Below are 57,671 nucleotides of genomic sequence, written 5' to 3' on the forward strand. Positions count from 1 at the left end.
CACCAGCGCCCCGTCCTTCTCCGGCGCGAAAACCGGAATGTTCAGCACCCCGCGCACCAGCAGCATCACCACCACGGCGGCCAGCGCGGCCACCACGGCGACGATGACCCCACCCGCCCAGAGCCGGCCCGCCGAGAACCGGGGTCCGGGGGAGCGGTGCCGTGGCCCGGGCCCCCGCTCGTCGTCGCGCCACGGTTCGCCGTATCCGTCGTACGGACGCGCCTGCGGATCGTAAGGAGGCTGCTGCGGATCGTAGGCGCGTCCCTGTGGGTCGTACGCGCGCCCTTGCGGGTCGTACGGGCGTCCCTGCTGGTCGTAGGGGCCTTGCGGGTCGTACGGGCCTTGCGGGTCGTACGGGTTCCTGTGCATGGCGACCTCCTGCCGTGGCGCGGAATCCCAGGCTCAGCGGGTACCCCGCACCCCGCATCCGCACAGCACGTCCGCCCAGCCAATGGCGCCGCGCGCTCACCCCATCGAGGGAAAGCGCAATCGAGGGAAAGCGCAGGCAACGCACGGTAGATGAGGGAATGCGTGGAGTTATGCAGACAAGAGTAACCCGCATCACGCGCACCCGGTCGGCCGTTTCCCTACTGCTCCTCACCTCGGCCGCGGCAGCCGGATCCCTCACCCAGGCAGCACAGGCGACGGAGGTGCGGGCGCACCCGCCGGGGGAGACGAGGGCGGAGCAGCCGGGACCGCAGTCGCAGCCGCAGTCACAGCCGGGGCCGCAGTCACAGCCCCAGCCGGAGCCGCAGCCGACGGTGGCGCAGGCAGAGGACCAGGACACCCGCCCCGTCGGCACCTTCCGCATCACGCTGCACGACGGCGCCCGCACCTCGGACCCCGTACTCGCGCGGGCCACGCTCAACTGCTTCCCCTCGGCCCGCAGCACCCACCCCCGCGCCCGGCGTGCCTGCGCCACCCTCGCCAGGGTCCAGGGCGACTTCGCCGCGCTGCCGAAGCACAACCGCCCCTGCACCATGGCCTACAAGCCGGTCACGGTGGTGGCCGAGGGCACCTGGAACGGCCGCGCGAGCGGCTACGCGCACACCTACCCGAACCGCTGCGTAGCCCACGCCCACAGCGCGGGCGTCTTCGATCTCGGCCCGCGCTGACCCCCAACCCCGGTACGCCTGCGCCCCGTTCAACGTCGGCCCGTTCAGCGTCGGCCCGGTACCGGTGGCACGCGCGCGCCCGCTCCTCCGGCACACTCTCCCGTTGCGCGCTCGCTGGTCGGAGTGCTGTCGGGCGGCGTGGAGATGAGCCCACGTGATGCCAGGGCACACCAGGAACTGACAAGGCGGCATCAAGCACCGGTGCCCTACCGCACACGCCACTGAGCTGCAACGCGAGCACGCAGAGGGAGACCTGACATGGCCGAAACGACGGAACTGACGCAGCTGGACACGCTGATCAGGGACCTCGACTCCGTCACCTCGGAAAGCGACCTGGCCGGCTACTGCCCCGATTCCGGAGGGGTGCTGAGCACCATCTGCCTCCTCTCGACGCTCTGCGACGAGTGATCACTTAGGAGGGGAGCACGGTCCCGGCCCGGGCTCGCCCCGTACGGGTGACATCCGGGGTATCCGGGGTCCGGGCCGGGCAGCTACGGAGCGGGCCCGGCAGCGCCTGCCGAGCTCCCCACCGCGGCCCGCCACACCGCCCCATGAGCTTGACCCTCGCTGGCCCCGCGGAACCGCCGCCGTACTGGGACGAGCGGCGCCGGTTCCGCGAACGAGAAGGCCCCCGGCCCCCGGGAAACCCGGGGCCGGGGGCCTTCTCTTGAAGCCGCTCAGTGCCGGCAGCGGCGGGGGCTCGGGCGTTGCCGCCGCTGTCGGGCTGGGGGGGGGGAATGCCGGTGCGGGCACCGCGAATACGGGTTCTTGTACGTCAAGGAACCCCCGACGGTGTGGCCACCTCAACCCCGGGCGGTGTCGGTGAAGTTGCCGCCCCCGGTCGCCAGTGGGGTGCGGGGAGGTGCGCGGGCGTGTGTGGTTGTTCCGGCCTGTTCGGGCTTTTGCTTCATAAGGACCAGTACAGGTGGTTTGCAAATAAAGAGGGTTTCTTGGCCTTTCTTTCGCACGTCCGGTGGGCAGGTTTCAGGCGCTGACGATGCGGAGTGGCCGCACTGCGAAGAAGGGAGAAGCTCATGGAACAGCAGAAATCCGAGGTGTACGAGCCGCCGGCGATGGTGGAGGTGGGAGAGTTCTCCGAGGTCACCCTCGGCCCCCCTTGGGGTTATCGGCGCGACTGGCACGGGCACTCGCGTCACTTCCACTAGTCGCTGAGCGGGGAGAGCTGCCGGTCTCGCAGGGTGATCTCGCGCACTGGCGGAGACAAGTGCTCCCCGCCCGCACCGGGTTCGTGCACAGCGCAGAGCCCCCGCCGTCCCCACTTCGGGACGGCGGGGGCTCTGCGCTGTGCGATCTGCCGGTACAGGGCCGCGCTCGCCCCGGCCCCGCTCTCGCTGCTGCCGCACGGCAGCAGCCGCCGGCAGGTCCGGAGTCGTCAGCGTCGGCTCTGGCGAGGGTCGGACGGCAGCGGAGCCGGCCGTCGCAGTCGAGCTGGGGCGGCTGCGCCTGGACCCACGGGAGGGCGCAGCGGTTCGACCGGACCGAGCAGTGAGGACCGAGACCCCCGCTGTTCCCGTGGTGTTCCCGGCCGGGGAACGAGAAAGCCCCCGACCCGGGTTTCCCCGGGTCGGGGGCTTTCTCTTGAAGGGTGATCGACGGGACTTGAACCCGCGACTTCCTGGACCACAACCAGGTGCTCTACCAACTGAGCTACGACCACCATGACCAGTGCTGACGAGGTTTTCTCCCCGCACCGGCCGTTACGAGTGTACAGGGTTCGCCGGGGTGCTCGCGCACACGTTTACGGGTGCTCCGCCGGCGGCAGCACGTGCTTGGTGGCGATCTTCCTGGCGGTGTCCGAATCGGGTCCTGGCTGCGGGACGAAGACCGCCTCGCGGTAGTAGCGCAGCTCCGCGATGGACTCGCGGATGTCGGCCAGCGCGCGGTGATTGCCGCTCTTCTCCGGGCTGTTGTAGTAGGCACGCGGGTACCAGCGCCGTGCCAGCTCCTTGACCGAGGAGACATCCACGATGCGGTAGTGCAGGTGCCCCTCCAGCGCCGACATGTCCCGGGCCAGGAAGCCGCGGTCGGTCCCCACGGAGTTGCCGCACAGGGGAGCCCTGCCCGGCTCGGGCGCGTGGGCACGTACGTACTCCAGGACCCGGGCCTCGGCGTCGGCCAGCGTCGTGCCGTCGTCCAGTTCGTCCAGCAGGCCGGAGGTGGTGTGCATCTCGCGCACCACCTCCGGCATCGCGGCCAGAGCGGGGGCCGGAGGGCGGATCACGATGTCCACGCCGTCCCCGAGTACGTTCAGCTCCGAGTCCGTGACCAGGGCGGCCACCTCGATGAGCGCGTCGTCGGCCAACGAGAGCCCGGTCATCTCGCAGTCGATCCACACCATGCGATCGTTCATGCGGTTCACACTACGTGACCCAGTGCCTTCACCCTGGACCGCGGCCCCGCTGCCCCGGGAGCCTGGGGGCGTAGACATCCGATTCCGGCTTACCCGGATCCGGCCGGTGCTCCCGCTGTTCCCTGGGATCCCGGTGCTCCCTGTGCCCCGGTACCGGACGCTGGTCGCGTGGCTCGCGGCCCGGGTCCGGTCTGGAGCCTCCCGCCGCACCAGGGCCGCCCGCCGTGCCCGGCTCCGTGCCGGGGTGGCCGACGTGCATCTGGGACAGCCGGAGCGCGCCCTCGGCGCCGTCCGCACCCTCGCTGCCGTCCGGCCGACGTGCCCTGTAAGCGGCACGGTAGGCGGCCGGTGAGGCGCCGAGCTGGCGGCGGAAGTGCCCGCGCAGCGCGACGGGGGAGCGGAAGCCGCAGCGGCCGGCGACCTCGTCGACGGAGTAGTCCGACGTCTCCAGCAGCCGCTGCGCCTGGAGCACGCGCTGGGTGATCAACCACTGGAGTGGAGCGCTCCCAGTAAGAGACCTGAAGCGCCTGTCGAAGGTGCGGCGGCTCATGTAAGCGCGCGCGGCGAGCGTCTCCACGTCGAACTGCTCGTGGAGATGTTCCAGCGCCCATGCGACGACCTCGGCCAGCGGGTCGGCGCCGATTTCCTCCGGTAAGGAGCGGTCCAGATGGCGCGGATGGCCACCGGTCTCCTGGCCGTTGCCCCTGCGGGGCGGTACGACGAGGCGCCGGGCGAGGGCTCCCGCCGCCTCGGCGCCGTGGTCCGTGCGGACGACATGCAGGCATAGGTCTATGCCGGCTGCCGTTCCTGCCGAGGTGAGGATGTCGCCGTCGTCCACAAACAGTTCACGCGGGTCGACGTGGACGGCGGGGTAGCGCTTGGCGAGCGTCGGCGCGTACATCCAATGTGTGGTCGCGGGACGCCCGTCGAGTAGTCCGGCCGCAGCGAGTACGAAGGCGCCGGTGCACAGCCCGATGACTCGGGCCCCCTCCTCGTGCGCGCGGCGCAGCGCGTCCAGTGCGGCGGTCGGTGGTGGCTGGGTGATGGAGCGCCAGGCGGGGACGACGACCGTGCCCGCACGGGAGATCGCCTCCAGCCCGAACGGCGCGCTCAGTTGGAGCCCGCCTGTGGTGCGCAGCGGTCCGTCCTCGCCCGCGCAGACCAGAAGCCTGTAGCGCGGAACTCCTGCGTCCTGGCGGTCGATTCCGAAGACGGAGAGCGGGATGGAACTCTCGAAGATGGGACCACCGCTGAAGAGCAACACCGCCACGATCTCGCGCCGGCGGCGCGCGGCCAGCTTGCGGGTCTCAACTGGGCCGTTCGTGGAGTCCTGGCTCATTGGAACTAAGCCCCCCTCAATCGTTGTGTTCCTCTCGGTCCATGCACATCTCCCCCGCTCTTCCCCCGCAGCGAAAGCCAAGATCGAATCTACTGCGTCGGATGAGGTTGGCGGTGCAAGTTCGGCATCCGACGTTATGTCGACAAGGCAACTTGGCGTGAAGCATTCGATCACGAAGCGTTTCACTCAACGGCTCTGCTGGGAAGTGCGCATGCCGTCTCTGCCCCGTCACCGTAGGGTGCACACCCGCGCCGCGCTCCTTTCGTCGCTGGTGGCAGGGGGGTTGGGGCGGGGTCAGGACAAGGGCTGGGAGTCGGCCGTAAGTTGGCCGAAAAAAGTGGGGGATCAGATGTGCGATCCGGTCACTCACGGGGCGCACGCCGGTGATCCCAGGTGCCCGAGGGGCGCATGCTGCGAAGAGTCGGCCGAGATCGCCCCTACCGCGGCGCCACGCATGACCGTGTGTGTTTGCGCTTCCGTTTTCCTCTGGCCGTGATGTGCTCCCGCACGCAGCTTCGCGCCGTCCCCTACAACTGGCTCGTGCGCCGTCCCCCTCTGTGCGCACCCGAACCCGTGCGGCTGTGCCGCCCCCTGTGCGGCCCCACCCGCCTGGCTCCCGGGGGCCGGCCTCCCCGTGCCGCACGCCGCAGCAGTGCCCGGCACGCGGCCGTGACGGCGGCGAGCCCTGCCGCGGTCCCGAGCGCGCCCTCCGGCGAGGAGCCGCATGCGAGCAGTACCACGGGAACGAGCGCGCTGCTGAACGCTCCCCAGCGCACGACGTCGCTCGCGGGGTCGGCAGCCCGGGGCGCGGTCCTGGAAGGGATCCGGGGAGTGGCCGCGGGGGTACGCCGCGTGAGGGGTGCGCCGCGAGTGACGCGTGGGGGGCCGGGCACGTGGTGTTCAACGCGCCCCGGAGGCGCCGGTCACTGCGCGCCGTGTCAAGGCCGCGCGTAAGGGGCGTAACGCGGCATTGCGCTGGGGCGCGCGCTCAGGCATGCTCCGGGGTCAACGCGCGACCGGTGACCACCTCGCCTGCACTGGGCAAGGGGGGAGTGCCGCCGTACCCTTGGGGTAGGGGAATTGGGAAGTCGATTCCCGGTCGTCATTCGTGCAGGCATCGAGCAACCTGAGAGAGCGCAAGCCGTCCGTCGTCCCTCTGCACAGAGGACTCCTTCGCCGAGACAACTCATGGCTGGACACGAGATCCCTGACCCAGCAGACCGCAGGCAGATCGCCGATCCGACAGCGACTCCCGAAGCGGCGGACCAAGCACGCCACTCCTGCGACCCGGCCTTCCAGCATGGCGTCGTGGTGGGCTTCGACGGCTCCATGTCGAGCGAGCGAGCGCTGGCCTATGCCATCGGCATGGCCTACCGCTCCGGCTCCGGACTCATCATCGTCCATGTGGCCAACAGACTGCCCACGACCGTGTGGGCGGGCTGCGAGCCACCCGTCTTCGTCGACGTTCCGGACCACCGCACCGAGGTCCTGGGGCTGGAACTCGCCTGCGCCGAGCACCTTTCCGACGTCCCCTGGATCCTTGTCGAGCGCGGCGGCGACATCTGCCACGAGCTGGAAGAGGTCGGCAAGGAGTACGCGGCCGACGCCATCGTGGTCGGTTCCACGCACGGCCTCGTCGGGCGCCTCTTCGGCTCCGTCGCGGGACGTCTCGCGCGCCGGGCCCAGCGACCCGTCGTCGTGGTGCCATGACGCGTCTCCGCGGTGCTCAGGAGTGCGGGGTCCCAACTCCGTGACGTGTACGGGTTCTTCAGTAGCGGACGGTCGATAAATCTACCCAGCCGTAGGGGTGGATTGTGCGCTTGTGAGGGGCATACAGAGGGCACACGGACGAACGTGACCCCAGGACGTGCTGCCGGGCGGGAGGTGACGGTCCCGAACGGCGGCCCACCCGCCGGCGTAATGGGCGACGCCGGCACAGGGGAGGCGGAATCCCGCGCGGTTGGTGGCCCGCGCGGGGTTCCGCCCATTTCTGTGGTCCTGCCGCGTCAGCTCTGCTGCCCTGCCGCGTCAGCAGGGGGCGTGGGCGTACGCCCCCTGGGCTGACGCATCCGGGGTACCCGCTGTGTCTCCCGTATCACTCCACCGTGACGGACTTGGCGAGGTTGCGGGGCTTGTCGATGTCGCGGCCCAGTGCCAGCGCCGTGTGGTAGGCGAGGAGTTGGAGCGGGATGCCCATCAGGATCGGGTCCAGCTCGTCCTCGTTCTTGGGGACGATGATGGTGCGGTCGGCCTTCTCCTGCTCCTGGTGCGCGACGGCCAGGATCCTGCCGCTGCGTGCCTTGATCTCCTCCAGCGCCGCGCGGTTCTTCTCCAGCAGGTCGTCGTCCGGGACGATCGCGACCGTCGGCATCGCGGGCTCGATGAGCGCGAGCGGGCCGTGCTTCAGCTCGGAAGCCGGGTATGCCTCGGCGTGGATGTAGGAGACCTCCTTGAGTTTCAAGGACGCCTCCAGCGCGACCGGGTAGCCGCGCACGCGGCCGATGAAGAGCATCGACTGCGCGTCCGCGTACTCCTGGGCCAGCTTCTTGATCTCCGGCTCCGACTCCATGATCTCGGCGATCTGGCCCGGGAGTTTGCGCAGCCCCTCGATGATGCGCTTGCCGTCCTTGACCGACAGGTCGCGGATGCGGCCCAGGTGGAGCGCGAGCAGGCCGAAGGCGACGACGGTGTTGGTGAAGCACTTCGTGGACACGACGCAGACCTCGGGGCCCGCGTGTACGTACACGCCGCCGTCGGCCTCGCGGGCGATGGCCGAGCCGACGACGTTGATGACGCCGAGGACGCGGGCGCCCTTGCGCTTCAGCTCCTGCACGGCGGCGAGCGCGTCGTAGGTCTCGCCCGACTGTGAGACGGCGATGTAGAGGGTGTCGGGGTCGACCACGGGGTTGCGGTAGCGGAACTCGCTCGCGGGCTCGGCGTCGGCGGGGATGCGGGCCAGCTCCTCGATCATCTGCGCGCCGATGAGGCCCGCGTGGTACGAGGTGCCGCAGCCGAGGATCTTCACCCGGCGCACGGCGCGTGCCTCGCGCGGGTCGAGGTTGAGGCCGCCGAGGTGCACGGTCGCGAAGCGGTCGTCGATACGGCCGGCGAGCACGCGGTCCACGGCGTCGGCCTGCTCGCCGATCTCCTTGTGCATGTAGGTGTCGTGGTCACCCAGCTCGTACGACTCGGCCGCGTACTCCACCGTCTCGGGGGACGAGGAGGTGCGGGAGCCCTCGGTGGTGTAGGTGCGGTAGTCGCCGGCCTTGATCGTGGCCATCTCGCCGTCGTCCAGGGTGACCACCTGGCGGGTGTGCGAGACGAGCGCGGCGACGTCGGAGGCGACGAACATCTCGTGCTCGCCGATGCCGAGGACGACGGGGGAGCCGTTGCGCGCGACGACGATGCGCTCGGGGAAGTCGGCGTGCAGCACGGCGATGCCGTAGGTGCCCTCGATGTGCCGCAGCGCCTCCTGGACGCGGGTTTCCAGGGAATCGGCCACGGAGCGCGCGATGAGGTGGGCGAGCACCTCGGTGTCGGTGTCGGAGACCAGGGTCACACCCTCGGCGCTGAGCTTGGCGCGCAGTTCGGAGGCGTTGTCGATGATGCCGTTGTGGACGACCGCGACCTTCTCCAGCGGGTCGAGGTGCGGGTGCGCGTTCACGTCGTTGGGCACGCCGTGGGTGGCCCAGCGGGTGTGCGCGATGCCGGCCGTGCCGGTGAACCGCTTGGGGATACGGTCCTCCAGGTCGCGGACCCTGCCTTTGGTCTTGGCCGTTTTCAGGCCCCCGGCGCCCTTGCCCGTGCCCCCGGACTGGATGGCGATCCCGGCCGAGTCGTAGCCGCGGTACTCCAGGCGCTGGAGGCCCTCCAGCAGCAGCGGGGCGGTGTCACGCTTGCCGATATATCCCACGATTCCGCACATGCTGTGGGTGCCTGCCTCTCCGTCGTGCCGTTTTGTGTCGTTCTTTGGTGCTCTGTGCCCGTGAGGGTGGGCTCGACCGGGGGTCTCAGCCGTAGACGATGCGGCGCAGCTGTCTGAGGGACAGCTCGGGCGGTGCCACGGCGCGATGCGGGAGTTCGGCCTCGATCACGTCGAAGATCTCCGCGTTGTTCAGCCCCCTGGACCGCAGTTCGCGGTGACGGCGGCGGACGAATTCCGTGGCCGTCTCGTCGAAGTACGCCAGAACGTCCAGGACGACCCGGGCCGCCTCGCCGCGCTGGAGCGATGTCGTACGGACCAGATGGTCGATGAGGTCGTCGTGGACCGCGGTTCGGGCTTCGAGCACGCGTCGATACTGCGGGGTCTCCGGGCCAATGGCAAGAAATCTGCCCGATTCCGGGCAGGGCGGCGGGGTGGATGGGTGAGACCGGCCGCCCGAGGGGCGAATACCGGCCTGGTACGGACCAGTTCTGGACGGGCGTGTGCCGAAGGTTCTCCGGCAGGTCTAGACCCATCAGGATGTGAGGCCGTCAGCCCACGCACGTGCCTTTCCGTCCCACTGGAGCCCATTGGAGGCCAGGTGTTCCGGCACAGACGTTCCTCGCCCTCTTCTCCCTCCTTACAGACCAAGGGCCCAAGGGCCGCCGCGGCATGGGCCGCGGCGGCCCTCGTCGTCTCACTGACCGTTCCGCAGGCGCTGGCCGGACCCCTGGGGTCCGGTTCGACCGCCGCCGAGCCCGACCCCCTGCCCGGCAAGATCGCGGGCCAGGGCACGGCCGCGCCCCGCATGGTGACGGGCCTCGACGACGCGGCGCCCGGCGCCACGGCCACCGAGGCCGCGCGGACGTACCTCGACGAGAACCGTGACCGCTACCACGTCGCGGCAGACGACGGGGCGCTGCTGACCCTTGGTACCGAGGGTTCGACGGTCCGCTTCCAGCAGCTCCACCACGGCGTGCCCGTCCTGGGCGCGCACTACCTCGTCCACCTGTCGGGCAAGGGCGCGGCGCGCGAGGTCACCGGTGTGGGCGGTGCCTACTACACGGAGCTGGCAGCGCCGACCCGGGCGACCGTCGCGGCGAAGCGCAGTGCCGCGATCGCGCGGACGACGCTGAAGGACCCCCGGCAGCGTGCCGCCGCCACGGTGCGGGACAGGGGACTCGTTGTGCTGCCGGACGGAGCGTTGTCCCAGGCGGCTTCCCCGGATGGAGCGGCGTCAGCCGACGAGGGCAGGCTCGCGCGGCACCACACCGTGCGGGTGCTCTCGGGCGGGGAGCCCGTGGTGCGTGAGGTCTATGTGGACGCGCGTAAGGGCGCCGTCGTCCTCTCGTACGACACGGTGCGGCCCGCCGAGACGCCGGCGAAGGCGACGGGCAAGGACGTACGGGGCGAGGCGGTCACCTTTGACGCGGCGCGGCAGGACGACGGCACGTACCGCATGTCCGACCTCACACGCGGCTCCCGTATCGACACCTACGACGCCGGGGGCAGGAACTACACCGACTTCCTCGGGAAGATGCCCGCCGGCATGGCGCCCGTGAGCAGCCCCACCGCCGCCTACCCGGAGTCGGCGGGGCAGTCGGGCGCCGTCAACGCGCATCTCAACTCGGCCCGTGTGTACGACTTCTACAAGTCCGAGCTGGGGCGTGACGGTATCGACGGCAAGGGTGGAACGATCACTTCCGTCGTCAATGTGTCGGCCGGAGGCGGCCCGTACGCGAATGCCTTCTGGGACGGCCAGAAGATGGTCTACGGCGGCGGAGGGGACTACCACTCCTTCGCAGCGGCGCTCGATGTCGCGGGCCACGAGATGACCCACGGTGTGATCGAACGCAGCGCCGACCTGCTCTACATGAACCAGTCCGGCGCCATGAACGAGGCGATAGCCGACTACTTCGGCAACGCCATCGAGGTCGAGGCCAAGGGCACCCCGATGTCGGACCCGGCCGCAGGGCTGGTCGGCGAGGACCTGTGCAAGACAGGAACGCCGGCTGAGTGCAGCATTCGCGACATGAACGACGGGCGCAACGCGATGGACGACTACATAGGCGTCACCGTCGGCCAGGACAGCGGGGGAGTGCACCTCAACTCCACGATCTTCTCCGGAGCCCTGTGGGACATGCGCGAGCAGCTCGACCCCAGGACGCTCGACAAGGTGGTCTACAAGGCGCTCACCGAGTACATGACGCCGCTCGACACGTTCATGGACGGGCGCAACGCCGTCGTCGCCGCCGCCATCGCGATGGACCTGGGCCTGGCCGACGTACAGAAGATCACCGCGGCGTTCGACGGGCACATGATCCACAAGGACTGGGAGCACCACCTCGGCATCGACTCGCGCAGCGTGCTGCCGAACGTCACCTCCAGCTTCGCGGCCCCCTCGGCACGCGAAGGCCGCTGGGTGCTCTCCAACTCCGACGCGACCGGCGCCCAACTGCCGTCCGTCTACACCGGCCGCACCGACGGCAAGGGCACGCCACGGCGGTTGAGCCCGGACGACGGGCGCTGGCACGAGTTCCCCGCGACGGACGGAACGTACGGGGCGTGGATGGCCATCGGTGAGGACGGCGGCGCGCAGTCCTACGACGTTCTCACGCGGCGCCTGGACAGCGGCAAGCCCAGGAGCGTCTTCGCCTCGGCCTCCGTCCAGCCGGAGGACATCGTCGTCGACGGCTACGACGTCGCCTTCACCGGCTGGGACTTCACCACCGGCGAATCGGCAGTCCACCTCGCGCGCGGCGGCAAGACCGCCAAGAAGATCGCGCTGCCCAAGGGGCACCAGGCGTGGGGCGTCGACATGCGCGAGGGCACGCTCGTGTGGACCGAGTACTGGCAGGGCGACAAGGGCCTCGTGTTCGCGCCCACCGTCTACGACATCAAGCGCGGCAAGGTCATCGCGCAGTACCCGCCGCAGGACCCCAGTGGCGAGAAGGCATCGCTCATCGGCGCCACCCGGACCGTGGGTGACCGCGTCCTGTGGACCGAGCGGGCACAGGGCGCCGGTACGAAGACCGCGATACGTTCCGGGGCGCTCGACGGCTCCGGCATCGTCGATGTCGTACCCGCCGACGCTCCCTACGCACCCGTCTCGACCGCCTTCACCGCCTCCGACGAGGCCGTGACCTACGTCAACGCCAAGGGCGGCCAGGAGTGGACGAACGAGAACCTGGCCAAGCTGCACCAGGTGCCGCTGGGCGGCGGGGCAGAGCCCGTACGGGTCTCCTGCAACCGCGGTACCCAGGTCGCTCCCGCGGCCGACTCCGGAACGGAGGTCCTGTGGATCGACGGAACGGGCGGCCAGACCGACCTGGTCACCCGCCCCGCGCCCGCCGGGACATGCTGAGGCCGGGTGCCGGGTGCCGGGTGCCGGGTGCCGGGTGCCGGGTGCCGGGTGCCGGGTGCGTGGCCGCGTGGCAGCAGGGGCGCAGGGGCGCGTGGCTGTGTGGCCAGTACCGGTTGCACGCTGCACGACCCCGTACGGGCCTTACGGCCGCACGATCCGAGTACGGGCCGTACGGCCGCACGATCCGAGTACGGGCCGTACGGCTGCACGATCCGTACGGCCGCACGCAGCACCGGCTGCACGCTCCCGTACGGCCGCGCGTGAAGCCCTCGTGAGGGGCTGAGGTGTAGCTGCCTGCCGGGGACCCGCCGCATCGCCCCCTTTCGGCGCGCGGGCCCCGGCAGGCACTATGCGAAATGCCCTGCCCATGGCATCCGTTGAGAGTGCGCGACCGCCGTAAGGAAAGACCCGGACCACCACTGGGACTCCGAAGGGACCGTTGCATGAGACGACGACTCAGACCGCTCCTGCTGATCTGCGCCTCGCTCCTCGCCGTCACCTCGCTCCCCGCCGTCCAGGCGGGCGCGGCGGCGGGACCCGACGCCGGCCGGGACTCCGGCCGGAACGCCACCGGGCCCAGGCCCCTGGACCAGGTGATTCCGGCCCCCGCCTCCGTGCGCGCCAAGGGCAAACCGTTCACCCTCACATCCAAGACCGCGATACGGGTCTCGGGCGGCCCGCACGGCAAGGTCAGGGAAGCGCGCAGGACGGCCGAACAGCTCGCCGAACTGCTGCGCCCCTCCACCGGGTACAAGCTGCCGGTCACCACCCGCCCCGGCAGGGACGGCATCCAGCTGCGGCTGGGCGGGGACCACAAGCTCGGCGAGGAGGGGTACCGCCTCGATGTGAGCGAGCGCGCCGCCGTGATCAGCGCGCGCGGCGGCGCCGGGCTCTTCTACGGCGTACAGACCCTGCGCCAGCTGCTGCCGGCCCGGATCGAGGCGCGTGAGCGGCAGCAGGGGCCCTGGCAGATCGCCGGCGGCACCATCAAGGACAAGCCGCGCTACGAGTACCGGAGCGGGATGCTTGACGTCTCACGGCACTTCTTCTCCGTGGACAAGGTCAAGCGCTATATCGACCAACTCGCCCTCTACAAGATCAACAAGCTGCATCTGCACCTCTCCGACGACCAGGGCTGGCGCATCGCCATCGACTCCTGGCCCCGGCTCGCGGAGTACGGCGGCAGCACCCAGGTCGGTGGCGGCCCCGGTGGTTACTACACCAAGGCCGACTACCGGGAGATCATCCGCTATGCCTCGGACCGCCGGCTGACGGTGATCCCCGAGATCGACATGCCGGGCCACACCAACGCGGCCCAGGCTTCCTACGCCGAACTGAACTGCGACGGCGTCGCCCCTCCCCTGTACACCGGTACCGAGGTCGGCTTCAGCTCGCTGTGCGTACCGCTGGAGCGTACGTACGACTTCGTGGACGACGTGATCAGGGAACTGGCGGCCATGACGCCCGGCCCCTACATCCATATCGGCGGTGACGAGGCGCACTCCACCAGCCATGAGGACTACGTGACGTTCATGGACAGGGTGCAGCCCGTCGTCGCGAAGTACGGCAAGACCGCGATCGGCTGGCACCAGATCGCCGCCTCGCCTGCCAAGGGCACCGTCGCGCAGTACTGGGGCTACGACCAGACCGGCGCGGAGGAGCGCAAGCAGGTGGTGGACGCGGCGAAGAAGGGCACCAAGCTCGTCATCTCGCCGGCGGACCGCTCGTACCTCGACATGAAGTACGACAAGAACACGCCGCTCGGCCTGTCCTGGGCCGGTTTCGTAGAGGTCCAGCGCTCCTACGACTGGGACCCGGGAACGTATCTGGAGGGCGTGCCCGAGGGCTCCGTACTCGGCGTGGAGGCGCCACTGTGGTCCGAGACGCTCTCGACCAGCGACCAGGTCGAGTTCATGGCCTTCCCCCGCCTCCCCGGCATCGCCGAACTGGGCTGGTCCCCCGCCTCGACCCACGACTGGGGCCGTTACAAGGAGCGGGTTGCCCAGCAGGCGCCCCGCTGGGACCAGTTGGGGATCGACTACTACAAGTCGCCGCAGGTGCCGTGGCCGGGGAAGTGAGCCGGCAGGGTTGTTCTGGAGGCGCAGCGCCCGTTCTGCGCCGTGAGGTGCACGGGGCGGTAGCGAGCTGAGCGAGCCGGGAGCGAGCCGAGTGAGCTGAGTGTGAAGCGAGCCTGGGGCGCCCGCACGATGCGGGCGCCTCTTGGCGTTGTCGGTCGGGTGGAGGGACTTGGACCGGGGGCGGGGCATCGGCCTAGGCATCAGGCGCGGTGCCGCCTTCGTGCGGTCAGAACTGGTCAAGGACCGCCTTCTTGGCGAACCGGAACTCTTCGTCGGTGAGCACGCCGCTCATATGCAGCTCGCCCAGCTCCCGTAGTCGCCGCAGCAGTTGGTCGTGGTCGGCCTCTTCGGGGGCGGAAGGGAGCGCGGAACCCGGCGCCGCGTCCTGTGGGCCCACGGGACCCGACGACGATGCCGATGCCGAGTCCGGGGCGAGGGGATGCGGGAGGCGGGCCACGATCGCGGCGGCCAGCAGCACCGAGCCACCCGTCTCGCGCGCCTGGCGTACGCCCCACAGGCTCAGGCAGTTGGGGTCGTGCTGCGGCTTGAGCGTCGGATGGGTGCCCTTGGGCCGAAACCGCAGGCTGCCGCTCTCCCAGCCGATCGCGGGCGTCCAGTCGACGCCCTCCAGCTCCTGGAGCGCGAAGCGGCGCGGGCCGCCCGAGGTCTTGCTCTGCTCGGCCATCCAGTTCCACTCGATCTGGATGCGCTCCCCGTCGAAGGACGCGGTGCCGTCCGCGCCTGCCGCCGTCAGCGGAACGGGCGGGCCCGGCAGCAGATAGCGGTCGCAGGGCGAGTCCGGCACCTCATCCAGCAGCAGCGCGTTGCGTACCTCCTCGACGACGTACTCGGCCACGCCCGTACGGTCCTTCTCCACCGCCAGCTGGTAGGGGTCCGAGGCGTCGGGCAGCCGGCCGCTCGCCACCTGGGAGAGCGGATCGGCGCCGTCGCGCAGCCGCAGCCGGAGTCTGCCGCCCTTACGACCGCCCGGCTCGTAGGCGATACCGGCGATGGCCTGGAGCGGAACGGCGATCTCACCCAGGGCCTTGCGCAACTGGTGCACATGCCGCTCGGTTCCGGGCACGATCCTGACCGTCTCGCCGTCGAAGGACCAGGTACCGGCGCGCTGGAGGATTTCCGCCATAGGCTGATTATTTCGGCTGCCGCTCCGGGGGTCATCCCCCGGAAGTCCTCCGAGCGCTTCAGCTGCCGTCCGAGCGGTTCGGGCACCGTGCCGTCCGCCCGGTTCAGGCACCGCCCGGTTCAGGCACCGGGCGGTTCAGCCTCCGACGCCCAACTCCCGTGCGATGAGCATGCGCTGGACCTCGCTCGTGCCCTCCCCGATCTCCAGGATCTTCGCGTCCCGCCACATGCGGGCCACCGGATACTCGTTCATGAAGCCGTACCCGCCGTGGATCTGCGTGGCCTCGCGGGCGTTGGTGACGGCGCTCTCGGAGGAGTAGAGCTTGGCCAGCGCCGCCTGCTTCTTGAAGGGCTCACCCACCAGCAGCCGTGAGGCGGCGTCCCGCCAGGCGATACGGGAGGTGTGGGCGCGCATCTCCATGTCGGCCAGCTTGAACTGGATCGCCTGGTTGGCGCCGATCGGTTTGCCAAAGGCGGTACGGGTGTTGGCGTACTCCACCGACTCGTCGACGCAGCCCTGCGCGAGGCCCGTGGCCAGCGCGGAAATCGCGATCCTGCCCTCGTCGAGGATGCGCAGGAACTGGGCGTACCCCCTGCCCTCTTCGCCGAGCAGATTCGCCTCCGGGACGCGGACGTCGGCGAAGGACAGCTCGTGGGTGTCCGAGGCGTTCCACCCCACCTTGGAGTAGGCGGGCGCGACCGTGAAACCGGGGGTGCCGGAGGGAACGATGAGCGTGGAGATGCGCGGCGCACCGTCGTCCTTGCGGCCTGTGACCGCCGTGACGGTGACCAGGCCCGTGATGTCCGTACCGGAGTTGGTGATGAACGACTTCGTACCGTTGATCACCCACTCGCCCGTCGCCTCGTCGCGTATCGCCGTGGTGCGCGTGCCGCCCGCGTCCGAGCCGAACCCCGGCTCGGTCAGCCCGAAGGCGCCCAGCATCTCTCCCGCGCACAGGCGGGGCAGCCAGGTGCGCTTCTGCTCCTCCGTGCCGTACAGATACAGCGGCATGGCGCCGAGCGAGACCCCGGCCTCCAGGGTGATCGCCACCGAGGAGTCGACCCGTGCCAGCTCCTCCAGGGCCAGGCACAGGGCGAGATAGTCGCCGCCCATGCCGCCGTACTCCTCGGAGAAGGGCAGGCCGAACAGGCCCATGGAGCCCATCTGCCGGACGATCTCGTAAGGGAACTCGTGGCGCTCGTAGAACTCCCCGATCTTGGGGGCCACGACGTCATGCGCGAACTCCTCCACCGTGCGGCGGAGTTCCTCGTGCTCGGGGGAGAGGCGGTGGTCGAGAGCCATGCTTCAGTGCTCCTTGTGGGAGGCCGCACCGGCGAGGGCGCGGACCGTACGGGAGGGGCTGGGGCGGCCCAGCCGCTCGGCCATCCAGACGCTTGTGGCGCTGAGCGAACCGAGGTCGGTGCCGGTCTCGACACCGAGACCGTGCAGCATCCAGACGAGGTCCTCTGTCGCGAGGTTTCCCGTGGCGCTCTTCGCGAACGGGCAGCCGCCGAGGCCGCCGGCCGAGGCGTCGACGGTCGTCACGCCGTGCTGGAGCGCGGTCATGGTGTTGGCGAGTGCCTGGCCGTAGGTGTCATGGAAGTGGACGGCCAGGCCCGTCCCGTGCAGCCCGTCGCCGTCCAGTGCGGAGAGCAGCGCCGCGACATGGCCCGGTGTGGCCACGCCGATCGTGTCGCCCAGGCTCAGCTCGTCGCAGCCCATGTCAGCGAGTGCGCGGCACACGCGGACGACCTGCGCGAGGGGGACGGGGCCTTCCCACGGGTCGCCGAAGCACATCGACAAGTAGCCGCGCACCCGCAGCCCTTCCCCCTTGGCCTGGCTCACCACCGGCTCGAACATCGCCAGCGACTCGTCCACCGTGCGGTTCAGATTGGCCTTCGCGAAGGACTCGGTCGCGCTCGCGAACACCGCGATCTCCCGCGCCCCGAGCGCCAACGCGCGCTGCAAGCCCCGCGCGTTGGGGACGAGAACGGGGAGGCGGACACCGCGAAGGGCCGTGCCCGTGCCTGTGCCTGTGGCCGTGCCTGTGGCCGTGTCCGTGCCTGTGTCCGGGCCCGGGCCCGTGCCCGTGAGGAGGGGGTACAGCTCTTCCGCGTCGGCGAGTTGGGGCACCCACTTGGGGTGCACGAAGCTCGTTGCCTCGATGGTGTCGAGCCCCGCTGCCGCCAGGCGCCGGATGAACTCGGCCTTCACCTCGACGGGTACGACCGTCTTCTCGTTCTGCAGGCCGTCGCGTGGCCCGACCTCGTGGATACGTACCCGCTCGGGCAGCCCCTCCATGGGGAACACCATCGGCAGCGCCGCCGGGCCTTCGTCCGTCGCGGGTGTCGCTCGTGCGTCACTCATGCCGCGCCCTCCTTCGACCCGTTCTTCCGGGGCTGCGGTGCCGTATCTGCGGAAGGAGCGGGGGATGCCCCTCCTTCTGGGGGTGCCTTCTGCGCGGAGAGGGACCCGTGCGCCTCCGGCGCGTCCTGCGCTCCCTGTGTCTCCTGCGTCTCATGGGGGTCCACGACCGCGAGTACCTGGTCCATGGCGACCGTGCTGCCTGCCGTGACGTCCAGTTCGGTCACCGTGCCGTCGTGCGGTGCCGCGACCACGTGCTCCATCTTCATGGCCTCGACGACCAGGAGGCTCTGGCCCGCTGTCACCACGTCGCCGACCGCCGCCTTGACCAGGGTGACCGTGCCGGGCATGGGTGCGGTGAGCGCGTCCACGCCGTGTGCGCCGACAGCTCCTTGCAGTGCGGCCTCCACCGGGTCGTACGCGCGCACCTGCCATGCCTCGCCGTCCCTGCCGAGCCAGACCGCCGGGGCGCCGTCCTCCTGGGAGAGGGCCCGGCTGAAGGTGAGGGTGACGCCGTCCCACTCCATGCGTATCCGCGAGCCGTGCCCCGCCCCGGGTGCGAGCCGCGCCCTGACCGGCGTCGCGCCGTCGATGCTCACTTCCAGGTCGGCGACGCCTTCGCCGCCGGCGGGCAGCGGCCGGACTCCGATCCGGACCGGTTCGCGCCCCGGCACCCGCATCGGGTGCACCGTCCAGGCCGGCTCGCCGCCGAGCCGCCAGCCCGACGGCTCAGCGAACGGGCTGATCCAGCCGGTGACTTCGCCGTCAGCTGCCCGTGCCGAGGACGCCCCCAGCTCCGCCTGCCGCAGCAGCGCCACGGCGCCGTACACCTCGTCGGGCACCCCGTCCGGCACCAGTCCGGCCGCCGCGCGCTCGACCAGGCCCGTGTCGAGATCCCCCGAGACCACCTCCGGGTGTGCCAGCAGCCCGCGCAGGAACGCCGCGTTGGTGTCCACGCCCAGCACCGTCGTACGGGCGAGCGCCGCGCGCAGTCCCCGTAGCGCCGAGGGGCGGTCGGGGCCCCAGACGATGACCTTGGAGAGCATCGGGTCGTAGGTGGTGCCCACCTCCGTGCCCTCCGCGAGGCCCGAGTCGGTGCGTACGCCGTCGCCCTCCGGCTCGTCGAGCAGCAGCACCCTGCCTGCCGAGGGAAGGAAGTCGACCCGACCGCCGCCGCCTCCTCCGGTGCCGGCCTCGCCGCCCGGGTCCGCTGCGATACGGGCCGTCTCGGCGCAGATACGGGCCTCGACCGCGTGACCGTTGAGCGCGATGTCCTTCTGTCCGAAGGCCAGTGGCTCTCCCGCCGCGACACGGAGCTGCCACTCGACGAGGTCCAGCCCTGTGACCAGTTCGGTGACCGGGTGCTCCACCTGGAGGCGCGTGTTCATCTCCATGAAGAAGTACGCCCCGGAGCCGTCGCCCGGAACGATGAACTCGACCGTGCCGGCGCCCCGATAGCCGCACGAGCGCGCCGCGTTCACGGCTGCCTCGCCCATCGCGGCCCGGGTCTCCTCGTCCAGCAGCGGGCTGGGCGCCTCCTCGATGATCTTCTGGTGGCGCCGCTGGAGCGAGCACTCGCGCTCGCCGAGGTGCAGTACCCCGCCGTGCCCGTCGGCCAGCACCTGGATCTCGATATGGCGGGGGCGGTCGACCCAGCGCTCGACCAGCAGCCCGTCGTTCCCGAAGGCGCCGCGTGCCTCACGCCGTGCGGCGGCGATCTCGTCGGGCAGCGCCGCCGCTTCCCGTACCAGACGCATGCCCTTGCCGCCGCCTCCTGCCGACGGCTTCAGCAGCACGGGCAGCCCCGTGTCCCGTGCCGCCACGGCCAGTTCGGCATCGCTGAGCCCGCTGCCCGAGGAACCGGGCACGACCGGTACGCCCGCTGCGCGCACCGTCTCCTTGGCGCGGATCTTGTCGCCCATCAGCTCGATGGCGTGCGCGGGAGGGCCGATGAAGGTGAGCCCCGCCTCTTCGCAGGCCCGCGCGAACGCCGCGTTCTCCGCAAGGAAGCCGTAGCCGGGGTGCACGGCCTGCGCCCCGCTGCGGCGTGCCGCCTCCAGCAGCCGCTCGGCGCTGAGGTAGCTCTCGGCCGCCGAAGCGGGGCCGATGCGCACGGAGGTGTCGGCCTCCCGCACGTGGCGCGCGTCGGCGTCCGCGTCGCTGTGCACCGCGACCGCGCGTACGCCCAGCGCCCGGAGCGTACGGATCACCCGTACCGCGATCTCGCCCCGATTGGCCACCAGCACCGTGTCGAACATCGGTCCTCTCCTCGCCATCCCGCTCCCGCTCACATCCGCCCCGTTCACCGCGACACCTCCGGTCGGTTCCGCTCTGGTGCGCTCACATCCGGAAGACGCCGAACCGTGGCGCGTCCGGATCGCGGTGCGGAAGCGGTGCGTTGGCACACGCGGTGAGCGCGAGCCCCAGCACCTTTCTGGTCTCCAGCGGATCGATCACGCCGTCGTCCCACAGCCGCGCCGTGGCGTAGTAGGCGTTCCCCTGGCTCTCGTACTGGGCGCGGACCGGGGCCCGGAACGCCTCCTCGTCCTCCGCGCTCCACTCCTCGCCGCGCGCCTCCAACTGGTCCCGCTTCACGGTGGACAGAACCGAGGCGGCCTGCTCGCCGCCCATCACGGAGATCTTGGCGTTCGGCCACATCCACAGGAACCGAGGGCTGTAGGCCCGTCCGCACATCGAGTAGTTCCCCGCGCCGTAGGAGCCCCCGATGACGACGGTGAGCTTCGGCACCCGCGCGCAGGCGACGGCCGTGACCATCTTGGCGCCGTGCTTGGCGATGCCCCCCGCTTCGTAGTCCCTGCCGACCATGAAGCCCGAGATGTTCTGGAGGAACAGCAGCGGGATGCCGCGCTGGTCGCACAGCTCGATGAAGTGGGCGCCCTTCTGGGCCGATTCGGAGAACAGGATGCCGTTGTTGGCCACGATGCCGACCGGGTGGCCGTGCACATGCGCGAACCCGGTGACCAGCGTCGTGCCGTACTCCGCCTTGAACTCCTGGAAGCGGGAGCCGTCCACCACGCGAGCGATCACCTCGCGTACGTCGTAGGACGTACGCGAGTCGGCCGGCACCGCGCCGTACAGTCCGGCCGGGTCCACCGCCGGTTCCTCGGAGGGCCGCACCGTCCAGGGCAGCGCCGAGGGGCCCGGGGGAGCGGGGAGGGTGGAGACGATGTGCCGCACCGTGCGCAGCGCGTGCGCGTCGTCCTCCGCGAGATGGTCGGTGACGCCCGAGACCCGGGAGTGCACCTCACCGCCGCCCAGCTCCTCGGCCGTGACGACCTCGCCTGTCGCGGCCTTCACCAGCGGGGGGCCGCCGAGGAAGATCGTGCCCTGCTCGCGCACGATCACGGCCTCGTCGCTCATCGCGGGGACATAGGCGCCGCCCGCCGTGCAGGAGCCGAGCACGGCCGCGATCTGCGGAACCCCGGCAGCCGACATCCGCGCCTGGTTGAAGAAGATCCGGCCGAAGTGCTCGCGGTCGGGGAAGACCTCGTCCTGCATCGGCAGGAAGGCGCCGCCCGAGTCGACGAGATACAGGCAGGGCAGCCTGTTCTCGAACGCGATCTCCTGGGCGCGCAGATGCTTCTTCACCGTCATCGGGTAGTAGGTGCCGCCCTTGACCGTGGCGTCATTGGCGACGATCACCACTTCGCGGCCCGAGACCCGGCCGATCCCGGTGATCAGTCCAGCGGCGGGAGCCGCACCCTCGTACATTCCGTCGGCCGCCAGCGGAGACAGCTCAAGGAACGGGGAGCCCGGGTCCAGGAGCGCGTCCACGCGGTCGCGGGGCAGCAGCTTTCCGCGCGCGGTATGGCGCGCGCGTGCCCTCTCGCCGCCGCCGAGCCTGGCGGCCGACAGCTTCTCACGCAGCTGCCCCGCCAGCTCGCGGTGCGCCTTGCTGTGCCCGGAGGCGGCGGCCGAGGCCGGGTCGACGGCGCTCTTCAGGCGCGGCGCGACGGGACCGCCGCTCACGCCGCCCGCGCCGTCCTTCACGGCCCGCACCGTCTGCTCGTCCATATCGCTGAGCCCCCTCGCACACACGACACCGCGAGTTAGTCATCGTTAACTCGACGCCACCAGGTTAACGCTCACTAACGCGCCTGTCTAGAATGGACGGCATGAGCACCAGGACGGCCGCAGGTACGGCCGCACCGAACCGGCGTGAGCAGATCCTCCGCGAGGCGGCCAGGCTCTTCGCCGAGCGCGGCTTCCACGGTGTGGGCGTCGACGAGATAGGAGCCGCGGTCGGTATCAGCGGGCCGGGGCTGTACCGCCATTTCGCGGGCAAGGACGCCATGCTCGCCGAGCTGCTCGTCGGTATCAGTGAGCGGCTCTACGAGGGCGGAAGGCAGCGTTCCGAGAGAGCCGGGGCCGAGGGCCTCACGCCGGCTGCGGCGCTCGACTCGCTGATCGAGGGCCATATCGACTTCGCGCTGGACGACCGCGAGTTGATCACCCTCCACGACCGCGAGCTGGACCGGCTCAGGGAGGCCGACCGCAAGCGGGTGCGCAAGCTCCAGCGGCAGTACGTCGAGCTGTGGGTCGGCGCCGTCCGCGCGCTGTATCCCGGCCTGACCGAACTGGAGGCCCGCGTCTCGGTGCACACGGTCTTCGGGCTGCTCAACTCCACCCCGCATCTGAGCGGCACCTCGGCGCTGCCCGGCAGGAACACCACGGCGGCGCTGCTGCACCGCCTCGCGCGCGGCGCTCTCGCGGCTGCCTCGCCCGCCGCCGACCCCGCTTACGGGGAGGGCGGGCCTGGACAGCCGAGGTGACCGCTCGGTAGCTTGAGACCGGAAGCTGAGCAAGCGCTTAGCCAAGGCCAGGGTGACGAGGAGGCGTGCTGTGCGCCGCACGGTGTTCAACGAGGACCACGAAGCGTTCCGCCAGACGATCCGCGACTTCATCGCGGCGGAGGTCGTGCCCTACTACCCCGAGTGGGCCGAACAGGGCTACGTACCGCGCGAGTTCTACAAGAAGCTGGGTGAGCTGGGCGTCTTCGGCATAGAGGTGCCCGAGGAGTACGGCGGCGCGGGTGAGACCAGCTTCAAGTTCAACGCCGTGATCACCGAGGAGTGCGCCCGCGCGGGTGTCGGCTTCGGCGGCTCCAGCGTGCACACCGCGCTGTGTCTGCCGTACATCCTCAAGTACGGCAACGAGGAGCAGAAGAAACGCTGGCTGCCTGACTTCGTCTCCGGCGAACTGATGACCGCCATCGCCATGACCGAGCCCGGCACCGGCTCCGACCTGGCCGGCATGAAGACCACGGCGAAGCTGTCCGAGGACGGCACGCACTACGTCCTCAACGGCGCCAAGACCTTCATCACCGGCGGCGTCCAGGCCGACCGCGTCATCGTGTGCGCCCGGACGGCGCCGCCCACGCCCGAGGACCGCAGGGGAGGCATATCCCTGCTCGTCGTCGACACCAGGAGCGAGGGGTACGCGGTCGGGCGGAAGCTCGACAAGCTCGGGCTGCGCGCCTCCGACACCGCCGAACTCTCCTTCACCGACGTCAAGGTGCCGGTCGCCGACCTGCTCGGCGAGGAGGGCAAGGCGTTCTCCTACCTCGGCCAGAACCTCCCGCAGGAGCGGCTCGGCATAGCCCTCGGCGCGTACGCCATGTCCGCGGCGGCCGTGAACTTCGCCTACGAGTACGTCAAGGAGCGCACGGTCTTCGGCAAGGAGGTCGCCTCCTTCCAGAACACCAAGTTCGTACTCGCCGACTGCAGGGCGGACGTCGACGCGATGCAGGCCGTCGTCGACCGCGCGCTGGAGGCCCTGGACGCGGGCGAACTGACACCGGCCGACGCCGCCTCGGCCAAGCTCTTCACCACCGAGCTGGCGGCCAAGGTCATCGACAAGTGCCTCCAGCTGCACGGCGGTTACGGCTACATGCTCGAATACCCGATCGCCAACCTCTACGCGGACACCCGCGTCTCGCGCATCTACGGCGGCACCAGCGAGGTCATGCGCTCGATCGTCGCGAAGTCCATGGGCCTGTGAACGTGGACGAAGACCATGTGCCCGTGAACACGGGCGCAGCGGGGAAGGGCGGGGAGCTGGGCGACGAACTCGCTTCCCTGCTCGACCTGCTCGACCTGGAACGCGTCGAGCAGGACATCTTCCGCGGCCACAGCAGGTCGGCGCTCGTGCCCCGCGTCTTCGGGGGACAGGTCGCAGCGCAGGCGCTGGTCGCGGCGTGCCGCACCGTCCCCGAGGGGCGGCTGCCGCACTCCCTGCACGCGTACTTCCTGCGTCCCGGCGACCCGGGTGCGCGGATCGTGTACACCGTCGACCGGATACGCGACGGCCGGTCCTTCACCACCAGGCGCGTGGTCGCCGTGCAGCACGGACAGCCGATCTTCCATCTGTCCGCCTCCTTCCAGGTGCAGGAGGAGGGGATGGAGCACCAGGAGCCGATGCCCCACGCGCCCGACCCCGAGACGCTGCCGACAGCGGAGGAGACCCTTCCGCGCTACCGGGAGCTGTTCCTCGATCCCCAGGTGCCCGAGCGGCTACTGAAGGCGCGCGCCGCCGTCGACCTGCGCTACGTGGAGGAGCCGCCCTTCGGCCGTGTGGGCAGGCCGGGCGAACCGCGCTCCCAGGTGTGGTTCCGCACCAACGGCAAGCTGGACGGCGAGCGGGACGACCCCATGCTCCACATCTGCCTGGCCACCTACGTCTCCGACATGACGCTGCTCGACTCCGTCCTGCTCGCGCACGGACGGGGCGGCTGGGCCGTGGGGGACGTGGTGGGCGCCAGCCTGGACCACGCGATGTGGTTCCACAGGCCGTTCCGCGCCGACGAATGGCTCCTGTACGACCAGGAGTCCCCGACGGCGCAGAGCGGCCGGGGACTCGCCAAGGGCCGGATCTTCACCCGCGACGGGAAGCTCGCGATCTCGGTGATCCAGGAAGGCGTGGTGCGGATCCCGCGCGAGAGCTGACCCCGGTGGTGACCGGCGCACGCGCGGGACCGTTCCCGTACAGGGCGTCGAAGAGGGACAGCCACTGCTGTGGGTTCACGTGTCCCACTGGTGCCGGCTCGGCCAGTCCGAGGTCCCGGAACGCCGCCCGTACCCGCCGGGTGGGGTGGCGCCGGCAGAGCGTCGCGAACAGCGAACCGCCCACCCCGGTGAAGCCGTGCGCGGTGAACTCCCCGTAGTACGGCAGGGCTTCGCGTGCCAGTAGCGGTACGGTTCGGCGCTCCACGCGCAGCACGGCGGCGTCGGTGCGCGGCACCGGCGTGAAGTGGTGGCGTGTCACGCGCGCGAGCAGCCGCCACTCGTACTCGGGCCATGTGCGCACCGTCAGCAGGCTCCATCTGCCGTGCCCGCCGGTGCGCTTGCGCGCGTACTCATGTTGCGTGACGAGCGTCGCCGAGGTCAGTGACGGCGCCTCCAGGCACCACCGGACGATGTCCGAGGTCCGGGAGAAGGGGATGTTCCCGACGACGGCGAACGGTTCACGCGGCGGCAGGGACCGCAGGAAGTCGCCCTGTACCGCGCGGACATGGGCGAGGCCGCGGGTGCGTGCGCTGAGACGGGCCATGAGGGCGGGATCGACCTCATGGGCGACGAGCCGGTCGCAGCGGCGGGCGAGGGCACGGGTGAGCACCCCCTCGCCCGCGCCGGGTTCGACCACGAGTTCACCGGCGCCGGGTGCGGCGAGGCGCACGACGAGCCCGACGGCGTACGGGGAGTTCAGGAAGTTCTGGGAAAGCGTCTTGCGGCGGCGTGCCACGGATGAGGTCCTCTGATCGAGGACAGGCCGGAGCTGGGATGCCAGGACCTGCCCGATGCGGTGGAGACATCGGTGGCCCTGCGCGCGCAGGACGGAATGCGGAACGCGTCAGCGGAGCACGCGCCGACGGAGAACATGTCGGCGGGGGACGTGCCGACGCGGCATGTGCCGACGCGGAACACGTCCGCGCCGTGGACCGGGCGGTCCACGGTGATACGGGCGAGCTGTGCGGTCAGGCGTCCTGGCGCAGGGCCGGGGTCCCGCGCTTACGCGCCGCGAAGAAGCAAGCGAAGGCAGCCATGCCACGAACCCTAGGAAGCCACGTCAGAGGCCCGCAAGGGAATTTCCGGCGGTGGAGGGAGGTGTGGCGGCCGGGCGCGCCGCTGGAGACGCTGAAGGTCCGCACCGCACCGACCGGGCGTCACGCGGCCCCGACCAGGCCCGCGGCCTCCAGCAAGTAGGCCGTCATCGGCTCGTAGAAGCGCGGGTTCACCACGTGGTCGTCCAGGGGGACGGTGACAGCGAGCGTGTCCTCGGCCTCGCCGAGGAAGAGAGCCGGGTCGTTGCAGTCGGCGAAGCCGACCGTGGTGAGGCCGTGCTGCGCTGCGCGGCCCGCCCATCCGTGGTCGGCGACGACCAGGTCGGGCAGGGGCTCGCCCGCCTCCCCGAGGGCACGCAGGACGGCGGCCATGGGCTCGGGGGAGTGGGTGTGCCACAGCGAGGCGCCGCGCTCGTAGGCGGCGACGCCCTGGAACTGCACCACGACCCCGTCGTCGGCGAAGACGCCCACAGGGGCGCGGACGATGTCGCAGCCCACGGCGCGCAGGGCCGTCGCGAGGGTGCCGTGCATGTCCAGCAGGGCGCCGGGGTGCCCGGTCGCGAACAGCACACGCCGCTGCCCCTCCGCCGCCTTCCGCAGCTCGGCGGCTGCCCTGTCCAGCGCGCCTATGGTCAGCTCGGGGTCGATGGTGTCCTGGCCCGTGCGGTAGTCCGGGTCGTCGTTGACGCCGCAGCGTTCCGCCATGACGGCGAGCACGTCCTGTTCGTCGGCCCAGCGCTCGCCCAGTTCCAGGCCGAGCCAGTAGTGCCGGTCGCCGTTGGCGAGCTTCCTGTAGTGGTCGAGATTGTTCTCGCGCGGCGTGGCGACATCTCCCGTGATGCGGGTGCGCAGCAGGTGGCTGGACAGCTCGTCGCGGGAGGGTGGGGCCGGCAGCGGCAAGGGAAGTGTCACCGGCAGGAGAGGCTGTGGCATGAGTCCATTGTGTCTCGTACGGGCGCTCGATGGACGGAGTGTCCAAAAGGCGGCCCGCCGCTCCTCAGATCCGTCCATCTTCCGGACGGCTTCCGGGTGCCTACGCTCTGCGCCATGACCAGCAGTGAGAACGCTCCCCGTGGCCCCGTCGACTCGTCCCGTGTGCCCCGTTACGCCGGTCCCGCGACCTTCGCGCGACTGCCCCGTATCGACGAGACGGGAGGCCGCGCGGATGTCGCGGTGGTCGGCGTCCCCTTCGACTCCGGCGTCTCGTACCGGCCCGGCGCCCGCTTCGGTGGCAACGCGATCCGGGAGGCGTCCCGCCTGCTGCGGCCCTACAACCCGGCGCAGGACGCCTCGCCGTTCGCGCTGGCGCAGGTCGCGGACGCGGGAGACATCGCCGTGAACCCGTTCGACATCGGGGAGGCGGTGGGGACCGTGCAGGACGCCGCCGACGCGCTGCTGGACTCGGGCGCCCGGCTGATGACGCTCGGCGGCGACCACACCATCGCGCTGCCGCTGCTGCGTTCCATGGCGCGCAAGCACGGGCCCGTCGCCCTGTTGCACTTCGACGCGCATCTGGACACCTGGGACACCTACTTCGGCGCTGCCTACACCCATGGCACCCCGTTCCGGCGGGCCTCCGAGGAGGGGCTGCTGGACACGGCCGCGCTCTCGCACGTGGGTACGCGCGGTCCGCTGTACGGCAAGAAGGACCTGGACGAGGACGAGAGGATGGGCTTCGGGATCGTGACCTCGGCCGATGTGATGCGCCGTGGCGTGGACGAGGTGACCGACCAGCTACGGCAGCGCATAGGGAACCGGCCGCTCTACATATCGGTCGACATCGACGTGCTCGACCCGGCGCACGCGCCCGGTACGGGGACACCGGAGGCGGGCGGGCTCACCTCGCGTGAACTGCTGGAGATTCTGCGCGGGTTGGCCGACTGCCATCTCGTCTCGGCGGATCTGGTGGAGGTCGCGCCCGCCTATGACCACGCGGAGATCACTTCTGTCGCCGCCTCGCACACGGCATATGAGCTGACGACCCTCATGTCACGGCAGATCGCTGAGGCCCGTGAGAAGGGTCCGGACACGGACTAGTGCGGTTTCCGGCCGTGTTGGGGACGGGGTGGTTCCGCTCTGATGCGGGAAGCGACGCCCGGTCGGAGAGGGGGCTGTGGGGCACACGGCCGAACCCCGCTGGTGGACGGGGCTTGACGGGAGCCAGGAAAGTGTCCGCGCCAGTCACTATCTGCCACTGGTTTAACACGGGACGTTACTGAATTTGATCGGTCGATGTGCATTGCGTGGAAGTTCTCGACAGACTGCACGACGTAATCCCGCGCGGGACGGCGGCGCGGAGCGGTAGGCGGCAGGGCTGGCCTCGTGGGGGGTGCCTGTCTGCACGCGCCCAGGGACGCGCCGCCACGGCCGGGGCGGTCTCGGAGGAGCTGACGCTCGTCCGGGCCGCCCTCGGTCCCCGGGGCCCGCGGCCGGTCGGGGGGTCGGCCGCGAGCCCGTACGGGAGCACCGCCGGATTGCGTGAGGGTCACCTCGATGCCCGGGCGTGAAGTCGGGGCGATGGTGCGGGAACGCTGAGGTGGCGACTGCGGCGCTGGGCGCCTTCCGCGCCGCCTCCCATTCTTGTACCGGTATTAGTATCGCGGCATGGTACGTACTCCTCTCACGCAGCTGGAACGCGAACGCGGCCGGTTCCTGGGCAGCTTGTTGCGCGCCGCGCGGGGTGCGCGGAGCATCACGGAGGTCGCGGCAGTGGCGGGCATCTCCCCCGAGACCCTCCGCAAGATCGAGACAGGCCGCGCTCCCACACCCGCCTTCTTCACCGTCGCCGCGCTCACCTCGGCGCTGGGGCTGACGCTGGACGAGGTTGCCGCGCGGTGCGCAGCCGTGACCGTTCTGGACCTGGGTCCGGGCGTAGACGTGGACGCGGACGTGGATCCGGACGCGGACGGGCAGGAAGGCGCGGTCCCTGTCGGTGCCGTGCTGGGCGGTGGCGTTCCCGCAGGTGTCGTTCCGGTCGGGAGCGGGGTCGGCGGGGGCGGCCTGAGCGTGGAGGCAGCGCTCCGGTACGCGTCCCGCTGAACGGACGGTGACCTGGTGGTGCGGGGCGCGCGGGGCTAGCGTGCGCGGGCGGTGTGCGCCACACCGGGGCCGCTCCGTCGCACCTGTGCCATCCCGTGCCATTCCGTGCCATTCAGCGTCTGCCCGTGTTCCGCGAAGGGGACCCATGCGCCCGCGTATCCCGCTCGCCGCCGCGACCGCCATTCTGGCCCTGGCCGCCTCGGCGCCCAGCTCCGTCGCCGCTGCTGGCACGTCCGGTCCGCCCGTAGTACGTCACGGGCACGCCTGCTCGCCGTCCGTCGCGCTACGGGGCTACTCGGACGCGCTCGACAAGACCGAGTACCAGGGGCACCCCGTCACTGGGATCTCCGCGCTCGCGCAGGACACCGAGGGGCACGCCGCCGCGCTCTCCGACCGCTCCGTGCTGTTCTCCCTCGACGTGCGGGGGAACACCCCGCGTACGACCGGAGCCGTGGCCCTCGCCGACGGCAACGGGGCGCCGCTGGACTCCGAGGGGCTCGTCGTCGAGCGTGACGGACAGCGCCTGGTCACCTCCGAGGCCGAGCCCTCCGTACGGCGGCACGCGCGCGACGGGACGTTCACAGGGCAGCGCCTGCCCGTTCCGGAAGCGCTGAGGGTCGCACCACAGGGACGCGCGCAGCACAACCAGACCTTCGAGGGGCTGACGGCGCAGCCGGGCGGCCGTGTCCTGATCGCTTCCATGGAGGGGCCGCTGACGGGCGACGGCACGGACGCGAGCGGGCGTCAGCTGGTCCGGTTCCAGACCTGGCAGCGGACGCACGGCAGCCACGGGAGCTACGGGCTCTCGCGCCAGTGGGGCTACCCCGTGGACCGCGCACTGGGGGTCGCCGAGGTCGCAGCGACGGGCGACGGACGCCTCCTCGTTCTCGAACGCGGCTACGACGTGGAGGCCGGCGCCAACACGATCCGGCTCTACTTGGCCGACCCCCGCGGTGCCGACGACGTACGCAGCGTGGACAGGCTCACGGGCGAGAACGGCACCCACATGGTGCGCAAGACGCTCCTGGCCGACCTCGGCGACTGCCCCGACCTGGGAGCGCCCAACCCGTCGCCCCAACCCAACCCGCTCCTCGACAACATCGAGGCCCTGGCCGTCATGGGCCACGCGCGCGATGGACGCCTCCGCCTGCTGCTGGCCAGTGACGACAACGAGCGGGCCGAACAGGTCACGCGCCTCTACGAGTTGACCGCGCGGCTGCCCCACCCGTAGGCGTGCGCCACCTCGTCCCCGTACGGGGCGCCACCCCGACCCGTACGGGCGCCGCCGCACCTCGTACGGGCGCCCGGGGTACTCGTATGCGCCCCTGGTTGTAGGGCACGCCGGTCCGTGGTCCTAAGGCCCTGGTCGTGACTTCCTCGCGCCGGTCGGTCGGCGGGATGAAAACCCGACACTCGTACGTTGGGCCCTTCGGGCAGGTGAACGGCGACGTGAAGGGAAGCGGTGTGGCGCGCACGGCGACGAAGGAAGGGTCCGGGCAGCCGGGCTGGGCCAGGCGACTGGCCGGCTACTGCTGGCGGTACAAGCGTGCGGTGACGCTGGCGCTCGGCGCCTCACTGGGCGGCATGGCCGTCATGGCGCTCGTGCCGCTGCTGACCAAGGTGATCATCGACGATGTCGTGGTCGGCGGCGAGGGTGGACTGTGGGTGTGGGTCGGTCTGCTGATGGCCGCCGCCGGCGTGGTCTACGTCCTCACCTTCGCGCGGCGCTATTACGGAGGGCGGCTCGCGCTCGACGTCCAGCACGACCTGCGTACCGAGATGTACCGCTCGATCGTCAGGCTCGACGGCCGCAGCCAGGACGAGCTGTCCACAGGGCAGGTCGTCGGGCGCGGCACCAGCGACCTCCAGCTGGTGCAGAGCCTGCTGTTCATGCTGCCCATGATGATCGGCAACATCCTGCTGTTCCTCGTCGCGCTCGTCGTGATGCTCTTCCTCTCGCCACTGCTGACCCTCGTCTCGGTCGCCGTCTTCCCGCTGCTGTGGTGGATCGCCGACCGCAGCCGCAAGCGCCTCTTCCCCGCCACCTGGTACGCACAGCAGCAGGCCGGCGCCGTGGCCTCCGTGGTCGACGGCTCCGTCACCGGCGTACGCGTCGTCAAGGGCTTCGGGCAGGAGGGCCAGGAGACGGGCAAGCTGCGCGCCATCAGCCGCACGCTCTTCGCGGGCAGGATGCGCACGGTGCGGCTCAACGCCCGCTACACCCCCGCCCTTCAGTCGATCCCGTCGCTCGGACAGGTCGCCATGCTGGCGCTCGGCGGCTGGATGGCCACGCGCGGCCAGATCACCCTGGGCACCTTCGTGGCCTTCTCCACGTACCTCGCGCAGCTCGTCGGCCCCGTCCGGATGCTCGCCATGATGCTCACCGTCGGGCAGCAGGCACGCGCCGGTGTCGAACGGGTCTACGACCTCATCGACACCGAGCCGCAGATGGCCGAGAGCCCCACGGCCGCCGCGCTGCCCGAGGACGCCGACGCCTCCGTCGAGTTCGACGACGTCACCTTCGGATACGCCTCCGGCACGCCCGTGCTGGACGGCTTCAGCATGCGCATAGAGCCCGGTGAGACCGTCGCGCTCGTCGGTACCAGCGGCAGCGGCAAGTCCACCGTCTCGATGCTGCTGCCGCGCTACTACGACGTCACGGGCGGCGCTGTGCGCGTGGGCGGCCAGGACGTACGCGAACTGACCCTGGACTCCCTGCGCTCGGCCATCGGCCTCGTCCCGGAGAACAGCTTCCTGTTCTCCTCGACCATCCGCGAGAACATCGCCTACGGCGCACCCGACGCCACCGACGCACAGATACGGGCCGCGGCGCGGGCCGCCCAGGCCGACGGGTTCATAGAGCAGCTCTCCGACGGGTACGACACCACCGTCGGCGAGCAGGGACTCAGCCTCTCCGGCGGCCAGCGCCAGCGCATAGCGCTCGCCCGTGCCATCCTCACCGACCCGCGCCTGCTGCTCCTGGACGACGCGACCTCGGCGGTCGACGCGCGGGTCGAGCATGAGATCCATGAGGCACTGCGCGGGGTGATGGCGGGCCGTACGACCCTGCTCATCGCCCACCGTCAGTCGACCCTCGCGCTCGCCGACCGTATCGCCGTGCTCGACGGGGGACGGCTCGCCGACATCGGTACGCACGAGGAGCTGACCGAGCGCTGCGCGCTCTACCGGCGCCTGCTCACCGACCCCGACGAACTGGGCGAGGTCGACCGCGACCCGGCCGGCATGGCGGTGCACGACGCGCACAACGCCGTCGGCGGTGTCACGCCCGAACTGTGGGTGCGCGCGGATGACGGCGAGGACGACGGAGGGGGCGAAGGCGGAAGCACGGCGACGGGTGCCGCGGGACAGACAGGACGGCCCGGCAGCTTCGGCTCCGAGCTGGCCGCCATGCCAGGCAGCCCCGAACTGCTCGCCAAGGTCGCGGCGTTGCCGCCGGCCAACGACGTTCCGGACATCGACGAGGCGGCTGCCGAGCGGCGCGAGGACTCCTACGGGCTGCGGCGGCTGCTGCGCGGGTTCGGCGCTGCGCTGGGTCTGGCGCTGCTGTTCGCCGCGCTGGACGCCGGGTTCGGACTCGCGCTGCCCGTGCTGATCCGGCACGGCATCGACGACGGTGTGGAAAAGGGCGCGCTGGCGGCCGTCTGGCTCGCCTCTGGGCTGGCGCTGGCCGTTGTGCTCACCCAGTGGGCCGCGCAGTACGGTTCGCTGCGGCTGACGGGCCGTACCGGCGAACGGGTGCTCTACTCCCTGCGCGTGAAGATCTTCGCGCAGCTCCAGCGGCTGGGGCTCGACTACTACGAGCGGCACCTCGGTGGTGCCGTGATGACCCGTATGACGACCGATGTGGACGCGCTGTCCACGTTCCTCCAGACGGGGCTCGTCACCGCCGTCGTCTCCCTCTTCACCTTCCTCGGGATCCTCGTCGCCCTCCTGGTCATCGACGTCCAGCTCGCGCTGGTCGTCTTCGCGACGCTGCCGCTGCTGGTCCTGGGCACGGTCTTCTTCCGCAGGAAGAGCGTGAAGGCGTACGAACTGGCGCGGGAAAGGGTCAGCGTCGTCAACGCCAACCTCCAGGAGTCCGTCGCCGGACTCCGGATGGTGCAGGCGTTCCGCGGGGAGGAGCGCGGCGCCGACCAGTTCGAGCGGCGCAGCGACGGCTACCGCAGGGCGCGGGTGCGCGGCCAGTGGCTGATATCCGTCTACTTCCCGTTCGTCCAGCTCCTCGCCTCGCTCGCCACGGCAGCCGTGCTGGTCGTCGGTGCGGGCCGGATCGAGAACAGCACGCTCACGGCGGGCGCCCTGGTCGCCTATCTCCTCTACATCGAGCTGTTCTTCGCGCCCGTTCAGCAGCTCTCGCAGGTCTTCGACGGGTACCAGCAGGCAGCCGTCTCGCTGCGCCGCATCCAGGAGCTGCTGCGCGAGGAGACCACCACACCCGAGCCGGCGGCCCCGCGTTCCCTCTCCGGGCTGCGCGGCGACATCACGTTCGAGGACGTGCACTTCCGCTACACGACGGCGGACGAGGCGGCGCCCGAGGGCGAGCCTGTGAAGAGCGAGGCCGTCAAGAGTGCGGCCGTGAAGAGCGAGGCCGTCACTAGCGGTCCCGTGAAGAGCGCGGGCGGGCACGGTGCCACCGGGCGCGGGACCGAGGTGGAGGCGCTCTCCGACATCCGGCTGACGATCCCGGCCGGGCAGACGGTCGCCTTCGTGGGCGAGACCGGCGCGGGTAAGTCGACGCTGGTCAAGCTGGTGGCGCGGTTCTACGACCCCAGCGAGGGCACCGTCCGTGTGGACGGTATGGACCTGCGTGACGTCGATCTGACCGCCTACAGGCACCACTTGGGCGTGGTGCCCCAGGAGCCGTATCTGTTCCCGGGCACGGTGCGTGATGCCATCGCCTATGGGCGGATGGACGCCACCGACGCCGAGGTGGAGGCGGCGGCGCGGGGCGTGGGCGCGCACGACATGATCGCCTCGCTCTCGGACGGCTACCTCCACCAGGTGGACGAGCGCGGCAGGAACCTTTCGGCCGGACAGCGCCAGCTGATCGCCCTCGCGCGCGCCGAACTCGTCGATCCCGGCATCCTGCTGCTCGACGAGGCCACGGCGGCGCTCGACCTGGCCACCGAGTCCCTGGTCAACCAGGCAACGGACCGCCTCGCCAGGTCACGTACCACCCTCGTCGTCGCGCACCGCCTCACCACGGCTGCCCGCGCCGACCGCGTCGTGGTCCTCGACCACGGACGCGTGGCGGAGGACGGCACCCACGAGGAGCTGCTTGCCCTCAACGGCCGCTATGCGCGCCTGTGGCGCACGTTCACGGGGGAGTGGGAGCCCGGCGTGGAGACGGAGCCGGGAGCGGGCACGGAGCCGGGAGCGGGCCCGGGCACGGGCACGGGGCCCGGAGCGGACAACGGGCCCGGGACGGAACCGGAGGCGGAGTCGGCGTCGGTGAACGTCTGACCCCGGAAGCCCGAGGCCGGGAGCCCGAGGGTTCGGGCGCGCGGGAGAGTCCTGGAGCCCGAGGGTTCTGAAGCCCGGGGGGTCCCGGAGGCCCGTGGGCCCAGAACCCAAGGCTCGGGGCCTCGGGCACCGGGCCTTTGGCCTCGGCCCAGGACTGGTCGGACGGGTCCGGCTAGCCGGGTTGGTCCGGCTGGTCGGGTTAGGAGCCGCGCCGTGCGGCGGCGGCGAACTCGGCCAGGTAGGGCTCTTCCGCGGGGTCGGGGCGGTCCGAGGCGTTGAGGGCCCGGTGCCACCACGGGTAATAGGCCGGGAGTTGCGAGACCGTGGTGATGGTCTCGTGCTCCTGGTCGGTCAGCCGCAGTTCCCCGGCCGCCAGGTTGTCGCGCAGATGGTCCTCGGAACGGGCGCCGAGAACGATGCCCGTGACGCCGGGCCTGCGCAGGAGCCAGGCGAGCACGACGCGCGGGACCGAGACGCCGTGGCGCTGCGCGATGCCGTCGAGGGTCTCGATGACGGAGTAGGCCCGCTCCCAGTCGGTCACGTGGGGTTCCGGCCAGTCGGTGCCCTGCCGGGTGGTCGCCGGAGTCTCCTGGCCGCGCCGTACCTTTCCGCTGAGCAGCCCTTCCCCGAGCGGGCTCCAGACGAAGGTGCCGATACCGAGGTCCCGGGCGGCGGGCAGGATCTCGTACTCGATCTCGCGTGCCTCAGGTGTGTAGTACATCTGCTGGACAACGGGCTCCGTCAGCCCCAGCGACCGCGCGGTGTGGACGGTCTTGCTCAGCTGCCACGCGCTGTAGTTCGAGGTGCCGAGGTAGCGGACCTTGCCGTCCCTGACGAGCGTGTCCAGCGCTGCGAGTGTCTCCTCGACGGGGGTCAGGCCGTCCCACTGGTGCGTGTAGAGCAGGTCCAGGTGGTCGGTCCGCAGCCTGCGCAGGCTGTTCTCGACCTCGCGGAGGATGTGGTGGCGGCTGGCGCCGCCGTCGTTCGGGCCGTCCCCGAGCGGCATCCGCACCTTGGACGTCAGCACGATGTCGTCACGCCGCCCCGCCAGCGCCTGCGCGGTGATCTCCTCAGCCTGACCGAAGGAGTACATGTTCGCGGTGTCGACCAGGTTCACCCCGTGGTCGAAGGCGATGTCGAACAGCCGCCGGTAGGCATCGGCGTCCAGCCCTGCCATCTGCGCGAACTGCGGATCGTTGCCGGCGGTGAGCGTACCGAGGGCGAATCGCGAGACCTTGAGCCCCGAACGCCCGAGCGCGACGTAGTCCATCTTCCCTGCCTTTGCCTTTCGGTTCACCGGACATGTGCCGGCTTCCGGGTACCTCAGCGGGCACGTTCGACAACCGCCGTCCCGTTGTTCTCTCCCGGGTCAGGGCCGGACGGGGGTGGCCGGGGAGAGGTCGAGGGCCCATTGGACCGGTTCAGGGCGGCTGCCGTCGTTCAGCTCGCGCTCCCACTGGGCGTCGACCTGACGGCGGGCCTGTGCCTCCATCTCGGTGGGCAGGAGGTGCCGATAGCGGCTCTCCTCGCCGAGCAGGACCCGGACCGTCCTCTCGTAGACGGGTTCGGGGTCGTACTGCTCATGGGGAAAGGAGAGCTGCGAGTAGTCGAAGAGGCGCTGTGCCGGGTCGTCCCGCCAGGACTTCCACGTCTCGAACATCGTGTCGTTGAAGCCCGTGAGGAAGGGGCCCGGATTGATCGTCGCGACCGTGACTCCGAACTCGGCCAGCTCCTGGTCCAGTGCGTCGGCGAACGCTTCCACGGCGTGCTTGGACCCCGCGTAGGCGCCGGTGAACGGGTCGACGGTCAGCCCGGCGACCGAGGACATGAAGACGATCCGGCCGCTGCGGCGTGCGGCCATCCGCTTGGCGAAGCCCTGTGTGAGCAGGACGGGGCCGAAGACGTTGACCTCGAACTGGCGTCGCAGCCGCTCGGCGGGGATGTCCACCGTCGAACCGCCCTCGGAGATGCCCGCGTTGTTGAGCAGGACGTCCACGTCCCAGGTCCACGCGTTCTCCCGGTCGCCCGGGTCGGTGACGTCCAGCTTCTCCACCCGTAGCGTGACGCCTCGCTCGCTGGCCGCGGCGCGTACGGCGGCGACCTGGGCGACGATCTCCACGCCCGCGATCACGTCGTGCCCGCCCCCAGCGAGCCGCAGCGCGACCTCCCTGCCGAATCCCGTACCGGCCCCGGTGATGAGGATGGTTCCCGTCATGCCCCTGCCGCCTCTCTGCCCTCGCGTGCGGGTCCCCGCTCCCTGCGGGCCCCCTGCGGGAGCGATCCGGGGACGAGCAAAGGGGGACTTTTCATGCCATGCAGAACATCGCCCATTTTATGATCCGACGGCGCCATACCGCACGGCCGAGTGCCGGACCGGACGGGGCCGGGCCGTCCGGCGGGCGAGCGGGGGCGGGGGCGGCGGTGCGGGTGTGCGTGCCGCGCCGTGGCCTGCGGCGGGAGGCGAGGGGGGCGTCAGCCGTTCCGGGCCGGTTGCGGATGAGTCAGCCGCCCTGGCGCCGGTTGCGGGGGTGTTCACGGGCGCGGCGTTCGTTGCCCCGTTTGTAGTCGCCGGTCCAGCGGGCCATGACCTGCTGGGGCTCGGAAGCGGTCACCTCGGCGAGGAACCGGTCGGCGCGGGCGCCCCGGAGTGGTCACGGGGGCGCCGTGGTGGGTGATCACCACCGAGCCGTCCGGACGGCGTTCGTGGGCGAAGCCATGCGGTGAGGGCACGCGCCGACCGTACGCTCAGCTCGCGCAGAGGGCGACGAGATATTCGTCGACGGTCTGGACCTGGCCGTAGGGAAGCGGCTCGTCACCGGTGCGCCAATGGATCGCGGAAATCTCGGAGTTCGGCGCGAAGGGGAGGGCGCGCTCGGTACTGGCGGTGTACAGGGCGCCGTAGAGCACCCGTTGCTCGGGACCGAGCGCGGTCCTGGCGAAGCCGACGAAGCGCAGCGCCTCGGGACGCACGGTCTGCCCGGTCTCCTCGCGCAGTTCGCGCGCCGCGGCATCGCGCGGTGTCTCGCCGGCTTCGATGCCGCCGCCCGGCAGCTCCCAGCAGTCCCTGGCGCGCTCGTAGACCATCAGCAGCCTGTCCTCGTGCCACAGGGCGAGCAGCGCGAAGCGGACGGGCGCGTCCTCGAACCGCGCGTCCTCCGGGTCGTGGTGGAAAGAGAGCAGGCGCATCCCGCGTGGCCCCACGGCGAGAGGTGCGGGCTGGGACGGTGTCGCGGCATCAGTCATGGCCGGAAGGCTAGTAGGCGGCTCCGACAGTGGCCGGTTCGGGACGGCGGGAGCGACCGCTCAGCGGTGAGCCGGATCCCGTATACGTACTCCGCCGGGTAACTGGGTCTGGCGGAGCGGGGGTTACGCCGATAGGTTCACGACGACTTTTGGCGACTTCAGGGGAGGGTGAATGCGTAAAACGCTCAGATGGTTGCTGTCGCTCGTGGTGCTCATAGGCACCGTGAGTATCGGCAGCGCCTCAGCGGGGGCCGCCGCCACAGCGGACGGTACCGACATCAAGGACCGCATACTCGCGGTGCCGGGGATGAGCCTCATCGAGGAGAAGCCGGTCGACGGCTACCGCTTCTTCGTTCTCAACTACGAGCAGCCGGTCGACCACAGGCACCCTTCCAAGGGCACCTTCAAGCAGCGGATCTCCCTGCTGCACAAGGGCGAGGACCGCCCCACCGTCTTCTTCACCTCCGGGTACGACCTGAACACGCAGCCCCGGCGCAGCGAGCCGACGCAGATGACGGACGGCAACCAGGTCTCCATGGAGTACCGCTTCTTCACGCCGTCCCGGCCGAAGCCCGCCGACTGGTCCAAGCTCGACATCTGGCAGGCGGCCAGCGACCAGCACCGGATCTTCAAGGCCCTCAAGAAGATCTACAGCAAGAACTGGATCGCCACGGGCGGCAGCAAGGGCGGTATGACAGCGACCTACTTCCGCCGCTTCTACCCGAACGACATGGACGGAACCGTCGCCTACGTCGCGCCCAACGACGTACGGAACGACGAGGATTCGGCGTACTACAAGTTCTTCAAGAACGTCGGCTCCAAGGAGTGCCGCGCCAAGCTGAACGGTGTGCAGCACGAGATCTTCGAGCGGCGCGGCGAGATGGTGCCGCGCCTCAAGAAGTGGGCCAAGGAGAACGACTACACCTTCAAGCTCGCCGGCAGCGCCGACAAGGCGTTCGAGCTGATCGCGCAGGACCTGGTCTGGGGCTACTGGCAGTACCACCTGGAGTCCGAGTGCGACCAGGTGCCCAGCGAGAAGGCGTCGACCGACGAGCTGTACAAGTGGGCCGACGAGATCGGCGGCTGGTCAGCAGGTACCGACCAGGGCATGCTGCCGTACACGCCGTACTACTACCAGGCGGGCACCCAGCTCGGCGCCCCCGACTACGAGGAGCCCCTCCTCGACGACGTGCGCAGGTACCCGGGCCTCAACAAGCCGCGCACCTACGTGCCGCGCGACATCCCGATGCGCTTCAACAAGCACGACAAGGCGATGCGCGACGTCGACCGCTGGGTGCGTCACCACTCCTCGGAGATGCTCTTCGTCAATGGTGAGAACGACCCGTGGAGCGCCGAGCCGTTCCGTCCCGGCAGGCACACGAAGAACACCGCTGTCTACACGGCCCCCGGCCAGAACCACGGGGCCAACATCGCCAAGCTCGCCGAGGACGACCGCGCGAAGGCCACACGCGCGCTGATGAAGTTCGCCGGCCTCGACATCGACCCGGGCGCGAAGACGAAGCGCCTCACGAAGTACGACAAGAAGCTGGACCGTCCTGACAAGGACGAACTGACGCTGCGCCCGTAACGGCACCGTCGGCGCAAGACTCGCGGGCCGCGGTGACGGGGAAGACCCCGCCGTCGCGGCCCGTTCCGTGCACCGGCCGCCCATGGGGCACGCACCCACCCGCGTGGGCCGGCCCCCGCAGAGCACGTGCGGGCCGCGGCGCGCCCCGTGTGCCGGGGCCAGCTGCGCGCCGCCGCACGCCCGTTCACACGCGGTAGGCGCAGCCGACCGGTCGCGTGCCGCCGAGGTCGATGTACAGGTCCGTGTCGGGCGGGCAGCGGTCGCGCTCGGTGACGCGCCGGTCGACGCGGAACTCGGGCGGGTGCCGGCCGGGCACCGCGTCACAGGGGGTCTCCTTGACCTCGCTGTCGCGACCTGTGGTGTAGACGCAGTCGCCGACGACGGTGAGCGGTCCGCCGCCGCCCCCGGGGTCGCCGGGGTGCGGGGCCTCCAGGGCGCGCATGCAGGCGTACCCCCTGGTCACGCCGGCGTCGCCGCTGTCGTCGGAGGCGGGGCGGCGCTCGCTGATGTGCAGTACGTAGTCCGTACGGGCCGGGCAGCGCGGCCCGTTGGCGCGGGTGCCCTCATGGCGTGCGATGACCTTCGCCGCCGCGCGCTCGCCCTGGCAGGGCACCTCCTCGACCCGCTGCCTGTTACGGGTGCCGCACTCGCCCCGTGCGAGGAAGGCGCCCGGCCCGGTGGCCGGTGCGGAGGCGGTCGCATGGGCGCTGCCGCCCGTCCCCCCGCCCGAACCGGCCGACCCGGCACAGCCGTTGGCGGCGAGCGCGAACACCATCGCGCAGCCGGCCGTCAGCACGGCCGCGCGCATCACATGGATACGCATGGTGCCCGGCTCCCCCCGGTCGTTCCCTCGCCGCCCGCGTACCGCGGCGCTCCCCGACGCCTTACGCCGGGTCCTCGCCCCTTTCCCGGCGCGCTTCCAGACTGCACGGGGCGCGGACGTGCGGACCATACGTCGATGGAGTGACCCGCCACCGGCGCAGTTGGAGGGGGCGCACCGGTGGCGGTGTTACCGCCTGCCGCGGGCGGTGGAGAGGGTGGTCAGCGACGCAGCCAGCAGCGAGGCCGACACCGTGCCGCGGCGACTCAGGCGGTACGCCGTTGGGACGTCCGGCGGCGGGTGAAGGTTCCGGGAATTCCACTCCTTACGGAAAAACCCCAGAAATGGTGTGCCTGTGGAGGAAGTTACCCACGAGGGCGGAGCGCACATCGGTGACCGCTCGCCCGGTGGGCCGTGCGCGGCTCGTACGCGGCCTTGTGCGGTCCCTGTGCGGCCGTACGCGGGCTGTGTCGGTCGGCGTGCGGTCGGCGTGCGGTTCAGGCCGCCTCGGCCAGCAGCTCCAGCAGGTGGGCGCGTACGCGGGGCAGCAGCGCCGGCAGTTCGGGGATGTCGGGGTACCAGCGCTTCTCGTACTCCCAGCACAGCCAGTCGCCGTTCCCGCTCCCACTCCCGGCCGCGCCTCCGTTCCCCTGCGCGGACCCGTCGGTTCCGCCCTTCCCGCCGTCGCTTCCTGCCGAGCCCAGGTCGCTGCCACGGGTGAGGAGTTCGACGACCTCGGCGAGCGGCAGGACGCCGTCGCCCGGTGGCAGGGGAGTGGAGTCCTCGCGCGAGGCGATGTCCTTGACCTGGACGTAGCCGAGGTACGGCGCGAGCAGCCGGTGTGTCTTCTCCGGGTCCTCGCCGCCACGCCAGGTGTGCATCACGTCCCACAGCACCCCGGCCGAGGGGTGCTCGACCCCGCGCAGTACGCGCGCGGCGTCGGCGCCCGTGCGGTGCGAGTCATGGGTCTCCAGCAGAACGCGTACCCCGAGGTCGGCGGCCATCGAGGCCGCCTTCGTCAGGCGCCGTACCGCCGTCGCGTCGCCCTCGGCGATCCCCGCTTCGCCGCCTCCGGGGAAGACCCGCGCGTACGGTGCTCCCAGGTCGCGGGCCAGCTCCAGCAGCGCGCGCACCCGTGAGAGAACGGGCTCGTCCTCGCCGCTCTCGGCCACACGCGGGTATCCGGCAACGCACAGGATCGCGATCCCGGCGTCCTTGAAGCGCTCCACCACCTCGACGCGCTCGCTCAGACCGAGGCCGGGGTGCACCGGCTCCTCGGGGTGTGCGCGCAGCTCCACCCCGTGGAAGCCGTTGTCGGTCGCGAGGCGCAGCACCTCGGGAACGGGCAGGCCAGGGACGCCGAGAGTGGAGAAGGCGAGTCGCATGCGCTCAGAGGACCAGATGCCAGTCCTGTCCGACAAGGTCCCTGCCGTAACTGCGGTGGTGAGTCTCCGCCGTCTGGACGAACCCGGCGTCCAGGCACAGCCCCCGCGCGGCCACCAGCACGTTCTGGCCGCGCAGCACCAGGGCGCGGTAGCCGACCCCGCGGGCGAACCCCACACACTCGGCGAGCAGGCGCCGCCCCAGGCCACGCCCGCGCGCGTACGGCTCGACGAGCAGCAGCCGCAGCCGCGCGGTCGAGGGCGCGGAGCCGTCCCGTACGCACATCGCGCAGCCCGCACGCTCCCCCTCCAGCTCCGCGATCCAGACGCGCTCCAGGAGCGGATGGTGGTCATCGGCGAAGGCGGCGACGACCCGCGCGCAGTGCGCCTCGAACCTGGCGTCCCAGCCGAACTCCCGCGCGTACACGGCACCGTGGCGCTCGACCATCCAGCCGAGGTCGCCCGGCCGCGGGGACCGGAGCACGGCGGCGTCCGGGTCGGGGGTGAGGCCCGGGAACACGGCAGCCATGGTTCTCCTCTCGCGCCCGCTCGGGCTCCGCGCGGTCAGTCCGTACGGGGCCGTGCGGTCGAGTCGCGCACCATGAGGTCGGCCCGTACGGTCGCCACCCCGCCGGGCGGCGGCCCCTGGCGCCCCAGCGCGAGCTTCCCGGCCCGTGCCCCCGCCTCGTGCAGCGGCAGCCGTACGGTGGTGAGCGCGGGCGCAGCGTCGGCGCTGAAGGGCAGGTCGTCGAAGCCGGCGACCGACACGTCCTCCGGAATCCGCAGCCCCTGGTCGCGCAGGGCCGCGCAGACGCCGAGCGCCACGGTGTCGTTGGCGGCCAGTACCGCCGTCAACCGCGGCTCCCTGCGCAGCAGTTCGAGGGCGCCGTCGTACCCGGACGACCTGTCGTAACCGCCACCGTGCACCGTCAGCGGCTCCGCCTCCCGCACCGGCCCGCCCCGGTGCTCCAGCAGCGCGGAACGGTGCCCCTCCAGGCGGTGCCGTGTCGTGGTGCGCTCGGCGGGGCCCGCTACGTAGCCGATGGCGCGGTGACCGAGCGCGAGCAGATGCTCGGTGAGCCTGCGTGCGCCGCCTCTGTTGTCGAACGCCACGGTCAGTACGGGGAGTTCGCCGTGCCCCTGGGGTCCGCGCTGCCCGGGGAGCGCGGGGCCCAGTGGGGGCCGGCCGCACAGCACGATGCGGGTGCCGCCGGCGGCGAGGCGCTGGAGGCGTGCGGAGAGAGCCGCGCTGTGTTCGGCGTCCTCCACCGCGCCACCGGTGAGCACGATCGCCGCGGCGCGCTGGCGCTGGAGGAGGGTGAGATAGGTCAGCTCCTGCTCGGGAGAGCCGCCCGTGTTGCACACGACGGCGAGCTTGTGGGAACCCTGTGCGCCGTCCGGGCCGTTCAGCTCGCTCTGCACGGCGCCGGCGATGATCCCGAAGAAGGGGTCGGCTATGTCGTTCACCAGGATGCCGACGAGGTCGGAGCTGGCCGCTGCGAGGGAGCTGGCGGGGCCGTTGACGACGTACTCCAGCTCTTCCACCGCGCGCATCACCCGCGTGCGGGTGGCGCCCGCCACGGGGTAGTTGCCGCTCAGGACGCGGGAGACGGTCGCCGCCGAGACCCCCGCGCGTGCGGCCACGTCGGCCAGGGTCACTGCCATCGCTCGGTCCTCCTGGTCGTCTCGGTGTCGGCACGTGGAACAAGGGGTGCCATGGTCTCACTCCACAGGGGGCGCCACATGGCCTACCAAGTCCCTTGTAGAAGTCCGGTATTGGCGGTTAACGTGCCGGAGTAGAAAGCGCTTGCTAAAGGGTGGTCACCGCACCCGGGGGAGCGCCCCGCCGCCCCCAGCTGACCGAACAGGGAGAAGAGCCCACGTGACACGCAGGACAGTGCGGATCGCCATGAACGGCGTGACCGGCCGGATGGGACACAGGCAGCACCTCGTGCGGTCTCTCCTGGCCCTCCGCGAACAGGGCGGACTGGATCTGGGCAACGGGGAGACGCTGTGGCCCGAGCCCGTACTCGTCGGCCGCAGGGAACACGCGCTGACCGCCCTCGCGGAGCGCTACGGGCTCGACCCGCAAGCGGTGTCAACGGATCTGGACGCCGTGCTCGCCGACGACAGCATCGACATCTACTTCGACGCGCAGGTCACCTCGGCGCGCGAAGAGGCGCTCAAGAAGGCCGTCGCGGCAGGCAAGCACCTCTACGCGGAGAAGCCGACGGCGACCTCACTGGACGGTGCGCTGGAGCTGGCCAGGGCGGCGGCGCTCGCCGGCGTCAAGCACGGGGTGGTGCAGGACAAGCTGTTCCTGCCGGGCCTGCGCAAGCTCAAGCGGCTCGTCGACAGCGGCTTCTTCGGCCGGGTCCTGTCCGTGCGCGGCGAGTTCGGCTACTGGGTCTTCGAGGGCGACGGGCAGCCGGCGCAGCGCCCCTCCTGGAACTACCGCGCGGAGGACGGCGGGGGCATCGTCAGCGACATGTTCCCGCACTGGGAGTACGTACTGCACGGGCTGTTCGGCCGGGTCACGTCCGTACAGGCGCAGACGGCGACGCACATTCCCCGCCGCTGGGACGAGAACGGCGAGCCCTATGAGGCCACGGCCGACGACTCCGCCTACGGCATCTTCACCCTGGAGGGCGGGGCCGTCGCACAGATCAACTCCTCCTGGGCGGTGCGCGTGCACCGCGACGAACTGGTCGAGTTCCAGGTGGACGGCACCGAGGGCTCGGCCGTCGCCGGGCTGCGCGGCTGCCGCTACCAGCACCGCGTCGGCACCCCCAGGCCGGTATGGAACCCGGACCTGCCCGCGACCGAGCCGTTCAGGGACCAGTGGCAGGAGGTACCTGACAACGACGGGGACGAGGGCATCAACGGCTTCAAGGCCCAGTGGGAGCTTTTCCTGCGGCACGTCGCGCTGGACGAGCCGTACACCTGGGACCTGCTGGCGGGAGCGCGCGGCGTGCAGCTCGCCGAACTGGGCCTGCGCTCCTCCGCCGAAGGCCGCCGCTACGACGTACCGGAGCTGTCCCTGTGATCCGGCTGCCCGACTCCTCGGGGCGGCTGCGCGCCTACACGCCTGTGGGGAAGGGCGGTCACGGTGCCGGGGCCCAGGGGCCGGCGCCGCGCTCCCGTACGGTCTTCGCCGCAGCGCACGTCGTGGCCGATCCGCTCGCCGACACCACGCCGGAAGGGCCCGCCGCCGTCGACTGGGACGCCACCCTCGCCTTCCGCCGCCATCTGTGGGCGCACGGCCTGGGCGTGGCCGAGGCCATGGACACGGCGCAGCGCGGCATGGGCCTGGACTGGGAGGGCGCCGCTGAGCTGATCCGGCGCTCGGCAGCCGAGGCACGCGCCGTGGGCGGCAGGATCGCCTGCGGCGCGGGAACAGACCACCTGCCCGCCACCGGACAGCCGGCCGCCGGGCACACGCTCGCCGCGATCACCGCCGCCTACGGGGAGCAGCTGCACACCGTGGAGGAGACGGGCGCGCAGGCCATCCTCATGGCCTCCCGCGCCCTGGCCGCCACCGCACGCGGCCCCGAGGACTACGAGCAGGTCTACGGTGCCCTGCTCGCGCAGGCTGAGCGCCCCGTCATCCTGCACTGGCTCGGCCCGATGTTCGACCCGGCGCTGGCGGGCTACTGGGGCAGCCAGGACCTGGACACCGCGACCGACACCTTCCTGCGCGTCGTCGCCGCGCACCCCGGCAGGGTGGACGGTGTGAAGGTCTCCCTGCTCGACGCGGGGCGCGAAGTGGCCCTGCGGCGGCGGCTGCCCGAGGGAGTGCGCTGCTACACGGGGGACGACTTCCACTACCCGGAGCTGATCGAGGGCGACGCACAGGGGCACAGCGACGCACTACTGGGAGTCTTCGACCCGCTGGCGCCGCTCGCGGCGCAGGCCGTCAGGCAGCTCGACGCGGGCGGGGCGGGCGGCTTCCGTGCCACCCTCGACCCGACCGTTCCCCTCGCGCGCCACCTCTTCCAGGAGCCGACGCGCTACTACAAGACAGGTGTCGTCCTGCTCGCCTGGCTGGCGGGCCACCAGGAGCACTTCACCATGGTCGGCGGTCTCCAGTCGGCACGCTCCCTGCCCCACCTGGCACGCGCCTACGAACTCGCCGACGGAATCGGCCTGTTCCCCGACCCCGAGCTGGCCCAGGCCCGTATGAAGCAGCTGCTCGCCGTCCATGGAGTGCACTGATGAACAGCGCAGACCTCGCCCGCCTGTCCGTCAACCAGGAGACGGTCCGCCAGCTCTCGCTGCCCGAACTCGCCCGGGAGGCGGCCCTGCTGGGCGTCGGCGGCGTCGGGCTGTGGCGCGACCCGGTGCGCGCGTACGGACCGGCGAAGGCGGCCGGGCTGATGCGCGACCACGGGCTGACTGTCACGTCCCTGTGCAGGGGCGGTTTCTTCACAGCGAAGGACCGGGCAGCGCGCACCCGCGCCCTGGACGACAACCGCGCGGCACTCGACGAGGCGGCTGCGCTCGGCACCGGCACCCTGGTGCTGGTCTCCGGTGGACTGGCGGACGGCGAACGGGACTTGGCGGCTGCACGCGAGCGCGTGGCCGAGGCGCTCGCCGAGCTGGCCCCCTACGCGCACGAGCGGGGCGTACGGCTCGCCCTGGAGCCGCTGCATCCCATGTACGCGTCCGACCGCTGTGTGGTCTCCACGCTGGGGCAGGCACTCGACCTGGCCGAGCGCTTCCCCGCCGAGCGGGTCGGCGTCGTCGTGGACACGTACCACCTGTGGTGGGACGAACGGGTTCCCGAGCAGATCGCGCGCGCGGGCGCGGGGGACCGTATCGCCGCCTTCCAGCTCGCCGACTGGATCACACCGCTGCCCGAGGGCGTGCTGCTCGGCCGGGGCCAGCTCGGCGACGGCTCCGTCGATCTACGGGGCTTCAGGGAGCGGGTGGAAGCGGCCGGGTACCGGGGCGCGGTGGAGGTGGAGATCTTCAGCCCCGCGCTGTGGGCGAGGGACGGCGCCGAGGTGCTCAGGGAGACGGCTGAACGCTATGTGCGCCATGTGCTGTGAAGGACGTTGAACGCTACGGGTGCGACGTTCCGTGAGAGCTGAAGAGCCACCCCACCCACGGTGCGGCGGAAAAAATAACGCAGCGCCGTGCAACCCTTCCGGAGAGTCGCGGGTCAAACCTGTATCGGCGCTCCTTGGGGGGATACATGGGGAGAGCCTTAGGGGGAGAATACGAAGGGCCCGGTCTCAGGACCGGGCCCTTCGAGTAGGTGGCCCGGTGCCTGCGGCCACGGTTCCCTCCTGGTCAGAAGGGCACTCCACAGCGCAGTAGTACGTTCGCGTACGGTCTGCACTCGCCCGTACGCACCACGAGTCTCGCCTGCCTTGTCATGGCCTTCAGCTCCTCGTGCGGGACCAGTTGGAGCCCTGTGGTCCCCGAGCCGGGGAAGAGACGGTCCAGTAGCGTGCTCGCTTCGGTGTTGGTCTCGCGCACCTCGCTCGCCGCCACGGCACCCTCCACCTCCAACTCGTCGAGCAAACCCTCCAGCACCTCGGCGAAGGAGGGTGTCCCCGCCCGGAACGCGAGGTCGACGACCGCGGGTCCTTCGGGGATGGGGAGCCCGGCATCGCACACCATGACGAGATCGGTGTGTCCCAACCGGGCGATCTCGCCGGAGAGATGACGGTTGAGTATCCCGGCCTTCTTCATCGTGCCGTCGCCTCCGCCGTCACGGCCTTCTCCAGTTCGGCGGCGCTGGGGTAGGACTCCTGCGCTCCGGCCCGGGTGACCGTGTAGGACCCGACACGTACGGCGTACCGCACGGCCTGCTCCAGCGTGTCACCGCGGCCCAGCCGCATGGCCAGCGCGCCGGTGAAGGCGTCACCGGCGCCCGTGGTGTCCACGGCCTCGACGCGCGGGCTGGGAACCCTGGTCATGCCGTCGGGGCCTGCCACGAGGGCGCCTTCGGCACCCAGGGTCACGACCACGCTGCGCGGGCCGATACCGAGGAGGGCGGTCGCCCACTCCTCGGGCTCCTGGGGCTCTGCGGACGCGGCACCGTCCTGTGCGCCGCCAGGCGTGTGCCGGCCGGGGTCGTGCGCGTGCTGGTCGAGCATGCGCCGTGCCTCGTGCTCGTTGACCACCAGTGGGTCGCAGAGCGCCAGTACGTCCTCGGGCAGCGGTGCGGGAGGTGAGGGGTTGAGTACGACCCTGGCCGATGTCTCCGCCGCTGTGCGGGCTGCGGCGGCGACGGTCTCCAGCGGGATCTCCAGTTGAAGGGAGACCACGGCGGCGGCCTCGAACAGTGGTCGTGCTCCGGCGACGTCGTCCGGTGTGAGCCGGGCGTTGGCGCCCTGTGCGACGACGATGCTGTTGTCACCGGCCGAGTCGACCGTGATGAGGGCGACGCCGGTGGGTGCGTCCTTGCCCTCCAGAAGCCCTGCGGTCTCGGCACCCGCGGTGCGCTGAGCCTGAGCGAGCAGCCGTCCGTACGCGTCGTCCCCGACGCGGGCGAGCAGTGTCGTACGGGCGCCGAGCCGGGCAGCCGCCGCTGCCTGGTTGGCTCCCTTGCCGCCCGGGTGGATGGCCAGATCCGACCCGAGTACCGTCTCGCCCGCCGCCGGCCTGCGGTCGACTCCGACGACCAGGTCGGCGTTGGCGGACCCTACGACCAACAGGTCGTATCCGTGCATCCGGTGCTCCCTCTCGGCCCCTGCGGGCCTCGGGCCCCCGTGGGGGCCGTTCTCAGCTGCTCAGCGTTCTGTCGGTGCCGCTGTTCCGGTCAGGAGAACCGGTCGGCGTTCTTCTTGGTCACGACCTTCACCGGGACCTTGATCTGCGGGTCCACGGGGTTGCCCTCGACAACGCGCATGGCGTTGCGGACGGCCATCTTGCCCAGCTCAGCGGGCTGTTGGGCCACGGTCGAGCTGATGGAGCCCTTCTTGACCGCCTTGATGGCCTCGGGGGTGCCGTCGAAGCCGACGAGCTTGATGTCGCCGCCTGCCTTGGCACCGAGGGCCTTGGCCGCACCGAGCGCCATCTCGTCGTTCTCCGCGAAGATGCCGTCCAGGTCCGGGTGGGACTGGAGGACGTTGGTGGTCACGTCCAGGCCCTTGGCACGCTGGAAGTCGGCAGGCTGCTTGGAGACGACCTTGATGTCCGGGTAGTTCTTGAGGCCCTCGGTGAATCCCTTGGCACGCTCGCGGGACGAGGACGTGCCGACCTGCCCGCGCAGGTGGAGGATCTCGCCCTTGCCGCCGAGCTGTTCGGCCAGGCTCTTGGCGGCCATCTTGCCGCCCTCGACGTTGTCGGAGGCGACGGTGGCCTCGACCTTGGCCTTGTTGACACCGCGGTCGGCGGCGATGACCGGAATCTTCGCGTTGCCGGCGGCCTTGACGGAGGGGCCCGCCGCGTCGGAGTCAACGGGGTTGATGATGATCGACTTCACGTTCTGCGAGGTGAAGTTCTGTACCTGGTTGGCCTGCTGTGAAGCGTCTTCCTGCGCGTCCTGAACGCTGAGGCTGGCGCCCTGGGCCTTCGCCTCTGCTTCGGCACCCTTTTTCATCTGAACCATGAAGGGCTGGTTCAGCGCGGATATCGCGAAGCCGAGCTTGACGTCGTCTTTTCCGCCCGAGGAGTTGGAACCCGAACCACAGGCGGACGCGGTGAGGGCGACCGTCGTGGCCAGAATGACCGCGGACGTGCTCTTTCTCTTGCTCATTGCTGCATTCCTTGCAGTCGGCAGATGAATGAACTACGCGTGCTCCCCCGTCGCACAAAGATCATGCGCGGCGACGCAGTGTATCGAGAAGCACGGCAAGCGCAATCACCGCCCCGATGACCACCTGCTGCCAGAAAGCGGACACGTCAAGGAGGTTGAGTCCGTTGCGCAGAACAGCGAGGATGAGTGCGCCGATCAGCGTTCCGGAAGCCTTGCCGACCCCACCGGCGAGGCTCGCGCCACCGATCACCACGGCGGCGATGGCGTCGAGTTCGTAACCGGTGGCCGCCTGCGGCTGCGCCGAGGCGAGCCGGGTGGCGAGCACGATTCCGGCGACGGCGGCGAAGGTGCCGACCAGCGCGTAGATGACGAGCTTCTGGCGCGGCACGCGAATGCCGGACAGGTGCGCGGCCTCCTCGTTCCCGCCGATCGCGTACATCGAACGGCCGCTGTAGGTGCGCTGCAGGACGACCGCGGTGATCAGGCCCATCCCGATCATGACCAGGACCGGGACCGGAAGCCACTCGCCGAGCGTCTGGCCGACCCACGACATGGACTCGGGCAGGGTGATCGGGGTGCCGTCGGAGACGACGAGACCGAGGCCGCGCGCTGCGGAGAGCATCGCCAACGTCGCGATGAACGGCGGGAGTTTGCCGTAGGAGATCAGCAGGCCGTTGACCAGACCGCAGGCGGTGCCGGTCAGGATGGCGAGCAGGACGCCCAGGAAGACGGGCATGCCCTCGGTGGTGGTGAACCACCCCAGCATCACGGCGGAGAAGGCGGCGACCGAGCCCACGGAGAGGTCGATACCGCCGGAGACGATGGCGAAGGTGACGCCGAAGGCGAGGATCGCGGTCACGGCCGCCTGGACGCCGACGTTCAGCAGGTTCTGCGTGCTGAGGAAGTCGCCTGACATGAACGTCATCGCCACGACCATGACGACGAGCGCGCTCAGCGCCCCGTTGTCCAGCAGGATCCGGCGTACGACGGGCGGCGTCCCGTTGCCGCCCGGGCGCTTGTCCAGGCGATGACCCGGCTGCGTATCAATGGCCACGGGGAGAGTCCTCCATCTCGGTTGTTCCAGGTGTGGCGCTACCGACAGCCAGTGCCATGACGGCGTCCTGGCTGGCTTCCTGCGCGGTCAGTTCGCCCGCGATCCGGCCCTGGGACATCACCAGGATCCGGTCGCTCATGCCCAGGACCTCGGGGAGGTCACTGGAGATCATCAGTACCGCGTGGCCCGAGGCCGTCAGCTCGTTGATGAGCTGGTAGATCTCGACCTTGGCTCCCACGTCGACACCGCGGGTGGGTTCGTCGAGGATCAGCACACGGCTGTTCGCGAGCAGCCACTTGCCGATCACGACCTTCTGCTGGTTGCCGCCCGAGAGCGTGCGTACGTGCTGGTCGATCCCTGCCATCCGGACGCCGAGCCGCTCGGCGATGCGCGTGGCCTCCTTGCGCTGGCCGCCCCGGTCGACGAAGCCGCCCTTGCTCGTCTCGCGCAGGGTGACCAGGCCGAGGTTGTCGGAGACCGAGGCGTCGGGCAGCAGACCCTGGCCCTTCCTGTCCTCCGGTACCAGGCCGAGCCCCGCTGCGTGCGCGGCCCATACGTCGCCGCCCGGCAGCTTCTTGCCGCCGACCTCGACGCGTCCCGCGTCGTAGTGGTCGGCGCCGAAGACCGCGCGGACGACCTCGGTGCGGCCGGCGCCGACGAGCCCGGCGACGCCGACGACCTCACCGGCGCGTACCTCGAAGCCGATGTCGTGGAAGACACCCGACTTGCGCAGCCCTGTGACGCGCAGCAGCGGCTGCCGGCCCTTGACGGCCGCGCTCGCCTTGCCGGTGTCGCGGGGGTACTGCTGCTCGATGCTGCGGCCCACCATCAGCTTGACCATCTCGTCCTGCGGCGTCGTTGCCGGGACCTGGCCCACGCTGCGGCCGTCGCGCAGAACGGTGACGCGGTCACCGATGGCGGGGATCTCTTCGAGGTGGTGCGTGATCAGGACGATCCCGACGCCCTCGGAACGCAGTTTGCGCACGATGGCGAAGAGCCGGTTGACCTCCTCGGAGGTGAGCACGGCGGTCGGCTCGTCCATGATCAGCACACGGGTCTTGAGGCTGAGCGCCTTGGCGATCTCCACCATCTGCCGCCCGGCGATGCCGAGTTGCGAGACCGGGGTGCGCGGGGGAGCGGAGATGCCGACCCTGCCGAGCAGTACGGCGGCGTCGTCCTCCATCTTCTTGCGGTCCACGAGACCGAGGCGGCGCGGCTGGCGGCCCAGGAAGATGTTCTCCGCGATGGACAGCTGCGGTACGAGGTTGAACTCCTGGTGGATGGTGGCGATGCCGTGCTTCTCTGCGTCCTCGGCACCGGAGATACGTACCGGCCGGCCCCCGCGCAGTACCCGCCCGGCGTCCGCGCGGTAGGTACCGGAGAGCACCTTGATCAGGGTGCTCTTACCGGCTCCGTTCTCGCCCAGCAGCACATGTACTTCGCCCTCGCGCAGGTCGAAGTCGACGCCGTCGAGGGCGACCACGCCGGGGAACGTCTTGCGTATGCCCTCCGTTCGCAGCAACTCCCGTGCCGGGGGCGGGTCTGGGGTGGTCAACGGCGGATCCTTTCGTCTTCGCCGCAGGAGCGGCGCGCTATGAGGTGAGCGGAGAGCGTGACGGAGCCGGCGCTCCATCCCCCGGAGTCCGTCGGGAGGGGCGTTCCCCCGGACGGACTCCGGGGGTGCCCCCACTCCATGAGGTCGGTCAGTGCCGCGACGGCCCGGTGGCCCAGCTCCTGGGTCGGCTGGGCGATCGCGGTGATCGGGGGGTCGGTGTGCAGGAACCACGGGATGTCGTCGAAGGCCGCCAGCGCCACGTCGCCCGGCACCCGCAGACCCATCACGCGCAGCTGCTCCATCACGCCGAGCGCCATCAGGTTGTCGGTGGCGAAGACCGCCTCCGGCGGCTCGGGGAGGGAGAAGAAGTCGCTGGCGGCCCTGCGCCCGCTCGCCGTCTGGAAGTCGCCCTGACCGATGTACGCCTCGGGCAGCGGCAGCCCGTACTCGCGCAGCGCCGAACGGAACGCGTGCACGCGCTCGTTGCTCGTGGTGCTGGCGACGGGTCCGGTGATGATGGCGAGCCTGCGCAGTCCCAGCCGGTACAGATGGGCGACCAGCTCGCGCACGGCGGCCCGGCCGTCGGCCCGTACGACGGGAACGCCCTGGCGGACGAGCCCGTCGACCCAGCGGTCGACGAAGACCATCGGGATGCCGGAGGCCGCCGCCTCGCGCAGCGCCAGCGAGTCGCCGTCGGCGGGGGAGACCAGCAGCCCGTCGATACGGCGGTCGAGCAGCGTGCGCACGTGGTGGTCCTGGAGCGTGAGCTGCTCGTCCGCGTTGCCGATGATGACGCTGTATCCCCTGCTGCGTGCCGCGTCCTCGACCGCGCGTGCCAGCTCGGTGAAGAACGGGTTCAGCACATCGCTGATCACGAGCCCGAGCGTGCGCGTCTGGTCCGTACGCAGCGAACGGGCAAGGGTGTTGGGGCGGTAGCGCAGCTCGTCGACGGCCGACAGGACACGGGTCCTGGTGTCGGCGCGTACGCCGCTGTGTCCGTTGAGGACGCGCGAGACCGTGGCCACGGAGACGCCGGCGTGTGCCGCGACGTCTTTGATGCCTGCCATTGCTGAGCCGGGTCCCCGATGGTGGAAGTGCTTGCGCGCACACGGTCGTCGACGGTCTGCCGTGGTCGCATGGAAACGATTACATCGACATGGAACGGGATGCACGCCGAGTGGCACAAGGGGCTGATGCGAGATCGTGATGATGTTCCGGGATTCAACTCGGGACACGTCGTCGGGAGTTATCCACAGGGCTGCCGCGATGTCGGTGTGCGGGGCTACCGTCTGTGACATGACGTTCCAGCCGGCTGTGCTCGAAGGGGTCCTAGAGCGCATCACCTACTCCAATGAGGACAATGGGTACACCGTTGCCCGGGTCGACACCGGGCGCGGTGCCGAACTGCTCACCGTCGTGGGCGCGTTGCTCGGCGCCCAGGCCGGCGAGTCCCTGCGGATGGAGGGCCGCTGGGGCTCGCACCCGCAGTACGGACGCCAGTTCCATGTGGACAACTACCAAACGGTGCTGCCCGCCACCATCCAGGGAATCCGCCGCTATCTCGGCTCCGGGCTCGTCAAGGGGATCGGCCCGCGCATCGCCGACCGCATCGTCACCCACTTCGGCACCGAAACGCTGGACATCATCGAGGCGGCCCCTGCCCGACTCGCCGAGGTCCCCGGCCTCGGGCCCAAGCGCACCCGGCTGATCGCCGCCGCCTGGGAGGAGCAGAAGGCCATCAAGGAGGTCATGATCTTCCTCCAGGGCCTCGGCGTCACCACGTCCATCGCCGTGCGGATCTACAAGAAGTACGGCGACGAGTCCCTCTCCGTCGTCAGGGACCACCCCTACCGGCTCGCAGCCGACGTATGGGGCATCGGCTTTCTGACCGCCGACCGCATCGCCCAGGCCGTCGGCATCCCGCACGACAGCCCGGAGCGGGTCAAGTCCGGCCTCCAGCACACCCTTTCGCAATCCGCCGACCAGGGGCACTGCTACGTCCCCGAGGAGCGGCTCATCTCCGAGGCCGTCAAGCTCCTCGCGGTGGACACCGGCCTCGTCATCGACTGCCTGGCCGAGCTGACGGCCGAGGAGGAGGGCGTCGTCAGCGAGACCGTTCCCGACCCCGAGGACCCGGCAGGCACCCATACGGCGGTCTATCTGGTGCCCTTCCACCGCGCGGAGATCTCCCTGTCGGCGCAGCTCCTGCGCCTGCTGCGCACCCCGGACGACCGGCTGCCCTCCTTCCAGGAGACCGACTGGGAGCGGGCCTTCACCTGGCTGGCCGCGCGAACGGGCGCCGAGCTGGCCCCCGAGCAGCGCGAGGCCGTGCGGCTCGCGCTCACCCGCAAGGTCGCGGTGCTGACCGGAGGGCCCGGCTGCGGCAAGTCCTTCACCGTGCGCTCCGTCGTCGAGATGGCACGCGCGAAACGGGCGCGCGTGCTGCTGGCGGCGCCGACGGGCCGCGCTGCCAAGCGGCTGGCCGAGCTGACGGGCGCGGAGGCGTCCACGGTGCACAGGCTGCTCGAACTGAAGCCGGGCGGGGAGGCGGCGTACGACAGGGAACGGCCCCTGGAGGCCGACCTCGTGGTGGTGGACGAGGCGTCCATGCTCGATCTGCTGCTCGCCAACAAGCTGGTCAAGGCCGTCCCGCCGGGCGCCCATCTGCTGCTGGTCGGCGATGTGGACCAGCTCCCCTCGGTGGGCGCCGGCGAGGTGCTGCGCGATCTGCTGGCCGAGGACGGGCCCGTGCCCGCCGTGCGGCTGCGCCACATCTTCCGGCAGGCGCAGCAGTCGGGTGTGGTGACCAACGCACACCGGATCAACTCCGGTACGCAGCCGGTCACTCAGGGGCTGAGCGACTTCTTCCTCTTCGTCGAGGACGACACGGAGGAGGCGGGCAGACTCACCGTCGACGTGGCGGCACGCCGCGTCCCGGCGAAGTTCGGGCTCGACCCCCGGCGCGACGTACAGGTCCTCGCTCCCATGCACCGCGGCCCCGCCGGCGCGGGGACGCTCAACGGCCTGCTCCAGCAGGCCATCACGCCCGCGCGCCCCGACCTCCCGGAGAAGCGCTTCGGAGGCCGCGTCTTCCGGGTCGGCGACAAGGTCACGCAGGTGCGGAACAACTACGACAAGGGTGCCAACGGCGTCTTCAACGGCACGGTCGGCATCGTCACCTCCGTGCTCCCCGACGACCAGCGGCTGACCGTGCTGACGGAGGAGGACGAGGAGGTCGGATACGACTTCGACGAGCTGGACGAACTGGCACACGCGTATGCCGTCACCATCCACCGCTCCCAGGGCAGCGAGTATCCGGCGGTCGTGATTCCCGTCACCACGGGGGCCTGGATGATGCTCCAGCGCAATCTGCTCTACACCGCGGTGACCCGGGCGAAGCGACTGGTGGTGCTGGTGGGGTCGCGCAGAGCACTCGGTCAGGCGGTCCGCACGGTCTCGGCGGGCCGCCGCCGCACGGCGCTGGATCACCGGCTGCGCGGGGTACTCGTCCCCTCGACGGGCGCCAACCGCCCCGGGGGGTGACCATGACGGCCTGGAGGGTGCAGGATATTCAAAAGAGGCGGCACTCCGTGCCACCATGGAGCCTTCTGGCTGACCCCGAGTGCACCGCACTGCGCTCAGTGGGGGAAAGTGGAGAGAGTCAGGGCACCTCGAAGAAGAGGCACTACGTCGGTGAGGGATGACGTGAGCGAACACCGCGACAGCGATAACTCCGTAGTACTGCGGTACGGGGACGGCGAGTACAGCTACCCGGTCGTCGACAGCACGGTGGGCGACCGTGGGTTCGACATCGGCAAGCTGCGAGCCGAGACCGGTCTGGTGACCCTGGACTCTGGATACGGCAACACCGCCGCGTACAAGTCCGCCATCACCTACCTCGACGGTGAGCAGGGCATCCTGCGTTACCGCGGCTATCCGATCGAGCAGCTCGCCGAGCGGGGTTCCTTCCTGGAGACCGGCTACCTGCTGATCAACGGCGAGCTGCCGACCGTCGACCAGCTGGCCTCGTTCAAGAACGAGATCACCCAGCACACACTGCTGCACGAGGACGTCAAGCGGTTCTACGACGGCTTCCCCCGTGACGCGCACCCGATGGCGATGCTGTCGTCGGTGGTCAGCGCGCTGTCCACGTTCTACCAGGACAGCCACAACCCCTTCGACGAGGAGCAGCGGCACCTCTCGACCATAAGGCTGCTGGCCAAGCTGCCGACCATCGCCGCCTACGCCTACAAGAAGGCCATCGGCCACCCGGTCGTCTACCCCAGCAACGACCTGGGGTACGTCGAGAACTTCCTGCGGATGACGTTCTCGGTCCCGGCCGCCGAGTACGACCTGGACCCGGTCGTCGTCAACGCCCTCGACAAGCTGCTGATCCTGCACGCGGACCACGAGCAGAACTGCTCGACGTCCACGGTGCGCCTCGTCGGCTCCTCGCAGGCGAACATGTTCGCCTCGATCTCCGCGGGCATCAACGCGCTGTGGGGCCCCCTGCACGGCGGCGCCAACCAGAGCGTGCTGGAGATGCTGGAGAGCATCCAGGCCAGCGGTGGCGACGTCGACACCTTCATCCGCAAGGTGAAGAACAAGGAAGACGGCGTGAAGCTGATGGGCTTCGGGCACCGCGTCTACAAGAACTTCGACCCCCGGGCGAAGATCATCAAGGCGGCGGCGCACGATGTGCTCTCGGCCCTCGGCAAGAGCGACGAGCTTCTCGACATCGCGCTCCGCCTGGAAGAGCACGCGCTGTCCGACGACTACTTCGTCGAGCGCAAGCTGTACCCGAACGTGGACTTCTACACCGGTCTGATCTACCGCGCGATGGGCTTCCCGACCAGCATGTTCACGGTGCTGTTCGCGCTCGGCCGGCTGCCCGGCTGGATCGCCCAGTGGCACGAGATGATCAAGGAGCCGAACTCCCGCATCGGCCGTCCCCGGCAGATCTACACCGGCATCGTCGAGCGGGACTACGTCCCCGTCGAGGCCCGCTGAAGACGGTTGAGCCTCCGCGCGTTCCACGCGCACAGAGCTGACGGAAGACCCCGGTCCGATTGGACCGGGGTCTTCCGTTTGTGTGGCTCTGTGGAGAGACGTAGATCACAGTTTTTGGGGGGTAACCATTTGCGGGGGTCGTGTGTCTAACCGGGTGGCGTCTGCCTCCCGGCGGAGGCGCCGCCGTGCTCCGGACACGTCTTGGGGGACGTATCCGGTGTGAAGAGAGGGTGAACGTGCCCGGGGAGCTTTGAGCGGCCCTCCCGCCCGTACGTGCAGCCAGCAAGCGCCCGGCCAGGATCCCGTGGGGGGAATCCATGACCGGGAAACGGAAGCGCCCCGTTGACGGGCCCGTGGGGGGACCTTGTCGACGGGGCGCTTTTCGCTGGGCCGGTCCGCCTCCCCGTGCGTGAAGCCCCGAACTGCGGTATGGGACATCCGGGGGGATACTGGACGTGGATGAGGAGTGGACGGGGCGCCGTTACGCCCGGCCCACCAACTCGTACCCCGCCTCGTCGACGGCGTCGCGCACAGCGGCATCGTCCAGCTCGACGGAGGAGGTGACGATGACCTCGCCGGAGGAGGCGGCGGCCTGGACGCCGGAGACTCCCTCGATCCTCGACAGCTCTTCGGAGACCGCGCCCTCACAGTGGCCGCAGCTCATTCCGGAAACCTTGTAGGTGGTCGTGACGGTGCTCATGGCCTGTCCTCGCTCTCGGTTCGTGCCCTGGTGTGGCAGTGCGTGTCCGCTGGGACCTGAATGCGAAGCGGGCAGCGTGTGCCGACGGCAAGGATATACCCCCCCTAGGTATTAAGTCACCCACCCCCCAGCCCTCTGGCTTCCCCTGGGTCACCCGCCGCCGGTCCCCCTTAGGGGGTGGCTCGACCTTCCCCTGAGTTCCCCCGGGGATGGTCGTGCGGCCGTTGTGCCCCGACTTCTCCCCTGTCAGCTTTGGCTTACAGGCGGGTGGGTGCCCGGCATACCGGGCGGGGTGGAAGGCAGGTGGT

The 57,671-nt window shown here is 70.6% G+C and carries 42 protein-coding genes, 1 tRNA gene and 3 pseudogenes (1 of these 46 cut by a window edge); 19 read left to right on the forward strand and 27 right to left on the reverse strand.

What is annotated here, in order from left to right; translation table 11 throughout:
* A protein-coding gene (locus NMN56_RS15375) for a DUF6069 family protein (RefSeq protein ID WP_274043813.1) crosses the window boundary here: on the reverse strand, positions 1–369 show its 5' portion. It extends 270 nt beyond the left edge of the window; 369 of the gene's 639 nt are visible here — the first part of the coding sequence; it begins with the start codon at positions 367–369; its stop codon lies beyond the left edge, outside the window.
* A gap of 170 nt (positions 370–539) precedes the next feature.
* Between NMN56_RS15375 and NMN56_RS15380 the strand changes: the two genes are divergently transcribed.
* The 3 genes from NMN56_RS15380 (at position 540) to NMN56_RS15390 (ending at position 2,281) form a co-directional block, all read left to right on the forward strand.
* Entirely contained in the window at positions 540–1,115 is a 576-nt protein-coding gene (locus NMN56_RS15380; RefSeq protein WP_274043814.1) for an SSI family serine proteinase inhibitor, read from the forward strand.
* A gap of 258 nt (positions 1,116–1,373) precedes the next feature.
* Positions 1,374–1,523 carry a hypothetical protein gene (locus NMN56_RS15385; protein WP_274043815.1) on the forward strand — a complete coding sequence of 50 codons (150 nt, stop codon included), beginning with the start codon at positions 1,374–1,376 and terminating at the stop codon, positions 1,521–1,523.
* 626 nt (positions 1,524–2,149) lie between these two features.
* Positions 2,150–2,281, forward strand: a complete 132-nt coding sequence (locus tag NMN56_RS15390) for a lasso RiPP family leader peptide-containing protein (RefSeq protein ID WP_274043816.1) — start codon at positions 2,150–2,152, stop codon at positions 2,279–2,281.
* Positions 2,282–2,720: 439 nt separating this feature from the next.
* Here the strand turns inward: NMN56_RS15390 and NMN56_RS15395 are convergent.
* From NMN56_RS15395 to NMN56_RS15405, 3 genes are all read right to left on the reverse strand, one after another.
* A tRNA-His gene (locus tag NMN56_RS15395) sits at positions 2,721–2,793 on the reverse strand.
* Positions 2,794–2,874: 81 nt separating this feature from the next.
* Positions 2,875–3,486, reverse strand: a complete 612-nt coding sequence (gene orn / locus NMN56_RS15400; RefSeq protein ID WP_274043817.1) for an oligoribonuclease — start codon at positions 3,484–3,486, stop codon at positions 2,875–2,877.
* 28 nt (positions 3,487–3,514) lie between these two features.
* Positions 3,515–4,825 (reverse strand): helix-turn-helix domain-containing protein, encoded by a 1,311-nt coding sequence (locus NMN56_RS15405; protein ID WP_274043818.1) that lies wholly within the window; start codon positions 4,823–4,825, stop codon positions 3,515–3,517.
* Between the two features lie 1,188 nt (positions 4,826–6,013).
* On the opposite strand from NMN56_RS15405, the gene NMN56_RS15415 reads away from it, so the two are divergent.
* Positions 6,014–6,535: a universal stress protein gene (locus NMN56_RS15415; protein ID WP_274043819.1), complete on the forward strand. Its 522-nt coding sequence runs from the start codon at positions 6,014–6,016 to the stop codon at positions 6,533–6,535.
* Between the two features lie 385 nt (positions 6,536–6,920).
* Here NMN56_RS15415 and glmS read toward each other — a convergent pair whose 3' ends face one another.
* Positions 6,921–8,750 (reverse strand): glutamine--fructose-6-phosphate transaminase (isomerizing), encoded by a 1,830-nt coding sequence (gene glmS, locus NMN56_RS15420; protein WP_274043820.1) that lies wholly within the window; start codon positions 8,748–8,750, stop codon positions 6,921–6,923.
* 85 nt (positions 8,751–8,835) lie between these two features.
* Positions 8,836–9,114 carry a hypothetical protein gene (locus NMN56_RS15425; RefSeq protein ID WP_274043821.1) on the reverse strand — a complete coding sequence of 93 codons (279 nt, stop codon included), beginning with the start codon at positions 9,112–9,114 and terminating at the stop codon, positions 8,836–8,838.
* 234 nt (positions 9,115–9,348) lie between these two features.
* Between NMN56_RS15425 and NMN56_RS15430 the strand changes: the two genes are divergently transcribed.
* Both NMN56_RS15430 and NMN56_RS15435 read left to right on the forward strand, forming a co-directional pair.
* Positions 9,349–12,111, forward strand: a complete 2,763-nt coding sequence (locus tag NMN56_RS15430; RefSeq protein ID WP_274043822.1) for a M4 family metallopeptidase — start codon at positions 9,349–9,351, stop codon at positions 12,109–12,111.
* A 443-nt stretch (positions 12,112–12,554) separates the two neighbouring features.
* On the forward strand, positions 12,555–14,189 hold the full coding sequence (locus NMN56_RS15435; protein WP_274043824.1) for a beta-N-acetylhexosaminidase: 1,635 nt from the start codon (positions 12,555–12,557) through the stop codon (positions 14,187–14,189).
* 226 nt (positions 14,190–14,415) lie between these two features.
* Here the strand turns inward: NMN56_RS15435 and NMN56_RS15440 are convergent, their stop codons facing one another.
* The 5 genes from NMN56_RS15440 to NMN56_RS15460 form a co-directional block, all read right to left on the reverse strand.
* Positions 14,416–15,333 (reverse strand): DUF4429 domain-containing protein, encoded by a 918-nt coding sequence (locus NMN56_RS15440; RefSeq protein ID WP_274043825.1) that lies wholly within the window; start codon positions 15,331–15,333, stop codon positions 14,416–14,418.
* 135 nt (positions 15,334–15,468) lie between these two features.
* Positions 15,469–16,635, reverse strand: a complete 1,167-nt coding sequence (locus NMN56_RS15445) for an acyl-CoA dehydrogenase family protein (RefSeq protein ID WP_274043826.1) — start codon at positions 16,633–16,635, stop codon at positions 15,469–15,471.
* Between the two features lie 3 nt (positions 16,636–16,638).
* Positions 16,639–17,700 carry a hydroxymethylglutaryl-CoA lyase gene (locus NMN56_RS15450; protein ID WP_274043827.1) on the reverse strand — a complete coding sequence of 354 codons (1,062 nt, stop codon included), beginning with the start codon at positions 17,698–17,700 and terminating at the stop codon, positions 16,639–16,641.
* The gene (locus tag NMN56_RS15455) at positions 17,697–19,955 is read right to left on the reverse strand and encodes an ATP-binding protein (protein WP_274043828.1); all 2,259 of its coding nucleotides are present in this window, start codon (positions 19,953–19,955) and stop codon (positions 17,697–17,699) included. The genes NMN56_RS15450 and NMN56_RS15455 overlap by 4 nt, the downstream gene beginning before the upstream one ends.
* 82 nt (positions 19,956–20,037) lie before the next feature.
* On the reverse strand, positions 20,038–21,732 hold the full coding sequence (locus tag NMN56_RS15460) for a carboxyl transferase domain-containing protein (RefSeq protein WP_274043829.1): 1,695 nt from the start codon (positions 21,730–21,732) through the stop codon (positions 20,038–20,040).
* Positions 21,733–21,833: 101 nt separating this feature from the next.
* Here NMN56_RS15460 and NMN56_RS15465 point away from each other — a divergent pair, with 101 nt between their 5' ends.
* The 3 genes from NMN56_RS15465 to tesB all read left to right on the forward strand — a co-directional run bounded on the left by NMN56_RS15465 (position 21,834) and on the right by tesB (position 24,662).
* On the forward strand, positions 21,834–22,490 hold the full coding sequence (locus NMN56_RS15465; protein ID WP_274043830.1) for an SACE_7040 family transcriptional regulator: 657 nt from the start codon (positions 21,834–21,836) through the stop codon (positions 22,488–22,490).
* A gap of 70 nt (positions 22,491–22,560) precedes the next feature.
* Entirely contained in the window at positions 22,561–23,718 is a 1,158-nt protein-coding gene (locus NMN56_RS15470) for an acyl-CoA dehydrogenase family protein (RefSeq protein ID WP_274043831.1), read from the forward strand.
* Positions 23,719–23,774: 56 nt separating this feature from the next.
* Positions 23,775–24,662 carry an acyl-CoA thioesterase II gene (tesB, locus tag NMN56_RS15475; protein ID WP_274043988.1) on the forward strand — a complete coding sequence of 296 codons (888 nt, stop codon included), beginning with the start codon at positions 23,775–23,777 and terminating at the stop codon, positions 24,660–24,662.
* Here the strand turns inward: tesB and erm are convergent.
* Together erm and NMN56_RS15485 are read right to left on the reverse strand one after the other, a co-directional pair.
* Positions 24,592–25,458 carry an ErmE/ErmH/ErmO/ErmR family 23S rRNA (adenine(2058)-N(6))-methyltransferase gene (gene erm, locus NMN56_RS15480; protein WP_274043833.1) on the reverse strand — a complete coding sequence of 289 codons (867 nt, stop codon included), beginning with the start codon at positions 25,456–25,458 and terminating at the stop codon, positions 24,592–24,594. The genes tesB and erm overlap by 71 nt on opposite strands.
* Before the next feature lie 421 nt (positions 25,459–25,879).
* Positions 25,880–26,710, reverse strand: a complete 831-nt coding sequence (locus tag NMN56_RS15485) for a phosphatase (RefSeq protein WP_274043834.1) — start codon at positions 26,708–26,710, stop codon at positions 25,880–25,882.
* Positions 26,711–26,824: 114 nt separating this feature from the next.
* Between NMN56_RS15485 and speB the strand changes: the two genes are divergently transcribed.
* From speB to NMN56_RS15505, 4 genes and pseudogenes are all read left to right on the forward strand, one after another.
* On the forward strand, positions 26,825–27,814 hold the full coding sequence (speB, locus tag NMN56_RS15490; protein WP_274043835.1) for an agmatinase: 990 nt from the start codon (positions 26,825–26,827) through the stop codon (positions 27,812–27,814).
* A gap of 567 nt (positions 27,815–28,381) precedes the next feature.
* A pseudogene (locus NMN56_RS15495) lies at positions 28,382–28,624 on the forward strand (helix-turn-helix domain-containing protein); the annotation flags it as partial.
* Between the two features lie 337 nt (positions 28,625–28,961).
* Positions 28,962–30,047, forward strand: coding sequence for an esterase-like activity of phytase family protein (locus tag NMN56_RS15500; protein WP_274043836.1), 1,086 nt, complete (start codon positions 28,962–28,964; stop codon positions 30,045–30,047).
* A 233-nt stretch (positions 30,048–30,280) separates the two neighbouring features.
* A complete protein-coding gene (locus tag NMN56_RS15505; RefSeq protein WP_430542591.1) occupies positions 30,281–34,300 on the forward strand; it encodes an ABC transporter ATP-binding protein in 4,020 nt (1,339 codons plus the stop codon).
* A 199-nt stretch (positions 34,301–34,499) separates the two neighbouring features.
* Here NMN56_RS15505 and NMN56_RS15510 read toward each other — a convergent pair whose 3' ends face one another.
* The 4 genes and pseudogenes from NMN56_RS15510 to NMN56_RS15525 form a co-directional block, all read right to left on the reverse strand.
* A complete protein-coding gene (locus NMN56_RS15510; RefSeq protein WP_274043838.1) occupies positions 34,500–35,597 on the reverse strand; it encodes an aldo/keto reductase in 1,098 nt (365 codons plus the stop codon).
* 72 nt (positions 35,598–35,669) lie between these two features.
* Positions 35,670–36,515: an SDR family oxidoreductase gene (locus NMN56_RS15515; RefSeq protein WP_274043839.1), complete on the reverse strand. Its 846-nt coding sequence runs from the start codon at positions 36,513–36,515 to the stop codon at positions 35,670–35,672.
* Between the two features lie 286 nt (positions 36,516–36,801).
* Positions 36,802–37,030, reverse strand: a pseudogene (locus NMN56_RS15520) (hypothetical protein).
* A 15-nt stretch (positions 37,031–37,045) separates the two neighbouring features.
* A complete protein-coding gene (locus NMN56_RS15525; protein ID WP_274043840.1) occupies positions 37,046–37,543 on the reverse strand; it encodes an NUDIX domain-containing protein in 498 nt (165 codons plus the stop codon).
* 172 nt (positions 37,544–37,715) lie between these two features.
* On the opposite strand from NMN56_RS15525, the gene NMN56_RS15530 reads away from it, so the two are divergent.
* Entirely contained in the window at positions 37,716–39,131 is a 1,416-nt protein-coding gene (locus NMN56_RS15530; RefSeq protein ID WP_274043841.1) for a S28 family serine protease, read from the forward strand.
* Positions 39,132–39,315: 184 nt separating this feature from the next.
* Here NMN56_RS15530 and NMN56_RS15535 read toward each other — a convergent pair whose 3' ends face one another.
* From NMN56_RS15535 to NMN56_RS15550, 4 genes are all read right to left on the reverse strand, one after another.
* Positions 39,316–39,954: a hypothetical protein gene (locus NMN56_RS15535; protein ID WP_274043842.1), complete on the reverse strand. Its 639-nt coding sequence runs from the start codon at positions 39,952–39,954 to the stop codon at positions 39,316–39,318.
* Positions 39,955–40,448: 494 nt separating this feature from the next.
* On the reverse strand, positions 40,449–41,336 hold the full coding sequence (locus tag NMN56_RS15540; protein WP_274043843.1) for a sugar phosphate isomerase/epimerase family protein: 888 nt from the start codon (positions 41,334–41,336) through the stop codon (positions 40,449–40,451).
* A gap of 4 nt (positions 41,337–41,340) precedes the next feature.
* Positions 41,341–41,862 carry a GNAT family N-acetyltransferase gene (locus NMN56_RS15545; RefSeq protein ID WP_430542584.1) on the reverse strand — a complete coding sequence of 174 codons (522 nt, stop codon included), beginning with the start codon at positions 41,860–41,862 and terminating at the stop codon, positions 41,341–41,343.
* A gap of 35 nt (positions 41,863–41,897) precedes the next feature.
* A complete protein-coding gene (locus NMN56_RS15550) occupies positions 41,898–42,998 on the reverse strand; it encodes a LacI family DNA-binding transcriptional regulator (protein WP_274043844.1) in 1,101 nt (366 codons plus the stop codon).
* A 217-nt stretch (positions 42,999–43,215) separates the two neighbouring features.
* Between NMN56_RS15550 and NMN56_RS15555 the strand changes: the two genes are divergently transcribed.
* From NMN56_RS15555 to NMN56_RS15565, 3 genes are read left to right on the forward strand one after another with little or no spacing between them, the layout of a single operon-like run.
* Entirely contained in the window at positions 43,216–44,379 is a 1,164-nt protein-coding gene (locus tag NMN56_RS15555; RefSeq protein ID WP_274043845.1) for a Gfo/Idh/MocA family protein, read from the forward strand.
* A complete protein-coding gene (locus tag NMN56_RS15560; RefSeq protein WP_274043846.1) occupies positions 44,376–45,548 on the forward strand; it encodes a dihydrodipicolinate synthase family protein in 1,173 nt (390 codons plus the stop codon). Before NMN56_RS15555 ends, NMN56_RS15560 begins: the two co-directional genes overlap by 4 nt.
* Positions 45,548–46,384, forward strand: coding sequence for a sugar phosphate isomerase/epimerase family protein (locus NMN56_RS15565; protein WP_274043847.1), 837 nt, complete (start codon positions 45,548–45,550; stop codon positions 46,382–46,384). The genes NMN56_RS15560 and NMN56_RS15565 overlap by 1 nt, the downstream gene beginning before the upstream one ends.
* Positions 46,385–46,628: 244 nt before the next feature.
* Here the strand turns inward: NMN56_RS15565 and rbsD are convergent, their stop codons facing one another.
* The 5 genes and pseudogenes from rbsD to NMN56_RS15590 all read right to left on the reverse strand — a co-directional run bounded on the left by rbsD (position 46,629) and on the right by NMN56_RS15590 (position 52,720).
* Positions 46,629–47,033, reverse strand: a complete 405-nt coding sequence (gene rbsD, locus NMN56_RS15570) for a D-ribose pyranase (protein WP_274043848.1) — start codon at positions 47,031–47,033, stop codon at positions 46,629–46,631.
* Positions 47,030–48,016 (reverse strand): ribokinase, encoded by a 987-nt coding sequence (locus NMN56_RS15575; protein ID WP_274043849.1) that lies wholly within the window; start codon positions 48,014–48,016, stop codon positions 47,030–47,032. The genes rbsD and NMN56_RS15575 overlap by 4 nt, the downstream gene beginning before the upstream one ends.
* 89 nt (positions 48,017–48,105) lie before the next feature.
* Positions 48,106–50,068, reverse strand: a pseudogene (locus NMN56_RS15580) (ABC transporter permease/substrate-binding protein).
* A gap of 19 nt (positions 50,069–50,087) precedes the next feature.
* Complete coding sequence (locus tag NMN56_RS15585) at positions 50,088–51,653, reverse strand: sugar ABC transporter ATP-binding protein (protein WP_274043850.1); 1,566 nt, start codon at positions 51,651–51,653, stop codon at positions 50,088–50,090.
* Positions 51,650–52,720, reverse strand: coding sequence for a LacI family DNA-binding transcriptional regulator (locus NMN56_RS15590; RefSeq protein ID WP_274043851.1), 1,071 nt, complete (start codon positions 52,718–52,720; stop codon positions 51,650–51,652). Before NMN56_RS15590 ends, NMN56_RS15585 begins: the two co-directional genes overlap by 4 nt.
* A 229-nt stretch (positions 52,721–52,949) precedes the next feature.
* On the opposite strand from NMN56_RS15590, the gene recD2 reads away from it, so the two are divergent.
* Both recD2 and NMN56_RS15600 read left to right on the forward strand, forming a co-directional pair.
* Positions 52,950–55,196, forward strand: coding sequence for an SF1B family DNA helicase RecD2 (gene recD2 / locus NMN56_RS15595; RefSeq protein ID WP_274043853.1), 2,247 nt, complete (start codon positions 52,950–52,952; stop codon positions 55,194–55,196).
* 150 nt (positions 55,197–55,346) lie between these two features.
* Positions 55,347–56,663: a citrate synthase gene (locus tag NMN56_RS15600; RefSeq protein WP_274043854.1), complete on the forward strand. Its 1,317-nt coding sequence runs from the start codon at positions 55,347–55,349 to the stop codon at positions 56,661–56,663.
* Positions 56,664–57,144: 481 nt separating this feature from the next.
* On the opposite strand, the gene NMN56_RS15605 is transcribed toward NMN56_RS15600, so the two are convergent.
* On the reverse strand, positions 57,145–57,363 hold the full coding sequence (locus NMN56_RS15605; RefSeq protein ID WP_274043855.1) for a heavy-metal-associated domain-containing protein: 219 nt from the start codon (positions 57,361–57,363) through the stop codon (positions 57,145–57,147).
* Positions 57,364–57,671 lie beyond the last annotated feature (308 nt).

The sequence above is a fragment of the Streptomyces iconiensis genome (assembly GCF_028657195.3).
Taxonomy (GTDB): domain Bacteria; phylum Actinomycetota; class Actinomycetes; order Streptomycetales; family Streptomycetaceae; genus Streptomyces; species Streptomyces iconiensis.

Bases quoted from the DNA above. Each gene is read 5' to 3' on its own strand.
- NMN56_RS15380 (WP_274043814.1), top strand. From the start codon at position 540: ATGCAGACAAGAGTAACCCGCATCACGCGCACCCGGTCGGCCGTTTCC.
- NMN56_RS15385 (WP_274043815.1), top strand. From the start codon at position 1,374: ATGGCCGAAACGACGGAACTGACGCAGCTGGACACGCTGATCAGGGAC.
- NMN56_RS15390 (WP_274043816.1), top strand. From the start codon at position 2,150: ATGGAACAGCAGAAATCCGAGGTGTACGAGCCGCCGGCGATGGTGGAG.
- orn (WP_274043817.1), bottom strand. From the start codon at position 3,486: ATGAACGATCGCATGGTGTGGATCGACTGCGAGATGACCGGGCTCTCG.
- NMN56_RS15405 (WP_274043818.1), bottom strand. From the start codon at position 4,825: ATGAGCCAGGACTCCACGAACGGCCCAGTTGAGACCCGCAAGCTGGCC.
- NMN56_RS15415 (WP_274043819.1), top strand. From the start codon at position 6,014: ATGGCTGGACACGAGATCCCTGACCCAGCAGACCGCAGGCAGATCGCC.
- glmS (WP_274043820.1), bottom strand. From the start codon at position 8,750: ATGTGCGGAATCGTGGGATATATCGGCAAGCGTGACACCGCCCCGCTG.
- NMN56_RS15435 (WP_274043824.1), top strand. From the start codon at position 12,555: ATGAGACGACGACTCAGACCGCTCCTGCTGATCTGCGCCTCGCTCCTC.
- NMN56_RS15440 (WP_274043825.1), bottom strand. From the start codon at position 15,333: ATGGCGGAAATCCTCCAGCGCGCCGGTACCTGGTCCTTCGACGGCGAG.
- NMN56_RS15445 (WP_274043826.1), bottom strand. From the start codon at position 16,635: ATGGCTCTCGACCACCGCCTCTCCCCCGAGCACGAGGAACTCCGCCGC.
- NMN56_RS15450 (WP_274043827.1), bottom strand. From the start codon at position 17,700: ATGAGTGACGCACGAGCGACACCCGCGACGGACGAAGGCCCGGCGGCG.
- NMN56_RS15455 (WP_274043828.1), bottom strand. From the start codon at position 19,955: ATGTTCGACACGGTGCTGGTGGCCAATCGGGGCGAGATCGCGGTACGG.
- NMN56_RS15460 (WP_274043829.1), bottom strand. From the start codon at position 21,732: ATGGACGAGCAGACGGTGCGGGCCGTGAAGGACGGCGCGGGCGGCGTG.
- NMN56_RS15465 (WP_274043830.1), top strand. From the start codon at position 21,834: ATGAGCACCAGGACGGCCGCAGGTACGGCCGCACCGAACCGGCGTGAG.
- NMN56_RS15485 (WP_274043834.1), bottom strand. From the start codon at position 26,710: ATGCCACAGCCTCTCCTGCCGGTGACACTTCCCTTGCCGCTGCCGGCC.
- speB (WP_274043835.1), top strand. From the start codon at position 26,825: ATGACCAGCAGTGAGAACGCTCCCCGTGGCCCCGTCGACTCGTCCCGT.
- NMN56_RS15500 (WP_274043836.1), top strand. From the start codon at position 28,962: ATGCGCCCGCGTATCCCGCTCGCCGCCGCGACCGCCATTCTGGCCCTG.
- NMN56_RS15515 (WP_274043839.1), bottom strand. From the start codon at position 36,515: ATGACGGGAACCATCCTCATCACCGGGGCCGGTACGGGATTCGGCAGG.
- NMN56_RS15525 (WP_274043840.1), bottom strand. From the start codon at position 37,543: ATGACTGATGCCGCGACACCGTCCCAGCCCGCACCTCTCGCCGTGGGG.
- NMN56_RS15530 (WP_274043841.1), top strand. From the start codon at position 37,716: ATGCGTAAAACGCTCAGATGGTTGCTGTCGCTCGTGGTGCTCATAGGC.
- NMN56_RS15535 (WP_274043842.1), bottom strand. From the start codon at position 39,954: ATGCGTATCCATGTGATGCGCGCGGCCGTGCTGACGGCCGGCTGCGCG.
- NMN56_RS15540 (WP_274043843.1), bottom strand. From the start codon at position 41,336: ATGCGACTCGCCTTCTCCACTCTCGGCGTCCCTGGCCTGCCCGTTCCC.
- NMN56_RS15545 (WP_430542584.1), bottom strand. From the start codon at position 41,862: ATGGCTGCCGTGTTCCCGGGCCTCACCCCCGACCCGGACGCCGCCGTG.
- NMN56_RS15550 (WP_274043844.1), bottom strand. From the start codon at position 42,998: ATGGCAGTGACCCTGGCCGACGTGGCCGCACGCGCGGGGGTCTCGGCG.
- NMN56_RS15565 (WP_274043847.1), top strand. From the start codon at position 45,548: ATGAACAGCGCAGACCTCGCCCGCCTGTCCGTCAACCAGGAGACGGTC.
- rbsD (WP_274043848.1), bottom strand. From the start codon at position 47,033: ATGAAGAAGGCCGGGATACTCAACCGTCATCTCTCCGGCGAGATCGCC.
- NMN56_RS15575 (WP_274043849.1), bottom strand. From the start codon at position 48,016: ATGCACGGATACGACCTGTTGGTCGTAGGGTCCGCCAACGCCGACCTG.
- NMN56_RS15590 (WP_274043851.1), bottom strand. From the start codon at position 52,720: ATGGCAGGCATCAAAGACGTCGCGGCACACGCCGGCGTCTCCGTGGCC.
- recD2 (WP_274043853.1), top strand. From the start codon at position 52,950: ATGACGTTCCAGCCGGCTGTGCTCGAAGGGGTCCTAGAGCGCATCACC.
- NMN56_RS15605 (WP_274043855.1), bottom strand. From the start codon at position 57,363: ATGAGCACCGTCACGACCACCTACAAGGTTTCCGGAATGAGCTGCGGC.